We start from the raw sequence: 56,557 nt of genomic DNA, 5'->3' as shown, positions 1-56,557 counted from the left end.
TCGTGGCTGGCCGCACACCACGAAGACCTGATCGAGTGGCGCCGCCACATCCATCGCTACCCGGAGCTGGGCCGGCAGGAGTACGCCACCACGCAGTTCGTCGCCGAGCGGTTGGCCGATGCGGGGCTCAACCCCAAGGTCCTGCCCGGCGGTACGGGGCTGACGTGTGATTTCGGTCCCGACCACGAGCCGAGAATCGCGCTGCGGGCCGACATGGACGCGCTGCCGATGGCCGAGCTGACCGGCGCGCCCTACACCTCGACGATGCCCAACGTCGCGCACGCCTGTGGGCATGACGCGCACACCGCGATCCTGCTGGGCACCGCGCTGTCGCTGGCGTCGGTGCCCGAGCTGCCGGTCGGGGTGCGGCTGATCTTCCAGGCGGCCGAGGAGTTGATGCCCGGCGGCGCGATCGACGCGATCGCCGCCGGGGCGCTGACCGGGGTGTCGCGGATCTTCGCGCTGCATTGCGATCCCCGGCTGGAAGTCGGCAAGGTCGCGGTGCGGCAGGGCCCCATCACGTCGGCCGCCGACCAGATCGAGATCACGCTGTATTCGCCGGGCGGGCATACCTCGCGGCCGCACCTGACCGCCGACCTGGTCTACGGGCTGGGCACGCTGATCACCGGGCTGCCCGGGGTGCTGTCGCGGCGCATCGACCCGCGCAACGGCACCGTGTTGGTGTGGGGCGCGGTCAATGCCGGCGTGGCGGCCAACGCCATTCCGCAATCCGGCGTGCTGGCCGGCACCGTGCGCACCGCCAGCCGGCAGACGTGGGTTGGCCTGGAGGAGTTCATCCGCGAGGCCGTGGGCGCGCTGCTGTCGCCGCTGGCGATCGAACACACGCTGCAATACCGGCGCGGGGTGCCGCCGGTGGTCAACGAGGAAGTCTCGACCCGCATCCTCATGCATGCGATCGAAGCCGTCGGCCCTGATGTGCTGTCCGACACCCGGCAGTCCGGCGGCGGCGAGGATTTCTCCTGGTATCTGGAGGAAATCCCCGGCGCGATGGCGCGACTGGGCGTGTGGTCCGGCGTGGGACCGCAGTTGGACCTGCACCAGCCGACATTCGACCTCGACGAACGGTCCCTGGCGATCGGGCTGCGCGTGATGGTCAACATCATCGAGCAGACCGCCGTCGTCGAGTCGGCCCTGTTCTAAGCGGAGGTTCCCGGGCCGATGTTGCGGGCCGGGCGGGTTCGCAGGTCGTGTACGTAATCGCTTGGGGCGCCGGCGATTTCGGCGGCATCGGCCATAACGCCGAGATAGCGCGCCGACGGCAGGCCACCCTCCCACGCGTCCAGCACATACAGCCACGCGAGCACGGGATCGGTGGTGGTGTCGGAGGACAGCCGTTCGACGCGGCAGCGAATTTTCTTGTGCACGCCGAACTCCGAGCCCTCCCAGCGGTCGAGGTTCTTCTCGTCCGCCGGCGTCATGTCGTAGAGGACGACGAACACCTTCGAATTCGGGTCCTCGACGATCGTGGCCAGGGCCCCTTCCCAGCCGATGTCCTCGCCGCCGAACGTCAGCCGCCAGCCCGGCAGCCAGCCGGTTCCGGCCATCGGCGAGTGGGGTGCACGCTGCAGCATCTGCTCGGGATGCATGTTCGATCCGTAGGCGGCGTAGAGCGGCACGGGAAAAAGCTTAAACGGCACACCCGCAACCGGTATTCATCCGAGCGCCGTCCGTTCCACGCCGCGCTGCGGTGACCTGCCTCGTCCCGATAGGTTAAGGACCGTGGTAACGCGCATCGTGATCCTCGGCGGAGGCCCGGCCGGTTACGAAGCCGCGCTGGTCGCCGCCACGTCTCATCCCGACACGACGCACGTCACCGTGATCGACTCCGAGGGCATGGGCGGCGCGGCCGTGCTGGACGACTGCGTGCCGTCCAAGACTTTCATCGCGTCCACCGGCCTGCGGACGGAGCTGCGCCGGGCGCCCCGGCTGGGTTTCGACATCGACTTCGAAGACGCCAAGATCTCGTTGCCGCAGATCCACACCCGTGTCAAAACGCTCGCGGCGGAGCAGTCCGCGGACATCGCCGCCCAGCTGCTCGCCGTCGGCGTCCAGGTGATCGCGGGCCGGGGCGAGCTCGTCGACCCCACGCGCGGCCTGGCCAAGCATCGCATCAAGGCCACCGCCGCCGATGGCACCACCAGCGAGCACGAAGCCGACGTCGTGCTCATCGCCACCGGCGCCAGCCCGCGGATCCTGCCGACGGCCCAGCCCGATGGCGAGCGGATCCTGACGTGGCGGCAGCTCTACGACCTGGAAGCGCTGCCCGAGCACCTGATCGTGGTGGGCTCGGGCGTGACCGGCGCCGAATTCGTGCACGCCTACACCGAGTTGGGCGTGCGCGTGTCGGTCGCGGCCAGCCGGGACCGGGTGCTGCCGTACGAGGACGCCGACGCCGCGCTCGTGCTGGAAGAGTCGTTCGCCGAACGCGGGGTGCAGCTGTTCAAGCACGCGCGCGCCGAGTCGGTCACCCGCACCGACGCGGGGGTGTTGGTCACCATGACGGATGGCCGCACCGTCGAGGGCAGCCACGCGCTGATGACCATCGGATCGGTTCCTAACACCGGCGGACTGGGCCTGGAAAGGGTCGGCATCGAGCTGGGACGCGGCAATTACCTGACCGTGGACCGGGTTTCGCGCACCTCGGTGCCCGGGATCTATGCGGCGGGAGACTGCACGGGTCTGTTGCTGTTGGCGTCGGTCGCCGCCATGCAGGGCCGGATCGCGATGTATCACGCGCTGGGGGAGGGCGTGAGCCCGATCCGGCTGCGCACGGTCGCCGCGACGGTGTTCACCCGCCCGGAGATCGCCGCGGTCGGGGTGCCGCAGTCGATGATCGACGACGGTTCGGTGCCCGCGCGGACCATCATGCTGCCGCTGCGGACCAACGCACGGGCGAAGATGTCGGGCCTGCGGCAGGGCTTCGTCAAGGTCTTCTGCCGCCGCTCCACCGGCGTGGTGATCGGCGGCGTGGTGGTGGCCCCGATCGCGTCCGAGCTGATCCTGCCGATCGCCGTCGCCGTGCAAAACCGCATCACCGTCAACGAGTTGGCGCAGACGCTCGCCGTTTACCCGTCGTTGTCGGGGTCGATCACCGAGGCGGCCCGGCGGCTGATGGCGCACGACGATCTCGACTGAACGCCACTCAAAGGCGTCCGACGAACTAGCCTGGGGAGCAGTCCTACCGACGAGTAACTGACGGGAACCCCCGATGAGGAGTCTTTTGCCGTGAGTGACCCGATCCATGCGCCGACCGAACAGACCTGGCCGGCGTCCGTGCTCGGACCGCAGCAGCGCGAGGTGGCCTGGGAGCGGCTTGGCACCGAGCAGTTCGACGTGGTGGTCATCGGCGGCGGCGTGGTGGGCGCCGGGTGCGCGCTGGACGCCGCGACCCGCGGGCTCAAGGTGGCGCTGGTCGAGGCGCGCGACCTGGCGTCGGGCACGTCGAGCCGCTCGTCGAAGATGTTCCACGGTGGGCTGCGCTACCTCGAACAGCTGGAATTCGGGCTGGTACGCGAGGCGCTCTACGAGCGCGAGCTGTCGCTGACCACGCTGGCGCCCCATTTGGTCAAGCCGCTGCCGTTCCTGTTTCCGCTCACCAAGCGGGTCTGGGAACGCCCCTACATCGCGGCGGGCATCTTCCTCTACGACCGGCTCGGCGGCGCGAAATCGGTTCCGGCGCAAAAGCATTTGACCCGCGCCGGGGCGCTGCGGCTGAGCCCCGGCCTGAAACGCAGCTCGCTCATCGGTGGCATCCGCTACTACGACACCGTCGTCGACGACGCCCGGCACACCATGACGGTCGCGCGCACCGCGGCGCATTACGGCGCGGTGGTGCGATCGTCCACCCAGGCGGTCGGATTGCTGCGCGACGGCGACCGGGTGATCGGCGTGCGCGTCCGCGACTCCGAGGACGGCGCGATCACGGAGGTCCGCGGCCACGTCGTGGTCAACGCGACCGGGGTGTGGACCGACGAGATTCAGGCATTGTCAAAGCAGCGCGGGCGATTCCAGGTGCGCGCGTCCAAGGGTGTGCACGTGGTGGTGCCGCGCGACCGGATCGTCAGTGATGTCGCGATGATCCTGCGCACCGAGAAATCCGTGATGTTCATCATCCCGTGGGGCAATCACTGGATCATCGGAACCACGGACACCGATTGGAATCTCGACCTGGCCCATCCCGCGGCCACCAAGGCCGACATCGACTACATCCTGGGCACCGTCAACAGCGTGCTGGCCACGCCGCTGACGCACGCCGACATCGACGGCGTGTACGCGGGGCTGCGCCCGTTGCTCGCGGGGGAGAGCGACGACACCTCGAAGCTGTCCCGGGAACACGCGGTGGCGGTGCCCGCGGCGGGCCTGGTGGCCATCGCCGGTGGCAAGTACACGACCTACCGGGTGATGGCGGCCGACGCGATCGACGCTGCGGCCCAATACGTTCCGGCCCGGGTCGCGCCGTCGATCACGGAGAAGGTGAGCCTGCTGGGCGCCGACGGCTACTTCGCGCTGATCAATCAGGCCGAACACGTCGGTGCGCTGCAGGGTCTGCACCCCTACCGGGTGCGCCACCTGCTCGACCGCTACGGCTCGCTGATCGGCGACGTGCTGGAGATGGCGGGCGAAACCCCCGGCCTGCTCAGCCCGATCCAGGAAGCCCCCGGCTACCTGCGGGTCGAGGCCGTGTACGCGGCGGCCGCCGAGGGCGCGCTACATCTGGAGGACATCCTGGCCCGCCGGATGCGCATCTCGATCGAGTATTCGCACCGCGGCGTCGACTGCGCCCGGGAGGTGGCCGACCTCGTCGCCCCGGTCCTGGGGTGGAGCGCCGAGGACGTCGACCGCGAGGTCGCGAACTACACCGCCCGGGTGGAGGCCGAGATCCTGTCGCAGGCGCAGCCCGACGACGTGTCGGCCGACGAGTTGCGCGCCAGCGCGCCCGAGGCTCGCGCCGAGATCCTCGAGCCGGTGCCGCTCAATTGAGTCCCGATTGAGGCTGCGGTGAGGGCCGCGCCGCTGCCGGTTCGCGACGGGCTGGGCCCCGCGCGGGTGCGGCTGCGCGGCGGACCGGTGCTGGCCGAGCTGATCGCACGATTCGGTGAGCCGGCCCGCGCGAAAGTGCTGGCCGGGGAAGTGGTCGACGCCGACGGCGTGGTGGTCGACCACGCGACCGTGCTGCCCGCGGGCGCGGCCGTCTACCTGTATCGCGAACTGCCGCAAGAGGTTCCGGTGCCCTTCGACATGCCTGTGCTGTATCACGATGCCGACATCGTCGTCGTCGACAAGCCGCACTTCCTGGCCACCATGCCGCGTGGGCAGCACGTCGCGCAGACCGCGCTGGTGCGGTTGCGACGGGAATTGGGGCTGCCCGAACTGAGCCCAGCGCACCGACTGGACCGCCTGACGGCCGGGGTGCTGCTGTTCACCGTCCGGCGCGAGCTGCGGGGGGCTTACCAGTCACTGTTCGCCCGCGCCAAGGTGCGCAAGACGTATCTGGCGCGCGCGGCGGTCGATCCCGACCTGGTGCTGCCGCGCGTGGTCGCGAGCCGCATCGTCAAGCGGCGCGGACGCTTACAGGCGGTCTGCGAGCCGGGCACGCCCAATGCTGAGACGCTGGTGGAGCTTTTGTCGCCGGACGGTCTGTATCGGTTGACGCCGCGCACGGGACGCACCCATCAGCTGCGGGTGCACATGGCCTCGCTGGGGATACCGATCACGGGTGATCCGTTGTACCCCAACATCATTGACGTCTCACCCGGCGACTTCGGTACGCCGCTTCGACTGCTGGCCCAGCGCATCGAGTTCGACGATCCGGTGACGGGCTCGCGCCGCGAATTCGTCAGCGGTCGAGAAGGGCCGTGAGCCAATCGAAGTCGCGGATGTGTCCCGTCAGGATTTCGGGGGGTTCTCCCCAGGGCCTTCCTCGGGCGTGTACTGCGGGCAATATGCCTTGATGGCCGCGCCGACGAAGTAGCCGGAATGATAGGCGGGCATGGCGCTGCTGTTCAGTACGTCGTTCACCACATCGGCAGGCTTCGCCCCGTCGTCCAGTTTCTGGCAAACCATGTGGCCGGCCTCGATCGCATGCGAGGGAGAAACATGGTCGGTGATGCCCTCTTGGTTGAGGGTCGCCAGGAATTTGTCGTCTTGGGTGTTGGCATGCGCGGTCGAGACGGCAGCCAGCGGTCCAAGCAAAGCGACCGCCGCGGCTAGCAGAAGGCGGTGAACCATTTCGGATGCTCCCCTGAAGTGAGATGGTTTGCTGAAGCCAAGTTGGGTCGCCAACGTGGGTATTTCAGCTTCTACGGGCAATATTCTCCGGGGTACATCGATTTCTGACAACCGCACGCCCAGGTCAAACGGTAGTTGTACATATTTTGTTCACCCGCCGGTCAGGTTTTCGACAGGGCAAGAGCACCGCAAGCGCAGCGAGGTCACCGCGGCGCCGACCCGGTCGGGACCCGGTGCGAAATCAAAATCACGATGATCGAAGCGGCGGCCGCCGCGGGCGTGACGAAGCTCATAGGGTGGCGCTGCCCGACCGTCGGCCAATAGGTAATTTGACGACATGCCATGGGCGCGATTGCTGTCGGTCAGCGTCCTCGCAATTTTCCTCGTGGGATGCGGCGAGCGCCACGTTTCGGCGGCCAGCTCTCGAGATCTGTCGGGGACGTTCCGTTCCGGCGGCATGGACCGCACCTACACGCTGCACGTGCCGCCCGGCGACCCCGTCGCGCTGGTGCTGAGTCTGCACGGCGGCGGCGGTACCGGGATCGGGCAGCGGGGTCTCACCGACTTCGACACAGTCGCCGACGCCCACGGCTTGCTCGTGGTCTATCCCGACGGTTACGACAAGAGCTGGGCCGACGGGCGCGGGGCGTCGCCGGCGGACCGTCACCACGTCGACGACGTCGGCTTCCTGGTCGCGTTGGTGGGCAAGCTGCGCAACGACTACGGCGTCGCGGTGGGGCATGTATTTGCCACCGGCATGTCCAACGGGGGCTTCATGTCCAACCGGCTGGCGTGCGACCGCGCCGATGTGTTCGCCGCGATCGCGCCGGTGGCGGGCACGCTGGGCGCCGGTGTGGCCTGCAATCCCTCACGTCCGGTTTCGGTGTGGGAGGCGCACGGAACCGCCGATCCGCTGGTGCGTTTCAACGGCGGCGATGTGCGGGGTCGCGGCGGCGTCAGCCACTCGATATCCGCCGCCGCCATGGTGAGCAAGTGGCGCATTGTCGATGGGTGCCAAGGCGATCCGACGGCGGACGCGTTACCCAACGTCGGTGACGGCACCGTCGTTCACCGCTTCGACTCCACAGCGTGCGCGCAGTCGACCGAGGTGGTCTTCTATCAGATCGACAACGGCGGACACACGTGGCCGGGCGGCAAGCAGTACCTGCCCAAGGCGGTCATCGGATCCACCACGCGCGCGCTGGACGCATCGGAAGCGATCGCGCAGTTTTTCCTGGCGCACGCACGCGACTAGCCGGATTCAGCGTTGGCAGCTGGGGCACCAGTACGTCACGCGCTCACCGCTGTCGTCGGATTCGATCCGCGTGCCGCAGCGACGGCAACCCTGGCCCGCCCGGCCGTAGACCCACAGCTGGCGACCCGGCCGGGTGTCGCCGGTGGTGCAGCGATTCCAGCGTAACCGGTTGGCCCACAACATATCCCGGGCACGTGAGACCAGGCGGCGCGGGTCGTTGACCGCGCTCACGGGCGCGGTCGGCAGGTGTCCGCTGACGAAGCACAGTTCGTTGCAATACACGTTGCCGATGCCCGCCAGCACCCGCTGATCCAGCAGCGCCTCGGCGATCGGTCGGTCCGGGCGCGCCGCCAGGTTGGCGGCGGCAACCCGCGGGTCCCAATCTTGGCCCAGCAGGTCGGGTCCCAGATGAGCGACGACGTCGGTGTCGTGGTCGCGGTCGAGGACCTCCAGCACGCCGAGGTCGATCCCGACGGCCCGAATCCGACCGGCTTCCAGGATGATTCGGGTCCGGTGATCCACCCGCATCGGGCGGTCGCCGACCCGCCAGCTGCCGTCCATCTTCAGATGCGAGTGAATGCTGGCCCGCCCGACGCGGACGAACAAATGCTTCCCGCGGCTGAATACCTCGTCCACCACGTGTCCGGTGAGGTCGACGGTGGCGAACTGCGGCACCCGGATATCGCAGCGGGTCAGCGTCTGCCCGGCCAGCTGTTGCCGCAGCGTCGCCGCCGTATGCCAAACCGTGTCGCCTTCCGGCATTAGTCTGCCGAGCTCACCGCAGCCGCATTCCGCGCGGGGTGCGCACGAAGCCGGCGTCGGACAGGGCGTCGACCGGACCGGGCCCGCCGGCGCGCGGTTGCAGCGCCGGCACTCCGTCGATGCGTTCGACGAGAATCGACGCGACCCGGCGGGTGGAGACCAAATCGGCCAGCGCCAGGGCCGCCGCATGATCGGCCGCGGGATCGTGGGTGAAGGTGAGCAGGGAGCGCCCGCCGCGCTCGAGGAACCACGCCAGCTCGCCGTCCACCAGCACGACCAGCGCCCCGGCTTTACGGCCCGGCCGCGCCCCGGGGCCGGGCCCGTCCTCGCTCGACGTGGGCCACGGCAGCGCGGCGCCGTAGGGGTTCGCCGGGTCGGCGGCGGCCAGCACCACCGCCCGATATTCGGGCCGCTCGGGGTCGATCCCGTCGAGATAGCTGCGCAGCCGATCCACGGTCGAGGCGACGGCGAACTGCGCCCCGCCCAGTGACTCGACAAAATAGCCCCGCTGGCACCTGCCGGCTTCCTCGAACGTGCTCAACACCTTGTAGAGGGTGGCGAATCCGCCCGGGACGCCCTCCGCGGCCACCGCGCCCCTGGTCAGCACGCCGTGCCGGTTCAGCAGCAGCTCGGCTTGGTAGTGGGCTCGCACCGTGGAATCCGGCTCGGGGGCGGGCAGCGCCGACCACCGGCCGGCGACGGTCGGGTCGGTCGGGCGATGCTGGGCGTGCGCGACGCTGTAGCGGCTCAGCCGGGGCGGACGATGCGCTCGGTGCGCGGGCGCGGAACGCTTGCGGGCGCCCGTGCCGCCCAGGACCGCGCGCACCGGGGCGAACGTGTCGCCGGTGACCCAGCCGGCCCAAATCAGTTCCCACAGCGCGGCTTTCAGCGTTGCCTCGCCGACACCGTCCTGCGCGAGCTGCCGGAAGAAGTACGCGCCGCCTCCCGCCAGCGTGTCCAGGATCGCGCGGTGGGCTTCGGTGAAGTCGATCTCGGCGGGTGCGGCCAGGGTCAGGGGCGCGGATTCGCTGGTGTGGAACGCGATCCAGCCATCGCTGCCCGAGATCGCCCCGGCGCCCGACCAGGTGACCTCCCCGGTCGCGAGCAGCTCGTCGAGCATCGCGGGCGAGTAGTCGCGGATCCGCGGAGCCAGCACCAGCGGTTCGATCGCGGAGGCCGGCATCCGAACGCCGGCCAGCTGATCGACGACGGACATCAGCCCGTCGATACCCGACTGTGGCGACGACACCCGGTGCCAGGCCGGCAGGAACCGGCCGTAGGCGGCGGTGCTCACCGGCTCGACCTGCGCACGCAGCGCGGCCAGCGAGCGTCGCCGCAGGATGCGCAACACGTCGGCGTCGCACCACTGCTCGGCGCCCGCGCCCGACATCTCGGCGGCGGCGACGAAGTCGCCACGCACCAGCCGCCCGTCGGCAGCCAGCCGGCCCAGCACGTCGGCGGTCACCCGCAGTCCCAGGCCGAAGCGGGCGGCGACTTCGGCGGTGGTGAACGGCGTGTGGGTGCGCGCGTAACGGCCCAGCAGCTCGCCCAGCGGGTCGGCCACCTCCTCGGTGAAGGCGACCGGGACGCCCGGCGGGACCGCGGCCCCGACCCCGTCGCGCAGCCGGCCGATGTCTTCGACCGCCACCCACCAGCTGCGGCCGGCGAACGACACCGTCAACGCGCGGCGGGCCGTGTGCAGGCCTTCCAGCCAGCCGCCCACATCGGCGCCACCGGCGCGCGCCGCGACCTCGTCTTCGGTCAGCGGCCCGAGCAGTCGCAGCAGATCCGCGACCGCCTCGGCATCGCGCGCTGCCCGGTCGGGCGACAGGTGCTGCAACTGTCGGCCGGTCGCGGCGATGACCTCCGGATCGAGCAGCTCGCGCAGCTCCACGCGGCCGAGCAGCTCGGCCAACAGCGTGCTATCCAGCGACAGTGCCGCGGCGCGGCGCTCGGCCAGCGGGGAATCGCCCTCGTACATGAACGCGCCGACATAGCCGAACAACAGCGAGGCCGCGAAGGGGGAGGGCGTAGCCGTCTCCGTTTCGACCACTCGCACCCGGCGACCGGCGATGCCGGCCATCAACTCGACCAGCGCAGGGACGTCGTAGACGTCCTGCAGGCATTCGCGGATGGTCTCCAGCACGACGGGGAAGTCGGGGTACTTGCGCGCGACGTCCAACAGCTGGGCCGCGCGCTGGCGCTGGTGCCACAGCGGTGAGCGGCGGCCCGGGTGGCGGCGGGGGAGCAGCAGCGCGCGGGCCGCGCACTCCCGGAACCGCGACGCGAACAACGCCGACCCGCCCACTTCGGCGGTCACGATCGGGTCGATTTCGTCGGCGTCGAAGACGAAAAGCTCCGCGCCTGGGGGGCTTTCGGCGGTTTCTGACAGGGTGTCGGGCAGGTGCACCACGATGCCGTCGTCGGAGGCGGTCGGTTTCTCGTCGATCCCGAAGCGTTCGTAGAGGCGACGGCCCACGGCCAGCGCGAGCGGCCCGTGCACCCGCAGCCCATACGGCGAGTGCAGGATCACCCGCCAGTCGCCCAGCTCGTCGCGGAACCGCTCCACCAGCAACGTGGTGTCGGTGGGGACGGCGTTGGTGGCCGATTTCTGGTCGTCCAGCAGCTTCCACAGGTTTTCGGTCGCGTAGGCATCGAAACCCAAACTCGCGCAACGTTTGTCGAATGCGTCGCGGTCCAGGCCGGCCAGCTCGCCGGTGAACGCGCCGAGCGCGGCGCCGAGTTCGGCGGGCCGGCCGACGTCGTCGCCCCGCCAGAACGGCAGCCGGGCCGGCTGGCCGGGCGCCGGGATCACCAGCACCCGGTCGTGGGTGATCTCGGTGATCCGCCAGCTGGTCGCCCCCAGCGAGATGACATCGCCGGGACGTGACTCGTAAACCATTTCCTCGTCGAGTTCGCCTACCCGCGAAGGCTTTTCGGACTCGGTGGCGAGGTAGACCGTGAAGAGCCCGCGATCGGGGATGGCGCCACCGGAGGTGACGGCCAGGCGCTGCGCCCCGGGCCGCGCGGTCAGCGTGCCGGCGTCGCGGTCGTAGATCAATCGCGGTCGCAGGTCGGCGAATTCGGTGGACGGGTATTTCCCGGACAGCAGGTCCAGGGTGGCCTCGAAGACGCTGCGCGGCAGGGTCGCGAACGGCGCGGCCCGCCGCACGGTGTCGAACCACCGGTCGGCGTCGAGTGGCTCCAGCGCGGCCGCGGCCACGGTGTGCTGCGCCAGGATGTCGAGCGGGTTGGCGGGCACCCGCATGGTCTCGATCTGCCCGGCGAGCATCCGCTGCACGGTCACCGCGCAACCGATCAGGTCGGTGCGGTGCTTGGGAAACAGCGCGCCCCGCGAGACCTCGCCGACCTGATGGCCGGCCCGCCCGATGCGCTGCAGGCCGCTGGCCACCGACGGCGGCGCCTCCACCTGGATCACCAGGTCGACGGCGCCCATGTCGATACCCAGTTCCAGGCTCGACGTGGCGACCACCGCCTTGAGCAGCCCGCGCTTGAGGGCTTCCTCGACGACGGCGCGCTGTTCCTTGCTGACCGAGCCGTGGTGGGCGCGTGCCAGCACCGGCTCGGCGCCATACGTCTGGCCGCTGCCCAACAGGTGAGCGGGCGCCCCGCCCGGCACCCCGGAGTTGCCCTGCCCGGCAAGCGCGACACCGCTGCGCTCGGCGTGAATCTCGTTGAGCCGTGCGGTAAGTCGCTCGGCCAGCCGCCGCGAGTTGGCGAACACGATGGTCGAACCGTGCGATTCGATGAGGTCGACCAGGCGCGCTTCGACGTCCGGCCAGATGGTGTTGTCCGCCATGTTGGCCATGTCGGGCACCGGCACCTGGACGGTCAGCTCCACAGTCTTGGCCGACGGCGGGGCCACGATGGTCGTCGGCGCCTGGCCGGACAGGAACCGGGCGAGCTCCTCGGGCGGACGCACGGTCGCCGACAGCCCGATGCGCTGGGCGGGCCGGCCCTCGGGGACGTCGCGGGACAGGTCGTCGAGGCGCTCGAGCGACAGGGCCAGGTGCGCGCCGCGCTTGCCGCCGGCGATGGCGTGGATCTCGTCGACGATCACCGTCCGCACGCCGGCCAGGGTTTCCCGCGCGGCCGAGGTCAGCATCAAAAACAGCGACTCCGGGGTGGTGATCAGTACGTCGGGCGGGGAGTTGATGAGCTGACGACGGACGGCGGGCGGGGTGTCGCCGGAGCGGACCCCGACGCTGATGTTCGGGGCGGGCAGGCCGTGGCGATCGGCGATCCGGGTGAGGCCGGCCAGCGGGGTCCGTAGGTTGCGCTCGACGTCGACGGCCAGCGCCTTGAGCGGTGACACGTAGAGCACCCGGGTCCCGGGTGGGCGCTCGGCGCTGCCGGCGAGGCTATCCAGGGCCCACAGGAAAGCGGCCAGCGTCTTACCGGATCCCGTCGGCGCGATCACGAGCGTGTTGTCGCCGTCGGCGATCGCGTCCCACGCATCCGCCTGCGCCGTGGTCGGGGCGGCGAAGGTGCTGCCGAACCACTCGCGCGTGATCGCGCTGAACCGGCCCAGCGGGTCGCGAGTGGTCATCTAGCCATGGTGCCAACAGGCACCGACAAAAACGATCGGCTAGCGCGGTTCGAGACGAGCGGTCGCCATCGCATGGGACAGCTCGTCGGGGATCTCCGGCACCCGGGCGATCGCGTCGAACAACGCGTGCGCGCAGGAATCCGCGAGGCGGTCGGCGTTGGTGCTGGGGTCGATGATGCGCTGCCGGCACGTCTCGAAGGTGAACGCGAGCCAGCCATGGCAGATCACCCGCAGGTCCCGTTCGACATCGGGTTCCAGCTTCGTCCCCAGCTTTTCCACGAGCTCGGCGATGCGGCTCATGATGTGTTCCATCTGGCGGTTCTTGGCGTCGTCCTCGACGCCCAGCAGAACCGGGTCCGACCGGCCCAGGCCGACATACGCGGCCCACGCGGCCTCCGGGTTCTGCTCGTGGTAGGCCATGTAGGCGAGCACACCGCTGCGCACCTCTTCGAACATCGTCAGTCCGGTGGCGGTGTCCTTGTTGGTGGTTTCGTACAGCCGGTCGGCCTCGTCCTTGACGACGGCGGCGAAGAACGCCCGCTTGTCGGGGAAGTAGTGATACATCAGGGCCCGGGACACGCCGGCGCGCTCGGCGATCTCGTCGATACGGACCTCGTCGTACGGCCGCTTCCCGAAGACTTCGGCACCTAGCGCGAGCAGCTCGGCGCGCCGATCCTCTGGGGATAACCGCCTCCTGGCTGTCGGCATGTGTCAGATAGTACTCACGGTGTTCAAGATCACTCGCCGAGTGCGCGTATTGGAACTTCGCCCCTGGGCCAGCGATAACGCGCTGGAATAATTGACGGTGTTGGTACTTCGGCGCGCGTAGGCCAGTGACCGTGCTGCCCGCCGCCGGGAATGGCGTCCGCTTGCCCCGCGCCGGCCATTTCCATAGGCCGGCACCTAGGCGGTAAGCGGTTTACCCGGGTTTAGCGCGGGGTATCTGCTCCCATGCGCCTTCTCGCCGGGGCTGGCAGGGCCGGGCGGCAGGAAATTTCAATAACGCGGTAATAAATGCGACGTAACGAACGATGGATCAAGAGCAGCCAAGGATATGAGGTTCTCAGATGCCAAAAGCGGATGAGCGATCACGAGGCGATCGCTTAGGCCAGGAAGACGGCGAGGTACACGCCGCCATCCGTTTTGCCGCCCTGGCCACGGCCGCCGGCGTCGGGTTCATCGTCCTGGCCGCGTTGTGGGTCAGCACGTGCCCGGGGACGGGCGTCGACACCGCGGCGTGCGGCGCGCCCCAGCGGACCGTGCTGGCGTTGGGTGGACCGCTGATCCTGTTGGCCGGCGGGCTCTGGGCATTCCTGCGCACCTACCAGGTATGGCGCCACGAGGGAACCTGGTGGGGATGGCATGGCGCGGGCTGGTTTCTGCTGACACTGACCGCGGTGACGGTCTCTATGGGCGTGCCCGCGATTGCGGGGCCGGTTCTCGCCCTTTAGCCGCTTGGAGCGCTTAGCTGGCCGCGCGCTGGCGCGGCGGGCTCTTGTCGCCCGCGACGTGCCACTGCTCGTCGATCCGGCTCACGCGGCGAAGCTCCACGACGAACCACAGCGCCCCCGCCACGGTGCCCAGCACCGCGACGAGGACCGTCGTGGGCAGCCATTCGTAATGTCCGTACGCGGCGGCCGCCGCGGTGGCGATCATCCCGGCGACCGCGACGATGAACAGAATGAATCCCGGCCAGAAGAGGTTGTCCTTCATCGTGATACCAGCGTGCGGTTGCGTGGTCCGGAAATGGTCCGTCGGATCGTGATGCCTGTCTCCCATCACCTCTCCCTCCGCCACTGTCGGATGAGATAACCAAAATGCTACTCATTCGGCGGACCTTGTGAAACGCCGTCAGATAGGGCCGGGCGCCTCGCGAACGAGCGCCTCGGGCAGCGTGATCGCCCCGACCGTGGTCACGAGCCAGACCACGATCGTCGTGGCAATCCAGGACGCGCCGCCGTGGATGACCAGCCCGTGGGTGAACCCCGACGCGAGACCCAACGCGACGACCGTCAGCGCAAGGCCGGTGCCGCCGAAGAGCAGCGACGCGTACGCGCGGGGCAACCGCAAAATCCACGGCGAGAGGATCGCCTGCAACACCGAGAACACCGCCACCGCGACCACGAATCCGGACACCGACACCCAAACGCCGGGCACAACCCAGGCCGCCAGCGCCAGGCCGATCGCCCACGATCCCAGAAGCACAACTGCGCGAAGCAGAATTTGCCTCATAACGACAAGTGTAGGTCTCGCGGTTGCCACCGTTAAGGACCGCGTTTACCGAAAACCGGTCGTCGCGGTTACCGGACCCGCGGAGCGGGTATCTGGACTAGACCATGATTGAGTGCCGCGATGCTGCGTTAGCGTGGTTATCCCATCATGGGAGACAAAATCACGAAGGCACCGACATAGATGGCTATCGCGATAACGACCAATACGACCAGCGTGATCCCGGCGACGACTGCGATGCGCTTGAGCCGGCGCGTCCGCACTGTTTCGGTCGTGTCAGGCCCGTTCATAGCAGGTGGAATACCCGGCGGGAATCGTGACTAACCGGCTCGATCACGCGGCCGAAGACGAGCTGCGAAGCGGAAGTAGTGTCAGTCAAACATTGCCGGGAGACCATATGACCGATGCGCGATTGCACGGGAGCAAGCGCCAGCGCGGCCACCGCGCCGTCGAGGTACACGTTGCTGCACGCCTGGAAAACCTGGCGATGCTGCGCACCCTGGTCGGTGCCATCGGCACCTTCGAGGATCTCGATTTCGACGCCGTGGCGGACCTGCGGCTCGCGGTCGACGAAGTGTGCACCCGGTTGATCCGATCGGCCACCCCCGATGCCACGCTCGTCGTATTGGTCGACCCGCTCGACGACGAATTGATAGTGGAGGCGTCCGCCGCGTGCGACACTCACGACGTGGTGTCGCCCGGCAGCTTCAGCTGGCACGTGCTGACCTCGTTGGCCGACGATGTCCAGACTTTCCATGACGGTCGCGAACCCAGTGAAGCCGGCAGCGTTTTCGGTATCGCGCTGACGGCGCGAAAGGCGGCCGCCACCCGGTGACGGCCCGAGATGCCGGCGGTTCGGATACGCGCCCGAACGAATACGCCGATGTTCCGGACATGTTCCGGGAATTGGCTACTTTTCCCGCCGACTCCATGGAATTCCAGCGCCAGCGCGACAAGATCGTCGAGCGCTGCCTGCCGCTGGCCGACCACATCGCCCGCCGGTTCGAGGGACGGGGCGAACCGCGCGACGACCTGGTTCAGGTCGCGCGGGTCGGACTGGTCAACGCGGTGGTCCGCTTCGACATCGACGCCGGGTCGGACTTCGTCTCGTTCGCGGTGCCGACGATCATGGGCGAGGTCCGTCGGCACTTCCGTGACAACAGCTGGTCGGTCAAGGTTCCACGGCGGCTGAAGGAACTGCACCTGCGGCTGGGCACCGCCACCGCCGATCTGTCCCAGCGGCTCGGCCGGGCCCCGACCGCGACCGAACTGGCAGGCGAACTGGGCATGGACCGCGGCGAAGTCATCGAGGGCTTGGTGGCGGGCAGCTCCTACAACACCTTGTCCATCGACAGCGGCGGCGGCAGCGACGACGACGACGCCCGCGCGATCGCCGACACCCTGGGCGACGTGGATACCGGTCTGGATCAGATCGAGAACCGCGAATCGCTGCGCCCGCTGCTCGAGGCGCTGCCCGAGCGGGAGCGAACGGTGTTGGTGCTGCGCTTCTTCGAATCGATGACCCAGACGCAAATCGCCGACCGGGTCGGCATCTCACAGATGCACGTGTCTCGGCTGCTATCTAAATCGCTAACCCGACTGCGGGACCAGTTGCGGTAGCGGCCCAGGCCGACCGCAGCAGCGGCTCGTCGGCGGGCGACGTCACCGGCAGCGTGCCGTCGGGGTCGCAGACACGCAGCAACCGCGAGACCGCCGCTCCCGTCACCATCGCCCAGGACATCTGGGCGGCCGAGCACACCACGTTGATCCGATGCAGCGCCGAAAAACCCGCTGTACCAATGAATTCCAGTCCGCGCAGGTCCACTATCACCCGCCGGGAACGGCTGGCGCTGCGCCGCACATACTCGGTGAGCTGATCGGAGTTGGCGGCATCGAGCTCACCGTCGACGGTGATCACCGTGCCGCCCGGCTCCCGGCGCGCGCTGAATTGGGCTGTGCGACTCTGTTGCCAAGATTGGGTCACAGGCATTGCGTACTCCCTCACTACCGGAGGATTCGTGCTGTGGAATACGCCAGCCACGCGTCATAAAACGCTTGGGGCAGGGAATTCGCCTACGCCGACGTCAGCGACGTATTCCAGGTGGCTGTGAACTCAACCTGTCCCGAACCCTACCCGTGCCCGGGCAGGCCGACAACGTTTCGCGGGTTTTGCTGGTCGGGCCCCTACTTGATCTCGGCGAGCACCGTGCCCTGGGTGATGGCGGCGCCGGCCTCGACCGCGAGGCCGGTGATGGTGCCGTCCTTGTGCGCGGTGACCGGGTTCTCCATCTTCATCGCTTCGAGGACCACGACCAGGTCGCCGGCGGCGACCTCCTGGCCCTCCTCGACCGCGACCTTCACGACGGTGCCCTGCATGGGTGCGGTGACCGCGTCACCCGAGGCCGCCGCGCCGGAATGCGAACCGCGCTTGCGGGGCTTCGGCTTTTTGCGGATGGCGCCGACGGCGTCGGTGGTGGCGCCGTTGGACAGCGCCAGGTCCGCCGGCAACGAGACCTCGAGCCGCCGCCCGCCGACCTCGACCACCACTTTCTGGCGCGGCCGCGCATCCTCGTCGTCCAGCGGCTCGCCGCCGGCGAAGGGCTCGACGGTGTTGTTCCACTCCGTCTCGATCCAGCGGGTGTGCACCGAGAAGCCGTCTTCGTCGCCGATGAACGCCGGGTCGGACACCACGGCGCGGTGGAACGGGATCACCGTGGCGAGGCCTTCGACCTCGAACTCGTCCAGCGCGCGCCGCGCCCGCGCCAGCGCCTCGTTGCGGTCGGCGCCGTAGACGATCAGCTTGGCCAGCATCGAGTCGAACTGCCCGCCGATCACCGAGCCGGTCTCGACGCCGGAGTCCAGCCGCACACCCGGACCGGTGGGCGGGTGGAACTTGTTCACCGGGCCGGGGGCCGGCAGGAAGTTGCGTCCCGCGTCCTCGCCATTGATGCGGAATTCGATGGCGTGCCCGCGCGGCGTGGGGTCCTCGGTGAGCTCCAGCCTGTCGCCGTTGGCGATCTTGAACTGCTGGCGCACCAGGTCGATGCCGGCGGTCTCCTCGGTGACCGGGTGCTCGACCTGCAGGCGGGTGTTGACCTCCAGGAACGAGATCAGCCCGTCCTGGCCGACCAAGTATTCGACGGTTCCGGCGCCGTAGTAGTGGGCCTCTTTGCAGATCCGCTTGGCGGATTCGTGGATCTCCTTGCGCTGGGCGTCGGTCAGGAACGGCGCGGGCGCTTCCTCGACCAGCTTCTGGAAGCGGCGTTGCAGCGAGCAGTCGCGGGTGCCGGCGACGACGACGTTGCCGTGCTGGTCGGCGATCACCTGCGCCTCGACGTGGCGCGGCTTGTCCAGGTAGCGCTCGACGAAGCATTCGCCGCGGCCGAACGCCGAAACCGCTTCGCGCACAGCCGATTCGTACAGCTCGGGAATCTCCTCGATGGTGCGGGCCACCTTCATGCCCTTGCCGCCGCCGCCGAAGGCCGCCTTGATCGCGATCGGCACGCCGTACTCCTTGGCGAAGGCCACCACCTCGTCGGCGTCCTTGACCGGGTCGGGGGTGCCGGGAACCAGCGGCGCCTGCGCGCGGGCGGCGATGTGGCGGGCGGTGACCTTGTCGCCGAGGTCGCGGATGGACTGCGGGCTGGGGCCGATCCAGATCAGGCCGGCGTCGATGACCGCCTGGGCGAAGTCGGCGTTCTCCGACAGGAAGCCGTAGCCGGGGTGGATGGCGTTGGCGCCGGACTTCTCGGCCGCGTCGAGGAGCTTGCCGAAGTCCAGGTAGGACTCCGCCGACGTCTGACCGCCCAGGGCGAACGCCTCGTCGGCCAGGCGCACGTGCGGCGCGTCGGCGTCGGGCTCGGCGTACACCGCCACGCTGGGCAGGCCCGCGTCGCGGGCCGCGCGGATCACCCGGACAGCGATCTCGCCACGGTTGGCGACGAGCACCTTGGCGATCCTCGAGCTGGCGTGATTGGCCACTTCGCCTCCTGTTTGGCTGGACGTCTCTACGTCTCTTCGTCTCTAAGAGAATTTCTTACAAGTCTTGTCCGGGGAAGTTTATGCGCCGCGCCGTGGGCGCTGATACCCGGTCTCCGATCCGTTTGAAGATCACGTTTGCGATCACGCCGCCTCGCGCAGCCGCCGTTTGATGCGGGCCAGCATCGCCGACATGCCGCGCAACCGCAGCGGGCTGATCAGAGCGGCCAGACCCAGGTCGGCGTAGAAATCCTCGGGTACCGCGAGGATGTCGGCGGCGGGTTGTTCGTCGAGCCCGGCGGCCAGGATCGAGGCAAACCCGCGGGTCGTCGGCGCCTCGGCGGGCGCGCTGAAGTACAGCCGCACCCGATCCGGGTCGTGCGCGTCGACATGCAAAAACAGCGGTGACTGGCACTCGGGGACCGGCTCCATGGCCGCTTGTTCCATGTCGGCGGGCAGCTCCGGCAGGTCGTTGGCGAATTCGAGCAGCAACGTCAGTTTGTCCTGGCCCTGCACTTCGGCGAAGTCGGACACCACCTCGGCCAGCGGCGCGGGCAGACTCATCAGACCGGCACGGCTCCCGGTTCCTCGCCGGCGACGATCGGCACCCGCACGGTGTTGCCCCACTCGGTCCACGACCCGTCGTAATTGCGCACCCCGGGCTTGCCCAGCAAATGCGTCAGCACGAACCAGGTGTGGCTGGACCGCTCGCCGATGCGGCAGTAGACGATGGTTTTGTCGTCCGGCTGCACAAAGCCGTACAGCTCTTCCAGCTCTTCGCGGCTGCGGAAGCGGCCACTCTCGTCGGCTGCCTTGCCCCACGGGATCGATCGGGCGGTGGGGATGTGGCCGGCGCGCAGCGCGCCCTCTTCGGGGTAGTCGGGCATGTGGGTGCGCTTGCCGGTGTACTCGTCGGGTGAGCGCACGTCGATCAGCGGCTGGCTGCCGAGGTTGGCCAGCACGTCGTCCTTGAACGCGCGGATCGGCGCGTCGTTGCGCTGCACGACGGGATAGCCCGACGAGGTCTTGGTGGGGACCTCGAGCGTCATGTCCCGGCGATCGGACAGCCATAGGTCGCGCCCGCCGTTGAGCAGCCGCACGTCGGGGTGGCCGAACAACGTGAACACCCACAGCGCGTAGGCCGCCCACCAGTTGCTCTTGTCGCCGTAGATCACCACGGTGTCGTCGCGGGCGATGCCCTTGCGGTCCATCAGCTCGGCGAACTGCTCGCCGTTGATGTAGTCGCGGACGCGCGGGTCGTTGAGGTCGGTGTGCCAGTCGACCTTCACCGCACCCGGAATGTGGCCGACGTCGTAGAGCAGGACGTCCTCGTCGGACTCGACGATCGCCAGGCCCGGGGCGCCCATGTTGGCGGACAGCCAGTCGGCGGTGACCAGCCGTTCAGGGTGGGCGTAGGCCGACAGCGTGGGGCTCGGATCAGGGGGTAGCGGCACAACCTCGAGCCTACCGCCAGGAATAAAAGCGGGGCCTTGACCCGTGAGTCTCGATTAAACTTGCGCCTAACAAATAACACCCGAGGGGCGAACTAGATGGAGATACTTGTCAACGGGGGCGCGGGCTTCCAGGGAAGTCATCTATCCGAATCGCTACTGGCGGGCGGGCATTGGGTCACTGTCCTGAATACATCGTCGAAGAGTGCCACCCGAAACACGAGTGACTTTCGTTCGCACGAGCGCGCCGCCTTTATTTCGGGTTCGGTGACCGATGGGGAAACGGTGCATCGCGCGGTGCGCGATCACCACGTCGTTTTTCATCTGGCCGCCAATATCAACGTCGACCAGTCCCTCGGCGAACCAGAGAGCTTTCTCGAAACCAACGTCATGGGTACTTACCGTGTGCTCGAGGCGGTCCGACGCTACAAGAACCGGCTGATCTACGTGTCAACCTGCGAAGTGTACGGCGACGGACACAATCTGCGGGAGGGCGAGCTTCTCGACGAGAGAGCGGAGCTGAAACCGAACAGCCCCTACGGCGCCTCCAAGGCGGCGGCCGATCGGTTGTGCTATTCCTACTACCGTTCCTATGGTCTTGACGTCACGATTGTTCGGCCCTTCAACATCTTTGGGGTGCGGCAGAAAACCGGGCGATTCGGCGCGCTGATTCCACGACTCGTCCGTCAGGCCATCAACGGCGAAAACCTCACGATCTTCGGCGACGGTTCGGCGACACGCGACTATCTGTACGTAAGCGACATCGTTCGTGCATACAACCTTGTGCTGCAAAACACCGCGCTTCGCGGACAGGCGATCAATTTCGCGAGCGGCAAAAACACGCGGGTGAAAGACATCGTCGAGTACATCGCCGAAAAGTTCGACGCCAAGATCGCATATCGCGAGGCACGCCCCGGTGAAGTCGCTAGTTTCCCGGCCAACATCGAGCTCGCAAAGAGCATCGGATTCAAGCCCGAAGTCGATATCTGGGAAGGCATCGACCGCTATATCCAATGGGCGAAGGATCAGCCGCAGTATGCCTACGAACACGACGGGTTCGGCGGCGTCTTGTCTTCCCGATGAGCCCCGTGATTGCGGGTCTGGAAAAAAGCGCATCTTGGCCCAGTTCACCGCAGTTAGGCTGGTAAAAGGCTGCATTCCACATGCGGCGGATGTTGTGGCGTATTCAGGGAGCGGGAAATTGACGTGAAAGGTCCGGCTGGGGTGTCGATGGGTGGCGGCGAGCGCGATCGCGAGTTCTTGACATCGCTGCGCGGGGATGTCGACGCGTGGAGCGCGCACGACGCGCTGGCGCAGTTGGTTGCGATGTTCGGCGGAGTTTTCCCGCGGCACGGCAATCTGGCCGACCGGTTGGCTTACCTGGACGAGTTCAGCGAGGTATGGGATTACCGGAGCCGGACGCGGGCACGTTACGGGGAACAGGTGCGGTGCCAAGACGCCGGCGGCGGGGCACGGTGGATGATCCCCCGTCTTGACCTGCCCGACCGGCAACTGGACACGATCACGACGCTGGCGCGACGGCTGGGCCTTACAGATGAAACATGGCCCACTGAAACAAAATTCGACTACATGCTGGTGATCGGAACCGGACGTTACTCGAACATGCTCAGGGCCCGGTTGGCGCGGGACCTGGCTGCCGAGAACCGCGTCGGTCATGTCGTGCTGGCCGCTGCTTCTCGGCGGCTGTTGCCGTCCGAAGACGACGCGGTCGCGTCCTGCGCGCCAGGCGCGCGTTCCGAATTCGATTTGCTGGCGGCCGCCGCGGCCGACGCGTTTGGGGTGGATACTCGCGAAGCCGTACGGCATGGGCGTCAGCGGGGCGGCGACCCCCATCGAGGCCAGATGGTTTGGCGCTTCGGCGAAGACAGCAATGACCTCGGGCTGCCCATCACACTGATCGAGGCACCGTCGCCGGACCCCGACATCCGACGTGCCACCTCCGCGGATACTTTCACCTTTACGGCGCGGACCCTGGATATGGACCAATCGAGTTGTCTAATGGTGACCGGTCAGCCGTTCGTCCCCTATCAGCACTTTGACGCGCTGCGAACTCTGTCCCTGCCGTTCGGAATTCGCATCGAGACCGCGGGTTTCGGCATCGACCGCTACGAAGGGCTGCACGACATGGACCTGCAGCATCCCGCCAAACTGTTGCAGGAGGTCCGCTCGACGATCCGGGCAGCCCGCGGTCTGCTGGAACGGGTCGAGGCTTCCCAACGAACAGCCCACGCGCCGCGCTGAGGTCGCCCGGGTTTACTCGTCGGCGGTGATCGTGCACGGTGTGGCGGGCGGGTAGCTGCCCGATACCGCGCGCAGCCGCCCCGGCGGCGGCCAGGGCCGCAGCCCCATGTTGCCCAGATAGCGCAGGGGATTGACGTGTTCACGCCCAACCCGCACCTCGAAATGCAGATAACCGTCCGACGATTGGCCTTCGGCACCGATGCTGCCGATCCGGCTTCCCGCACTTATCCGATCACCGCGCGCGATCTGTGTGTCGTCACCAGGCCGAAACACGTAGCGGATTTGGGTATCGCCGTTCGAGATGATCACTGAGTACAGCTGACCGAAATCGCTTGCGCGGCAAACAGCTCCGGATATGACGGCGTAGATCGGGCTGCCGGGGTCAGCGGCGAAGTCGACGCCGGGATGGAAACCGTCCGCGCGGGGTCCGTATCCACGGCCAATCGCGCGTGGCTCGGCCTCGATCGGCAGCCGCGCCCCCGGCTCGATCCGGTCGAAGTCGCCGCGCACCCGCCGCTGGTAGTCCGCTTTGAGGAGGCTGACCTCGTCGAGTGCATAGCCGAACAACAGGGATCGATCGTAGGCCACACCGAAGTTGTGCCGAAAATCCGGATCGAGCCGCAGGTAGTGTTTGACGCGCGAGATCCGTTCCTCCAACGTCGCCCAGCCGTTGTGCGTCAAGCGGATTCCGTCCAGCTGCCCTATCCGACCGTGCTCGGCGATGTTGGCCGGCCAGTGCGAATTGTGCATCAACTTGGGCCCCGCATACAGGCCCGGGTACCAACGCCAAAACGGCCCGCGCATCGCCTCGGCGGTACCCATCACCGGCACCATGTCCGGATATTCTGGGTCATCCCAGCGGGAAACCATCGGACACATCAGCGCGGCCACGTCGTCCGGTGTGCGCGCAAGCACCTCACGGATGTCGACGTCGATCTGGAAAGTCCAGTCGGCGTCGACCATCACCATCCAGTCCGGGCGACAGAAATCGGCCATCCGGTACAGCAGCTCCAGCCCGGTGGATTCGGGGACCAGCCATGGTGTGGACGGTAGATCTGCCCGGGCGCGAACAACATTGGTGACCGCGGGGTGGTTCGCGAGAATCGCGGCGGTGTCGTCGGTGCTCCGGTCGTCGATCGCGTAGATGTCGTCGCTGAAGGTGGCCAGCGAGTCCAACGTATCGGGCAAGGTCTTCCCGGCATTGTGGGCACGCGTGACCGCCAGAATCCGCAATGTGTTCCCCTTTAAGCCGCGAGAACCGAAGTGTAGTAGCTGGGCTTGTCGGAGGGCGAGTCGCAATCGCCAGGCATCCCGATCAGGCCGTGATCGGCGAGCAGCTGCGCGGCCGTAGTCCCGGTCGACTGCCACCCGTGGTTAGCGAGATAGCCGGAGACCTCGTTGCGGGCCCCGAGATAGTTCAGCGAGCAGATGTCCAGATCGAATCCATGGTCGCGCCAGGTGCGAGTCGCACCGCGAATGATCTGTTGGACCCGCCCGGAGTCCAGCTCCGCCGACCCCACGAACGCCTCGATGGCCATCCGGCTTCCCGGCGCGCTGAGACCGGTGACGTTGTCCAGCAGGCGATCCTGAGCTTCAGGGGGGAGATAACCGAATAATCCTTCGGCGATCCAGGCGGTCGGTAACGCTGGGTCGAATCCGCTGCGCAGCAGCGCGACCGGCCAATCGTCCCGCAGGTCGGCCGGCACCATCCGCAGCTGCGCCGTGGGCTCGGCGCCCAGCCGTGCCAGCGTTTCGGCCTTGAACCGCAGCACGTCGGGCTGATCGATCTCGAACACCGCCATGCCCGGCGGCCACGGCAGTCGGTAGCCGCGCGCGTCGAGCCCAGACGCCAGGATCACCGCCTGCCGAATTCCGGTGGCCGTCGCGTTGGTAAGGAACTGATCGAAATAGCGAGTGCGGGCCACCAAATCGGTGGTCATTCGCTGCAGGCCCCAGGCCGCTTCGGGCTCGTCGACGTCGGACGCGCGGAGCTCTCCGGTGGCCCATTTGACCAGGAATTCGATACCCACCGCGCGGACCAACGGCTCGGCGAACGGGTCCTCGATCAACGGCTCGGGCGAATTGGTGGCCCTGGCGCGGCCCGCGGCCACCAGCGTTGCGGTCGCGCCGACATGGCTGGCCAGATCCCAGCTATCGCCGTCTTTGCGCATCACAATTCCGCCTTTCAGGTGTGGGATCTCGGCGGCTCAGGGACGGCCGAGTTGCACACTTCGAATCTAGGAAGATTTGGCCCGGCGGAACTCCGCCGATCGGCCCGCAATGGTGATGAACGCTTCGTCCCCCGATCGGGGGACGAAACTGGCGGGTTTGGCTACCGTGGCTGGTCGGTCAGGGTCCCGCTGATGAAGATCGTGTCGTCGTCTGCGGCGGGCGCATCGAGGCCGCTGCGCCGGAACAGTTCGGCGAGCGGCACGCCTTCGAGCTGCCAGCCCAAGGCGGTGAGGTAGTCGAGGACGTGGTTGCGTTCGCCGGGGTAGATCAATGAAGCCAAGTCGACGTCGACGCCGTGGTCGCGGAATGGGTTGGATATGGTCCGCGCTCGCTCGGTGCCGAAATCCACGATACTGGAAACGAATTCGGTGGCTGCCATGCTCCCGGGCGCGCTGAGCGCGGTGATGTCGTCGAACAGCCGATCCTGGGCCTGCGGCTTTAGATAAATCAGTAACCCCTCGACCAGCCACGCCGTCGGTGCTGACGAGTCAAAGCCGGCGGCTTGCAACGGCGTGACCCAGTCCGCGCGCAGGTCGATGGGCACGGCGCGCCGAGTGGCGGTGGGCTCGGCGCCCAGGTCGGCCAAGGTCGTCGTCTTGAACTCCATCACCTGTGGTTGGTCGATCTCGTACACCACCGTCCCGGTCGGCCACGGCAGACGGTAGGCGCGGGTGTCCAACCCGGAAGCGAGGATCGCCACTTGCCGAATACCCCCATCGGTGGCGTTGAGGACGTATTCGTCAAAGTACTTCGTGCGGACCGCGTTTCCGTCGACCATCGCCTGCGCCACGGTCGGTGAGGCGTCCGCGATCGCCGACATGCCGAGTTCGCCGTCCATCAGCTTGGTGAAGAAATCCAGGCCCACCGCACGGACCAGAGGTTCGGCGAACGGATCGTTGATCAAGCCGCGCGGATCCTTGGTGGCCAGCGCGCGCCCGGCCGCGACAATGGTGGCGGTGACGCCGACGCCGGACGCCAGATCCCAGCTGTCGTCGTCGGTGCGGGACATCAGCTCACCCTAGCGCCGCGCAATTCTGCGGTGCGGTGTTATTGGCGTCGGAACAGGCGCCCGTGCTGACTACAGAACCAGGCGATGTTGCCGTCCGGACCGCGGACGAAGTTGGATCGACTGCCGGTGGGCTTGCCGTCGGGTCCGAGGTCGATCCCGTAGTCGGGCCGGTAAAGGGCCAGGCCCAGTTCGGCGCTGCTTGGGCCGTCCGCGTTGGCGTCGACGGTGTCGATGGTGCCGGCGAGCCGGCCGTCGCTTGCCCGGAAGTCGATCACCGTTTGCTCGACGACGCCGCCTTGGGAGACCTGCTCGGCGATGTAGCGGCCCTGGTAGGGCCGCAGGTCGTCGGCGCCGAGATGTTGCGGTACTGCAGGCAGATTGGTGACCCCGGCGAATCTGTGCAACGCCCAGTCGCAGGCGAAAAGGTCGTTGATCAGATGAAATCCGCCATCGGAATTGGTGAGGACGGTCATGGCGAAGTTGCGATCGGGCACCATCACGAAACCGGACCGTTGCCCCTTCCAGGTGCCCCCGTGCTCGACGATATTCACATTCTGCGCGGAGGGCCGCAGCATCCAGGTCACGCCCATCCCGGTCAGCTCGACGAACAGTGTTCCACCCGCCCCCGGGTTCGAACGCATCGCCTCCAGCGACTGTCGGCTCAGAATCTGCTCGCCGTTAGGCGCCCTGCCGTCGCCGAGGTGGAACTGTGCGTAGCGCAGCTGATCTCGCGCCGTGGACATCAATCCACCGGTGGGGTTGCAGCTGCGCGGGAATGCCCAAAAGTCGGTATCGACCAGGGGTTTGCCGTCGACCACCTGGTGAGGTGCCGCCACGTTCAGACCGATTATCTGGTCGGAAAAGTAGCGGGTGTGAGCCAGCTGCAGCGGGTCAAGCACCAGGTTGTGCATCGCAGACTCGTAGGTTGTTCCGGTGACAAGCTCGATGATGCGGCCCGCCACCACAAGAGCCGAATTGTTGTACGCGAACGCGGTTCCCGGAGGAGTCAGCTGCGGTAACCGTGTCATCGAGTTGACGTAGCGCGCCACCGCGTCATCGCCGCGCCCGAAGTCCTGCCCATTGCGACCATCCCAGCCTGCAGTGTGGTTGAGCAGTTGGCGCACGGTCACGACGGCGCTGGCCGACTCGTCGGCCACTGCGAAGTCGGGGATGAAGCGGCGCACGGGCGAATCCAGGTCTACCTCGCCCCGCTCGACCAGCCGCATCATCGCGGTTCCTGTGAAAGTCTTTGTGGTAGAACCGATTCGGAAGACGGTGTCGCCGTCGACAGGCAACGGATGGTCGACGTTGGTGACCCCGTAGCCCTGGACGTATTCTTGGCCGCCGGCCCACACGGCAACCGCGACCCCCGGAATCGCATAGGCCTTCATGCCCGCGGTGATCTTGGCATCGAGCTCGTCGAACGCTACGCCAAGGTCTGTGCGGTTAACGGTTTCACCCACGGCAGGGGCGATTGCGTGCGGCAGTCGACCTGGCGCTCGCACGCGTTCGGTCGAATGGGTTCGTGGGCGGCGGTAACGTCCACATGGCCATTAATATAACCCCCCGAGGGCCTGCCGGAGTGGATTCGGTTGCAGCGCTTGGGGCCTCGCCCGCTCCCGCGCGGGAGCCGGTTTACCGCGGGCGGTGCTAGCCGAGCGGATTGTCCGCCCACAGCGCGGCGATCGACAGGCCCGCGCGGCCGAGCAGCGATCGCGTCAGCGGCAGCCCGAGGCCCACCACAGCCGACGGGTCGCCGTCGACACCATCGATGAACCAGCCGCCCAGGCCGTCGAGCGTGAACCCTCCGGCGACCCGCAATGACTCCCCGGCAGCAAGGTAGGCCTCGAGGTCATCGGATGATGGTTTACCGAAACGTACGGTGGTGATAGATGTTTCGGCGTCCCGATGAACGATTTCGTTGTCCACCAATCGGATAGCGCAGTGGCCGGTATAGAGCCGGCCGGCCCGGCCCGCCATCGACTGCCACATCTGACGAGCGGCGGCGACGGATTGCGGCTTACCGCACAGCTGGTCGTCGATGTGAAGCATCGAATCACAGCCGATGACAACGCAATCCGCGGCGATGCTGCCATCCAGCCTGCCCGCGACCTCGTCGGCCTTGGCCACCGCCAGCGCGCACACGACGTCACTGGCCGAGGCGTCGGGGCCCAGGGCCGCGGTCACCGCATCCTCGTCGACCCCGGAGACCACGACCACCGGATCGACGCCGGCCTGGCGCAGCACCTTGCGCCGGCCGGCCGAGGCCGACGCCAGCACCAGCCGGGTCACTGCTTCATATGAGTCATCTGCTGCATGGTGAGCCGCTGGTAGTTCGTCATCGCAAAACGCAGCCGGTCGACCGGGAGGCCCCAGCGGGTGCGCTCCGCCGGTGGTGGTTCCGGCGCGGCGCCGGCGGCGCCCAGCACGGCGACCAATGCGGCCACCTCCTCGGCGGTGGGTTGCCCCTTGAGGATCTGGATGTGCGGCTCGTGCCGCTTCTGGGCCTCTTGGATATCCGAGCTCACAGTGGGATGTTCCCGTGCTTCTTGGGCGGCAGGTGCGAGATCTTGCGCTCCAGCAGACGCAGCGCCGTGCCGATGTAGCCGCGCGTGTGCGACGGCGGGATCACCGCGTCGACATACCCGCGCTCGGCCGCGACGTAGGGATTGACGAGCGTGTCCTCGTACTCCTGCTGCAGCTGCAGCCGCAGCGCGTCGACGTCCTTGCCTTCCTTGGCGGCCTCGGACAGCTGCTTGCGGTAGACGAACCCGACGGCGCCCGAGGCGCCCATCACCGCGATCTGCGCCGTCGGCCAGGCGATGTTGACGTCGCAGCCCATGTCCTTGGAACCCATGACGCAGTAGGCGCCGCCGTAGGCCTTGCGGGTGATGACGGTGATCTTCGGGACGGTGGCCTCGCCGTAGGCGAACAGCAGCTTGGCGCCGCGCCGGATGATGCCGTTGTATTCCTGGCCGGTGCCCGGCAGGAAGCCGGGCACGTCGACCAGCATCACGATCGGGATGTTGAAGCAGTCGCAGGTGCGCACGAACCGCGCCGCCTTCTCGGAGGCGTCGATGTCCAGGCAGCCGGCGAAGTGCGTCGGCTGGTTGGCCACTATCCCGACCGGGCGGCCCTCGATGCGACCGAACCCGACGACGATGTTCTGGGCATAACCGCTCTGGATTTCCAGGAACTCGTCCTCGTCGAGGATCCGGGTGATGACCTCGTGCATGTCGTAGGGCTGGTTGGGCGAGTCGGGGATCAGCGTGTCCAGCTCGACGTCCTCGTCGGTGAGGTTGTCCTCGATGGCGCCCGCCGGGATGGGCGCTGCGTAGCGGGGCGGATCGGTGGCGTTGTTGGGCGGCAGGTAGCTCAGCAGATCGCGGACCCATTCGAAGGCGTCCTGCTCACCGGAGGCGACGTAGTGCAACGTGCCCGACTTGGCCATGTGCGTGTGGGCGCCGCCGAGCTCCTCCATGGTGACGTCCTCGCCGGTAACGGTCTTGATGACGTCGGGCCCGGTGATGAACATCTGGCTGGTCTGATCGACCATCACCACGAAGTCGGTCAGGGCCGGCGAGTACACGTGCCCGCCCGCCGCGGCCCCCATGATCAGCGAGATCTGCGGGATGACACCGGAAGCCAGGATGTTATTGCGGAAGATCTTGCTGTACAGGCCCAGCGAGACGACGCCCTCCTGGATGCGCGCGCCGGCACCGTCGTTGATGCCGATCAGTGGGCGCCCGGTCTTGATGGCCAGCTCCTGGACCTTGACGATCTTCTCGCCGTACACCTCGCCGAGGCTGCCGCCGAACACCGTGGCGTCCTGGCTGAAGATGCACACGTCGCGGCCGTCGATGGTGCCGTAGCCGGTGATGACGCCGTCGCCGAGCGGGCGGTTCTTCTCCAGGCCGAAGTTGGTGCTGCGGTGCTTGGCCAGCGCGTCGAGTTCGACGAACGAGTCCTCGTCCAGCAGGGCGAGGATGCGCTCCCGGGCGGTCAGCTTGCCCTTGGCGTGCACCTTCTCGACGGCCTCTTCACCGACCGGATGCAGTGCCTCTTCCCGGCGCTTGTGCAGCTCGGCCAGCTTGCCCGCGGTGGTGTGGATGTCGATGCTGTGCTCGGCCGCGGGCTCCGCGGTGTGGTCGGTAACGCTCGTCATGGGTGTCGAGCTTAGCGGCGGCTATCCCGTCTTCCCCATGAAGGGCCCGCCCATGAAGGTCCGTTGGAGATCCCGAATCTAATTCCTGAGTCCAAAGCTGCCGAAGTGAGCAAAATACTCGGCAATACCTCCGGACGATATCGGGCTACGAGCAAGGAGGGCCGGATGGGCCACTGTCCCGAACCCGTCTCGAAAAGTTTGTCGCAATGACCCAGCATGCCCATCCGGCGATGACGGCGCGCCAGCGCATGACCGTGGTCGCGGCCGGGCTGGGCATCTTCATCGTGTGTGTGGACGTCAACGTCGTCAACGTCGCGCTGCCCAGCATCCAGGCGGCGTACAAGGCGGGTGAGCGAGGTCTTCAGTGGGCGGTCGCAGGCTATAGCCTGGGTATGGCTGCCGCGCTGATGAGCTGCGCCTTACTGGGTGATCGGTACGGTCGCAAGCGCGGGTTTTTGATCGGGCTCGCGGTATTCGTCATCTCCTCCGTGGTGTGCGCGCTACACGTCAGTCTTGGACTGTTCACGGTGGCGCGAATTATTCAGGGTGTGGGAGCGGCCTTCATCTCGGTGTTGTCTCTCGCCCTGCTCAGTCACGCGTTTCCCGACCCGGGGCTGAAAGCGCGGGCGATAGCCGGCTGGATGGCCATGGGGAGTGTCGGTGCGGCGGTGTCCCCGGCGCTGGGCGGGTTCCTGGTCCAGGACCTCGGATGGCGCAGCGTCTTTGCGGTGAACCTTCCGATGGGAGCAATCGTCGGGCTCCTCACGCTGGTTGCTGCCGCCGAGTCCAGGGATCCCGACCCGACCCAACTCGACTGGCCGGGTCAGCTGATGTTCGCCCCCGCGATCGCAATGATCGCGTACGGGCTCATCGAGGTCCCGCGGGTCCATCGGGAGCTGGCCGCAGTGGGGCCGGCGCTGCTGCTGGCTGTCGTGCTGCTATGGCTGTTTGTTCGGCACGAACGCCGCGCGGCATTCCCGTTGATCGATCTTCAGTTGCTTCGCCAGCCGGTGTACCGATCGGCGCTGCTGGTCTACTTCCTGGTGACATCCTGCTTTTTTGGTGTGTTGATGGTGACCACCCAGCATTTCCAGAACGTGCGCGCGTTCTCGCCCATGCACGCGGGTCTGCTGCTGTTGCCCGTCCCGGTGGCATTTGGGGTCGCGAGCGTACTGGCAGGCCGGGCGGTAGAAGATCGGGGCCCCCGACTGCCGGCGCTGGTCTGTCTGGCGGCGTCGATCATCGGGTTGGCGCTATTCGCGGTCGCCATCGGCCGCGCAATGCCCGTGGTGATCATCGGTCTGGCGCTATTCGGTGCGGGGTACGGGGGCTGCGCCACGCCACTGCTGCAGCTTGCTATGACCGAGGTTGACGATCACCGAGCAGGCATGGGCGCTGGCCTGATCAATCTGCAACGGTCGCTGGGCAGCATTTTCGGCGTCGCACTTTTCGGCTCCGTCCTCGCGCTCTGGCTAGGCGCGACGTTGCCGGCCCGGCTGGAGCCCGCCATCGCCGATCCCGCCGAACGCAAAGCGGTCATCGCGGCCGTAGTGGAAGGCGCGAATCCGTGCGCGCACCCCGCAAATATCGGGCCGGGCCATCGACTGACATCAGCGCAGGAGCGTCTGGTCGTGCGCGTCGCCGACAAAGACTTCATCGGCGGCGTCCGGCTAGCGGTCGCCGGCGGGGCGGCATTGCTCACGGCAGGCTTCATTCTTGGTTGGAGGCGGTTTCCGCGCACCCGTGGCGATCTCGGTGAACGGCAGCTCAACAGCCGCACGAGGGATCCGGTTCGATGACTGGGTGACCGGCGCCCGCGATGAGCGCCGCGTTCTAGGCTGGGTCCGGTGACAGACCCCGATGAGCTCAGAAGGCCACTGGACGTCGCCGCACTGCGCGCCGAATTGATCGGCACCGGCCTGGGCTGGCGACGGCTCGACGTCGTCGACGAAACCGGTTCCACCAACACCGATTTGCTGGCTCGCGCGGCCGCGGGAGACGACGTCGCCGGGGCGGTGCTCATCGCCGAGCATCAGACCGCCGGCCGCGGGCGGCACGGCCGCGGCTGGTCCGCCTCCCCGCGCGCGCAGATCACCATGTCGGTCGGGGTCAGCGTGGTCGACGTCCCCACCGCGGGGTGGGGCTGGCTGTCGTTGGCCACCGGTGTGGCCGTCGTCGACGCGGTGGCCCCGGTGCTCGACGCGGCCGGCGTGCAAGCCGGTCTCAAATGGCCCAACGACGTGCTGGCCGGTGGCGGCAAGCTGGCCGGAATTCTCTCCGAGGTCGCAAAGCCGGTAGTGGTAATTGGCTTGGGGCTCAACGTAACTCAGGCGCCCGAGGAGGTCGACGGCTCCGGGGCGATTGCGCCCACGTCGCTGCTCGGCCTCGGAGTGGCCGCGCCCGACCGCAACGCGCTGGTCGGCGCCGTGTTGCGCGAGCTCGGCGGCCGCATCACCGCCTGGCGGCTCGCGCGCGGGGCCGACTGGCAGCTGGCCGCGGATTACCGGGCCCGCAGCCTGACCATCGGCACGCGGGTGCGCGCCGAGCTGCCCGGCGGCCGGGAAGTCGTCGGGACCGCGAGCGCCGTCGACGACCAGGGCCGGTTATGCGTGGAAACCGATGCGGAGACCGTCGTGGTTTCGGCCGGCGACGTGGTGCATCTACGTTAGGAAGCGGTAACTTCGCGACCATGAGCTACCCGGACAACGCCCTGGCCGCCGGCGAACAGGTCGTCATACACCGCCACCCGCACTGGAAGCGCCTGATCTGGCCCGTCGTCGTGCTCATCGTGGTGACCGCGCTCGCGGCGTTCGGGTCGGGCTACCTCAACTCGACGCACTGGGGGCAGCTGGCCAAGAACATCATCTACGGCGTCATCTGGGGGATCTGGCTCGTGATCGTCGGCTGGCTGACGCTGTGGCCGTTCCTGAGCTGGCTGACCACACATTTCGTCGTCACCAACCGGCGGGTGATGTTTCGGCACGGGGTGCTGACCCGCAGCGGGATCGACATCCCGTTGGCGCGGATCAACAGCGTGGAATTCCGGGACAAGATCGTCGAGCGAATGTTTCGCACCGGGACGCTGATTATCGAGTCGGCGTCACAAGATCCGTTGGAGTTCTACGACATTCCGCGCCTGCGCGAGGTGCACGCGCTGCTGTATCACGAAGTCTTCGACACCCTGGGTTCCGAGGAATCGCCGAGCTGACGCGCCCGAGCCCTGTTGCGCCAGGCCCGCAGCAGCGTGACGTTGCCGCCCTCGATCTCGTCCTCGAAGATTTCGGCGATGCCACCGGCGGTGAGGGCCGATTCGAGTGCCTTGTCGGGGCTGCGCGCGAACTCGTCGGGAAACACCCAGCGCCGGAACGCCCAGAACCGGAACGCCATCTGCAGCAGGTTGCCGATGATGTACGCCGAGATGAAGTCGGCGATGTTCTCCACCGTCAGCGACACCGTCGGGACCCGCAGCTGCAGGACGTAGCTGGAAATCCACAGCGGGGCCATGGATAGCAGCACACCGACGCCGCTGAAAGCGAAGAACAGCAGCGCCTCGTGGTGTCGCTCGCGCCCGCCGCGGTCGCGGAAGCTCCACTCCCGGTTCAGCACGTAGGACGCGATGACGGCCACGATGCCCGCGATGACCTTGGCGGTCACCGGCTTGGGCTCCAGAATCGTCAGCTTCAGCGTGTAGAAAATCGCCGAGTCGATGATGAACGTGGTACCGCCGACGATGGCGAATTTGATCAGTTCATGGTGGCGCTGCGCATACGGCTGAATGATCCCGGGCAGGCGCGCGATTGTGGCTTCGGCGAAGGACACAACACGTGAGTGTACGTACGGACGCAAAATCGACGCAAAATGGTACATAACGATTGTGCGTCAGAGCCGGTCAACACGCCTCGAGCACGGGACTGTGCGCCATGACACCATGATGGCCGTGCCGAGTTCACGCCCGCCGCGCACCGCGCCCGTCGTCGCCATGGTCGGCGGCGGTCAGCTGGCCCGGATGACCCATCAGGCCGCCATCGCGCTAGGGCAGACGCTGCGTGTGCTGGCGACCGCAGCCGACGAATCGGCCGCACAGGTCAGTCCCGACGTGGTGATCGGCTCGCACACCGATCTCGAAGATCTGCGCCGCGTCGCCGCCGGAGCCAACGTGCTGACCTTCGACCACGAGCACGTCCCGACCGAACTGCTGGACAAGCTCGTCGCGGAAGGCGTCAACGTGGCGCCGCCACCGCAGGCGCTGGTGCACGCCCAGGACAAGCTCGTCATGCGGCGGCGGATGGAGGCCCTCGGTGCCGCGGTGCCCCGCTACGCCGAGATCCGAAGCGTCGACGAACTCGACACCTTCGCGCGGCACATAGCCGGCCCGGTGGTCGTGAAAGCGGTCCGCGGCGGATACGACGGGCGCGGGGTGCGGATGGCCCGCGACCCGTCGCACGCCCGCGAGATCGCGGCCGACTTCCTGGCCTCCCGCGTGCCGGTGATGGCCGAGGAGCAGGTGAACCTGCGTCGCGAACTGTCGGCTCTGGTGGCGCGCTCGCCGTTCGGGCAGGGCGCGGCGTGGCCGGTCGTCGAGACCGTGCAGCGAGACGGGATCTGCGTGCAGGTCATCGCGCCCGCGCCGGAGCTGCCCGAGGAACTCGCTTCGGCCGCGCAACAGCTGGCGTTGCGGCTGGCCGCCGACCTCGGCGTGATCGGGGTGCTCGCGGTCGAGCTGTTCGAGACGGTCGACGGCGCGCTTCTGGTCAACGAGCTCGCGATGCGGCCGCACAACTCCGGGCACTGGACCATGGACGGGGCCCGCACCAGCCAGTTCGAACAGCATCTGCGCGCGGTGCTGGACTATCCGCTGGGCGACACCGACGCCATCGCGCCGGTGACCGTGATGGCCAACGTGCTCGGTGCTCCGCAGCCGCCGGCGATGACCGTCGACGAACGGTTGCACCATCTCTATGCGCGCATGCCCGACGCCCGGGTTCACCTCTACGGCAAGGCCGAACGCCCCGGACGCAAGGTCGGGCACATCAATTTCCTGGGCGATTTCCCGGGCTCCGATGTCGCTGGCCTGGCGAAGCTGCGTGAACGCGCCGAGCTGGCCGCACACTGGTTGTCACACGGGCAATGGGCGGACGGATGGGATCCACATGGCTAGCGCCAGCGACGATGCAGTGGGGGCAACCCCCAGCCGCGCAGCGGCGAGGGGGACGAAGCGATGAGGAGGAGTGGCGCCGAATGACCGAGCATCCGCGCGTAGCGGTGATCATGGGCAGCGACAGCGACTGGACGGTGATGTCCGACGCGGCCGCGGCGCTGGCCGAGTTCGACGTACCGACCGAGGTGCGGGTCGTGTCGGCGCACCGCACCCCGGCGGAGATGCTCGACTACGCCCGCGGCGCGGCCGACCGCGGCATCGAGGTGATCATCGCCGGCGCCGGCGGCGCGGCCCACCTGCCCGGGATGGTCGCCTCGGCGACGCCGCTGCCGGTGATTGGCGTGCCGGTTCCGCTGGCTCGGCTGGACGGCCTCGATTCCCTGCTGTCGATCGTGCAGATGCCGGCGGGCGTGCCGGTAGCGACGGTCTCCATCGGTGGCGCCCGCAACGCGGGCCTGCTGGCCGTGCGCATTCTCGGATCATCCGACCCGGCGCTGCGCGCGCGGCTCGTCACCTTTGCCGAGGAGCTGGCCGAGAGCGTGCGGGCCAAGGATGCGGCGCTGCGGGAGGGTCAGGGTAAAGTTACCGGCCAGTAGCCCGGCGACGAAGCGAGCTGGGTAGTGGCCCGTGGGACAGCCGGGCAAATTTGGCGGAGTGCAAGGAGGCCAAGATGGCTCAGTGGGCCGGAGACCCCACATTCGACCTGTTCCAATTGCCCGAGGAGCACCAGGAGCTGCGGGCGGCGATTCGAGCGCTGGCGGAAAAGGAGATCGCTCCGCACGCCTCCGATGTAGACGAGAATTCGCGATTTCCGCAGGAGGCCCTCGACGCGCTGAACGCGTCCGGTTTCAACGCCGTCCACATCCCCGAGGAGTACGGCGGTCAGGGCGCGGACTCGGTCGCGGCGTGCATCGTGATCGAAGAAGTCGCGCGCGTCGACGGGTCCGCCTCGCTGATTCCCGCCGTCAACAAACTGGGCACCATGGGCCTGATCCTGCAGGGTTCCGAGGAGCTGAAGAAGCAGGTGCTGCCGTCCCTGGCCACCGAGGGGGCGATGGCCTCCTACGCCTTGAGCGAGCGCGAAGCCGGCAGTGACGCGGCGTCCATGCGGACCCGGGCCAAGGCCGACGGGGATCACTGGATTCTCAACGGCACCAAGTGCTGGATCACCAACGGCGGCAAGTCGACCTGGTACACGGTGATGGCGGTGACCGATCCGGACCGGGGCGCCAACGGGATATCGGCGTTCATGGTGCACAAGGACGACGAGGGGTTCAGCGTCGGCCCGAAGGAAAAGAAGATGGGCATCAAGGGTTCGCCCACCACCGAGTTGTATTTCGAGAACTGCCGCATCCCGGGCGATCGGATCATCGGCGAACCCGGCACCGGGTTCAAAACCGCGCTGCAGACTCTCGACCACACCCGCCCCACCGTCGGGGCGCAGGCCGTGGGCCTCGCGCAGGGCGCGCTGGACGCCGCCGTCGCGTACACCAAGGACCGCAAGCAGTTCGGCAAGTCGATCTCCGAGTTCCAGGGCGTGCAGTTCGAGCTGGCCGACATGGCGATGAAAGTCGAAGCGGCCCGGCTGATGGTGTACAGCGCCGCCGCCCGGGCCGAACGCGGTGAACCGAATCTCGGATTCATCTCCGCGGCCGCAAAGTGCTTCGCCTCCGACACCGCCATGGACGTGACCGAGGCGGCGGTGCAGCTGTTCGGCGGCGCCGGATACACCACCGACTTCCCGGTCGAGCGGATGATGCGCGACGCCAAGATCACCCAGATCTACGAGGGCACCAACCAGATTCAACGGGTAGTGATGTCGCGGGCGCTGCTGCGCTGATCCCGCGCCGCGCCTACTTCGCCGCCTCCGGTGCCCTGAGATACCGGTCGTTGTGCGCCCCCGCGGCGGGCGGGGGATCGGTGTTCACGGCGTCGAAGCTGGAGTAGCGCGCCGGGGTGCGGATCACCGTGATGGCCTCGTCGCCGCTGCCGACGCGCAGGGCCAGGTCGTTCTCGGCGAACAGCGGGGTGTCGACGACCTGCTTCCAGGTGTAGGCGAGGCAGGCCATCAGGCCGCCCTCGTGCAGCAGCTCGACCCATTCCGCGGCGGTCTTGGCGGCCAGTGCCGACTCGAGTTCCTCGGTCAGCTCCGGGTAGTTCAGCGCCCGCGCGCGCTGGTCGACGAATCGCTCGTCGTCGAGCAGGTCGGGGCGGCCGATGATCTCGCACAGCTTGGCCCAATGCTTGGGCACATAGGCGGACAGGACGAGATACCCGTCGGATGCCCGGAAGGCGTCCGAGGGCTGCGTGGCGAAACCAACTCCCTTGCGCTTCTTGGCATCTGGCTTGGTTTCTGGCTTCGGTTTGGCCGGCTCGCTGGGTTTGTTCAGGTGCATCGTGAGCTGGTTGGCCTGCAGCCCCACCGCAACGTCGTACATCGCGACCCGGACCACGTCGGCCACCCCGTGACGTTCGCGGTTGAGCAGCGCGGCCAGCACCGCCTCGGCCAGCACGTGACCGCTGGCGTTGTCGACGAGCTGGAACGGGATGATCTGCGGTTTACCCGTGGGCGTGGGCATCCCGGTGGTCATGCCGGCCTCGGCCGCGACCATCAGGTCGACGCCCGGGCGTGTGCCGTGCGGCCCGTTGCCGCCGAAAGCGCTCAGGCGGGCATAGATGAGTCTGGGATTGCGCGACTGCAAGTCGGTGGGCCCCAACCCCATTCGTTCCATGACGCCGGGGCGAAAGCCCTCCAGCACGACGTCGGCGGTGTCGGCGAGCCGCAGTACCTGCTGCTTGACGTCGTCGTCGGTCAGGTCCGCCGTCACCGACTTCTTGCCGCGGTTGTTCGGCAGGAAATATGTGGCCAGCGGCGGGCGCCCGGGAAGGACCGCGGTGATCTGGCGGGCGGCCTCACCGCCGGGCGCCTCGATTTTGATGACCTCCGCACCCAGGTCGGCCAGCACCTGCCCGGCCAACGGCCCGGCCACGTTCTGGGTGAAATCGAGCACCCGGAATCCGTCGAGGGGCTTCGCGGGCTTGCTGTTCGGCTCGCTGCTTGGCATGTCGGCCCCTAGTCGTAGTTCCGGCGAACCCAGGTGTCGGTGTCGGTCCGCGCCATGATTAGACACAATAACGAGACGGCCCTCGGGGCCCGACCGTGGCTGTGCAGTCGCTTAGTCGAGGCGATACCGGATGAGACGGGAGCTATTGGCCACTACCGCAACCGACGACGCGTTGTGCAGGATCGCGGCGAGCACGGGGGAGAGCGCCCCGCCCGCGCCGATGACCAGCCCGGCGGCGTTGACGGCGATGGACATGCTGTAGTTCTCGCGGATCACGTCGACGGCCCGGGAACCCAGGTCTCCCACGTCGAGCAGCCGATGCAGGTCGTCGTTGGCCAGGGCCACGTCGGCGGTTTCGACGGCGACGTCGGTGCCGGCCAGTCCCATGGCGATTCCGATGTCGGCGGCGGCCAGCGCCGGGGCGTCGTTGATGCCGTCGCCGACCATCCCGACGACGTAACCCTCGCCCTGCAGTTCGCGCACCACCTCGAGCTTGTCCTCCGGCATCACTTCGGCGCGCCACTCGTCGATCCCGAGCTCGGCGGCGACGACCCGGGCGATGTCGGGATGGTCCCCGGTGAGCATGACGATGCGGCGAATCCCGTTGGCCCGCAACTCCTTCAGCACCGCGGCCGCCTCGGGTCGCACCTCGTCGCGCAGGCTGATCAACCCCACCAGGGTGCCGTCCACCGCGAGCAGCAGCGGGGTCTCCGCCTCGTTTCGCAGTTTGTCGACCCACTCCGAGGCCTTTCTCGACACCTTCACCTTTTCGGCCCGCAGCAGGCTGGGGCTGCCCAGCAGCAGGGTCCGGCCGTCGGCCCAGGTCCGCATGCCCAGGCCCACCAGCACCTCGCACTCCTCGTGCGGCGGGATGGTGATGTGGCGTTCCTCGGTCGAGCGGATCACCGCTTCGGCTAGCGGGTGCCGCGAGTGAATCTCCGAGCTGGCCGCATACGCCAGGACCTGCTCGGGCTGCCAATCCTTATGCATCGCAACGATATTCGTCACGACCGGGCGCCCCACGGTCAGGGTCCCGGTCTTGTCGAAGACGATCGCGTCGATCCGGCCGGCCTGCTCCAGGTGAGAGCCGCCCTTGATGAGGATGCCGCGGCGCGCGCCGTTGCCGATCGCGGCGCTGATGGCGGTCGGGGTGGCCAGGCCGACCGCGCACGGGCACGCGATCAGCAGCATGGTCATCGCCCGGCGCACGTCACCGGTGATCGCCAGGGTGATCGCCGAAACGACGAACGAGGTGGGAACGAAACGGCGAGAGAAGTTTTCGCCGACCGTCTGGATGGGCGCCCGGTCGTGCTGCGCCTCCTCGACGCGGGCGATGATGCGGCCGATGGTGGTTTGGTTGCCGACGGCCTCCGCGCGCACCACGAGGCGTCCGCGCACCACGACCGAACCGGCGTGCACGCGCGAACCCACCACGACGCTGACCGGCAGGGTTTCCCCGGTGATCGCGGATTGGTCGACGACCGCCTCGCCGTCGACCACCTCCCCGTCTACGGGTATCGCGACGTGGTCGTGGACCACCACGTCGTCGCCGATCTCCACGCTGTCGATCGGCACCTGTATCTCGGTGCCCGCGCGCGGGCCCTCGGTGAGCCGGATCCAGGCCGTTTCCTGGCTGCCGCGCAGCAGGTCGGAGATGGCCCGCCGGGTCCGGCGCAGCGTCAGATCCTGAAGGTACTCACCGATATTGAGCAACCACAGCACGGTCAGCGCGACCACGTTCTCGCGCAGGATCAGGCTGGCCACGGTCGCCGCGGACACCAGCGCGTCGGTGCCGGCCCTACCGGAACGCAGCGAGCGCAACGCGCCGCGCAGGAACGGGTAGCCGGTGAAGACGGTGACGCCGGTGGCGACCACCCGGCCGCTCGGGCCCAGCAGCGGCGGCCGGGCGAAGACGTAGCGGCGCACGCCGAGCAGCGCCAGCGCAGCGCCGCCGATGACCATGCGCAGCACGTCGGCGTTGCGGATTTCCGACGAATGCGGTGCCCGGGCCGGGATCAGTTCGGCGGCAACGTGTTCGGCGCCGCTGATCGCGGCCAATATCGCGGGGCGCTCGCAGCGCCGGGGCGAGTACCAGACGACGACGGATCCGGTGCGCGGGTAGGCGTGCACGGTGCGCACGCCGTTCTCTTTGGCGACGGCCTCTTCGACCGCGACGGCGCGGCGTGAGTTGCCGCGGACCCACCCGACCGAAACCCGCATGCGTCCGGCCGCGTCCGAAATCACCGCCAGGGCAGGGTCGTTGGCTTGGATCAAGCGATCAGTGCTCGTGGACGTCACTGATGGACGGGGTGGGCGCCTCCTCGCCGACGCGCTCGCGGGCTTCGGCCATGACGTCGGCGAGCTTGAGGCGGGCCGACTCGGCGGCTTCCTCGGCCTTGCGCGTTCCGCGTAATCCCAGCTCGGCCGCCGACACCGCGGTCTCGTGCAGCGGCGCCTTGGCCACGGCCTTGCGCACCACCTCGTAGGCCGTCACGCCGACCAGGCCGGTGAACACCGTCCCGGCCGCTTTTGCCAATAGCCCGAACCCCGCCATTGCCTACCTCCCTGTCGCCACGGCGTCAGCTGCTGCTTTCCCGACCGTAACATTGAAATATTGCGATATCAATATGAATCGGGTCAGAGGACGCGGGTTATCTTTTCCGTCTCGATTCGGCGCTGCAGAGTCGAGCGATCGGGATTGGCCACCTGCACCAACGACCCGCCCACGGCCATGATGGCCAGCAGGCCGTCGACCAACTCGGCGGGCGCGGACCACGACGCGCTGGACAGCACGCGATCCTTAGACGTCAAACCCCTTGCCGCCGCGGAATTCTCACAGTCGGCCAGAATTTCTTCGGCCGTTCGGCCGGCCAGCGCGGGACCGGGATGGCGCTCAGGAACTATTTGGTCGCCGTGTACCCGCACCGCGGTCGCATAGTCGGTAACACCGATCGGCAGGTCGGGCGCCGGGCGGCCGAACGGATCCAGCGACAGCACCGCCACCTCACCGCCGGGCTCGATCACCGAGTCGGCCTCCTCCAGCCGGTCGGCGGTGCACAGCGCCAGGTCACCCGGTTCGCCCGAGGCGATCACGGCCTCGGCGCCGATCCACCACACCCCGAACAAGACCGCCGCCGTCTGCCAGTGGGCCGGCAGCAGGATCGCGATCCGGCTGGCCGGGCCGGCGCCGAGCTCGTCGCGCAGCAGGTTGCCGGTCTTGGCGGCCCAGTTCGCCAGCGTCACCGCGGACAGCTCGATGCGCTCGCCGGAGCCGTCGTCGTAGTACGTGATGCGCGGACCGACGGGGTCGGCCCGCAACATCGGATCCAGGATCATCCCAGAAAGCGTTGTCAGCGTCGATTCATGCACCGGTTGGTCAGTTTATGCACTCCGGCTTGTCCGAGCCGGCGGTGAGGATCGGCGAGGGCGCCGGGACATTGGGGTTGGTGGCGGCCGCTTGGTCGGACAGTTTGGCCGGCATGATCGTTCCGCTGCCGGACAGCCCGGAGCCCGGGCCGGTGTAGTCGTTGGCCAGCACCACCTTGACCGCTCCGGGTGCCAGCGAGGTATCCGGGACGACCGGCAATCCGCCGAGTTCCTTGGACACCTCCTGCGCACCCAGATCGTCGGTCTTGGCGGCCCGCACCTGGCTGCCCTGCACATGCCCACCGTCGTTATTGCCCACGGTTCCGGTGGCAAAGCCCTTGGAGCTCAAGACATCTGCCACGGCCGCGGCCAGTCCGTTGATGTCGGTGTCGTTGACGACGCTGGCAGTGGTCTTGGCGGGCGTGTAGGCGAGCTCCTCGGTCTTGCCCTGAGCCTGATCGTTCAGCAGCCCGGCCACCCAGTCGGCGACCTGGTGCGCGTCCACCCGCACCACGCTTTGGGTGCCGTCGTCACTCCAGCCTGCGCCGTCGAGGACCGGGATGGTGGCGAACGCGACGTTGCCGCCGGCCAGCTTCTGCATCTGCTGGACGAAATCCATGACGTCCCAACCAGAGGAGATCACCACGGAGCGCTGGACGGCGGCCTGCAGGCGCTTCACCGTGGCCGGGCTGGACAGCGTCTTGCTCGAGATGATCTTGTGGGCCAGCGAGGCCATCACCACCTGCTGGCGCACCACGCGGTCGAGGTCGCCGCGCGGCAGCTCGTGGCGCTGGCGGACGAAGCTGAGCGCCTGTGGCCCGTCGAGCTTTTGCTGGCCGGCGGGAAAGTCCGCGCCCGAGAGTGGTTCGAACACAGGCTCTTTGAGGCAGACGTCGACGCCGCCGAGCGCGTCGGTGATCAACGCGAACCCGAGCAGCCCGATCTCGGCGTAGTGGTCGACGGTGACCCCGGTGAGGTCAGCGACGGTCTTGATCAGGGCATCGCGGCCGGCCTCGGTGCCCTGCGCCGCGGCTTCGGCGGCCGACGCGCCGGCCTTGACGAGGCTGACCCGCTTGGCCTCCCGGGTCTGGCCGTAGACGCCGTTGATCTTCGTCTTGCCCAGTCCGGGGGCGGCGACGTAGGAGTCCCGCGGAATCGAGATCGCGGTGGCCGACTTCCCGTTATTCGGTATCCGGACCAGGATGATGGTGTCGGTGTTGGTGGCTTCCTCGTCGCCGGCCCGCAGCGCTTCCAGTTCCTCGGCCGACAACGGGTTGCCGTGGGCGTCGGTGCGGCTGTCCATGCCGACCAACAGGATGTCGATCGCGCCGTCGTCGCCGCCCTTACCCAACGAGGGAGCCGACATGTGGAAGATGCCGTCTTCGAAGGATCGAACGTTGTTCCAGGCGACCCCCGTGCCGATGACGACCAGGACGGCCAGGGTAGTGGCAACCGCACGAACCACACGTTGCACAGGCATCACATTAGGTTACTTGTGACACACCCGCTTCTCGGGTAGCCGGCCGCGGCGTGGCCCACGCTTCTCGGCGCATGCCAGACTCGTGGCATGTCGGGCGGGTCAGGAAGGCTAGTCATCAGCGGTGCCGGTGGGCAGCTCGGCAGCTGCTTGGCGGCCCGGGCCGCCGCCCAGGGCCGCGACGTGGCGGCGCTGAGCTCGTCGGAGTGGGACATCACCGACCCGGTCGCGGCCGAGCGGATCGTGCAGCAAGGCGACGTCGTGCTGAACTGCGCGGCGTACACCGATGTGGACGGCGCCGAGAGCGCCGAGGCGGCCGCGCACGCGGTCAACGTCACCGGCCCGGAACACATCGCCCGGGCCTGTGCCCGCGCCGGCGCGCGGCTCATCCACGTCTCCACCGATTTCGTGTTCAACGCCGACCTCGGTCCTGAGGGCGCCGCCGCGCCCCGCCCCTTCGAACCCGGCGACGACACCGCGCCGCAGGGCGTGTACGCCCGCACCAAGCTCGCCGGGGAACGCGCCGCCCTGGCGGCCCTGCCCGATGCGGTCGTGGTGCGCACCGCCTGGGTGTACACCGGCGGCACGGGCCGGGACTTCGTCGCCGTCATGCGCCGGCTGGCCGCCGGGGACGGTCCCGTCGACGTGGTCGAGGACCAGGTCGGCTCGCCCACGTACGTCGGCGACCTGGCCGACGCGCTGCTGCAGGTCGCCGACGACCGCGTGCCCGGGCCCGTCCTGCACGCCGCCAACGAGGGCGCGGTCTCGCGATTCGAGCTTGCCCGCGCGGTCTTCGAGGAATGCGGCGCCGATCCGGCCCGGGTGCGGCCGGTCAGCAGCGCACACTTTCCACGGCCCGCGCCGCGGCCGAGTTATTCGGCCCTGTCGAGCCGGCAGTCGGCGGCGGCGGGCCTGCGGCCGCTAAGGCACTGGCGTGCAGCGCTTGTCGCGGCGCTGGCGGCCTCCGGCCAGGGATCGACCGATACGCTCTACGCGTGACTGACGTCCTGCCGGTCGTGACGGTGACCTACTCGCCGGGCCCGCACCTGGAGCGGTTCCTGGCCTCGTTGTCGTTGGCCACCGAGCGCCCGGTCAGCGTGCTCATGGCAGACAACGGCTCCACCGACGGAGCGCCACAGGCGGCCGTCGAGCGCTATTCGAACGTGCGGCTGTTCAGCACCGGCGCCAACCTCGGGTACGGAACCGCGGTGAATCGCGCCGTCGCGCACCTTGACGAGGTGGGCGAACCCTGGGTCGACGACTGGGTCATCGTGGCCAACCCCGACGTGCAGTGGGGCCCGGGCAGCATCGACGCGCTGCTGGACGCCGCTACCCGCTGGCCGCGCGCGGGCGCGCTGGGTCCGCTCGTCCGGGATCCGGACGGCTCCGTTTATCCGTCGGCGCGGCATCTGCCCAGCCTGATCCGCGGCGGCATGCACGCCGTCGTCGGGCCGTTTTGGAAGCGCAACCCGTGGACGGCGGCCTACCGGCAGGATCGGCTCGAGCCCAGCGAACGGCCGGTGGGCTGGCTGTCGGGATCGTGCCTGCTCGTGCGGCGGTCGGCCTTCAACCACGTCGGCGGCTTCGACGAGCGCTACTACATGTACATGGAGGACGTCGATCTCGGCGACCGGCTCGGCAAAGCGGGTTGGCAATCCGTCTACGTGCCGTCGGCGGAGGTCCTGCACCACAAGGGCCACTCCACCGGTCGCGACCCGGCAAGTAACCTGGCGGCCCATCACAAGAGCACGTACCTTTTTCTCGCCGACCGGCACTCGGGTTGGTTGCGGGCGCCCCTGCGCTGGACATTGCGCGGATCGCTCGCGGTTCGTTCTCGTCTGATGGTGCGCAATTCACGGCGCAGCAGGCGAAGACTGGCAGAAGGGCGGCACTGAGTTGGCTAACCCGTTGATCGGCGATCAAATCGACGCGGTGGTGCTGGTCGGCGGCAAGGGCACCCGGCTGCGGCCGCTGACCCTGTCGGCGCCCAAGCCGATGCTGCCGACCGCCGGCGTGCCGTTCCTCACGCATCTGTTGTCGCGGATCGCCGCGGCGGGCATCGAGCACGTCATCCTGGGCACGTCGTATCAGGCCGCGGTGTTCGAGGCCGAGTTCGGCGACGGTTCCAAGCTGGGCCTGCAGATCGACTACGTGACCGAGGAGCGCCCGCTGGGCACCGGCGGCGCGATCGCCAACATCGCCGGCCAGCTGCGGCACGACACCGTGATGGTGTTCAACGGCGACGTGCTCTCCGGCGCCGACCTGGGCCAGCTGCTGGATTTCCACCGGACCAACTCCGCAGACGTCAGCCTGCACCTGGTGCGGGTGAGCGACCCGCGGGCCTACGGCTGTGTGACCACCGACGAGCGGAACCGGGTCGTCGCTTTCGTCGAGAAGTCGGAGGATCCGCCGACCGATCAGATCAGCGCGGGCACCTATGTGTTCGAACGCCACATCATCGACCGGATTCCGCGCGGTCGCGAAGTCTCGGTCGAACGCGAGGTGTTCCCCTCGCTGCTGGCCGACCCGGACGTCAAGGTGTGCGGCTACGTCGACGCCACGTACTGGCGCGACATGGGCACACCGGAAGACTTCGTGCGCGGATCGTCGGATCTGGTGCGCGGCATCGCCCCGTCGCCGGCGCTGCACGGCCACCGCGGCGAGCAGCTGGTGCACGACGGCGCGGCGGTGTCGCCCGGCGCGCTGTTGATCGGCGGCACCGTCGTCGGCCGCGGCGCCGAGATCGGCCCGGGTGTGCGGCTGGACGGCGCGGTGATCTTCGACGGCGTCAAGGTCGAGGCGGGCAGCGTGATCGAGCGCTCGATCCTCGGCTTCGGTGTTCGCGTCGGTCCGCGGGCCCTGATCCGCGACGGCGTGATCGGCGACGGCGCCGACATTGGCGCGCGCTGCGAGTTGCTGCGCGGCGCCCGGGTGTGGCCGGGCATCTCCATTCCCGACGGCGGTATTCGCTACTCGTCCGACGTCTAGGTCTTTCGCGTCGAACGTGACGCTGCAGTCACGCTGGGCATCGAATGTGCGGCTGGCCGCACGATCGGCGCCTACTGATGATGTGGCGATCCCTGTAGGTGAGTGGCGAAGAAGAGCTCGATTCGTCGCCAGGCGTCTTTAGCCGAGGTCGGTTCTGGACCGATGCCGGCGACGCGTAAGAGCGGTCGAAGCGGCCGGGGTCCGGCTTCGGCGTCGTTGAGGAATGCGTGGCTGGCGTTCGGATATTCCTCGATGTCGCGCGGGATTCCCGCGTTGGCGAGCGCCGAGTCGAGGCGGCGCGCGGCACCGCGAAGTGATGGGTCGCGGCCTCCGTAGCTGGCGACGATCGGGCACGCGTGGGCCACGACGGTGTCAAGGTTGCGCGGTAGCTGGCCGTAATTGACGGCGGCCGCGTCATAGCCGTCAGAAGCAGTCAGCAGCGCGAAGCCGCCTCCCATGCAGAAGCCGACGGTGCCGATCTTGCCGGTGCAGTCGGGGGAGTCCGCCAGGTATCGGCGGCCGGCCGCGATGTCGGCGAACGCGCGGCCGCGGCCGCGGAGCATGGCGGTCATCGTGGCGGCCAGGCATCGTGGGGTGCTGCCCGCGCTGAACAAGTCGACGGCCAGGGTGAGATAGCCGAAACCGGCCAGCTTGTCGGCGTGGCGAAGCATAACGTCGTCGAGGCCGAAGATTTCGTGGATCATCACGACACCGGGCCACGGACCCGACCCGGATGGGGTCGACAGGTAGCCACGCAGCGGCGCGGATCCGTCGTGGGCGCGGGCCAGATCACTGAGGTCGACGTCGGTCATGGTCGGGCCTCCTTAGGTGGAGTCGCGAGCGGCAGGTTGAGATCGACGGCGGCACCGAGCAGGGCAACTCCACTACGTAGGGCATCTTCTGATATGTCGACGACCAGGTGGTGCATGACAATCAGGCCGTGCATGAGCGAAAGCACCGTCGCGGCAACGGCTCTGGTGTCCGAGTCGGCTGGGATGTATCCATCGTCGCGCCAGCGGGCGGCGAGTTGGGCAATGTGGTCAAGGGTGTCGAGATAGAGCCTGCGAGCCCGTTTCTGTAGGACGGGATCGCGCAGCGCTTCCGCCCACGTCTGCAAAGCGATGCGGGTCAGGTCGTATTCCTGATTGTCTGTGCGACTGTGAAGTTCGGCCACCAACTGGGTCACCGTTTCAGCGGGGGTGGGGCAGGGGTCGGTATCGAGCAGCGCGAGGAAGATGCCGCGCACCTTGGCCACGCCTTCCTCGGCGCTGGCGTGGATCAGCTCTTCTTTGCTCCGGAAATACCGGTACACCGCACTCGATGACATCCCGGTCTCGGCGACCACCTGGTCCATGGAGGTGACGTGGAACCCGTCCCGCGAAAAGCACCTCCAAGCGCTAGTGAGGATGTGCTGGCGGCGTTGTGCGCGGGTCTGCGCTGTAAGGCGGGGCATGCAACCGATCATAAACGGAAACGTTCGGTTGCGCTACACGGTAGATGCCTTTACTCTGAACACTAAGCAGAAACGATCGTAGTTGTTTGAGGTTCGGCGAGGACGGCAACCGTATACCCGATGCTCAGCAGCCGACCAGGAGGGTCGTATGTCCACATCCAGAACGGACGCCAACCACGCCCACGCAACGTTTGGCCGCTACACCGAAACGCCATACGACGAGATGACTCCCGAGCAACAGCAGGGCTATCGGGTACTCGCAAAGGCCGAGGGCGGCCAGCTACAAGGGCCGGCGAAGATCTGGGTGGACAATACGAACCTCGCAAAGGCCGTGGCGCCACTGGCCGACCATTTTCATCCACCGAATCATTCGCTCACGCAACGCGAACGGGAGATCGCCGTCTGCGTCATTCTCGGCAAGTGGCACGCACCGTTCCCGATCAACGCGCACAACCGAGTCGCGATCGAACTGGCCATCTCGCCCGAGGTTGTCGATGCCTTGCTCTGTGGACGGCCGACGCGGCTGGAGGATGAGCGGGAGCGGACCGTCTATGAGCTGGCCACGGCCCTAGCCGCTGGCCGCTACATCCCCCAGAGCCTGTACGACCGGGCGGTCGACGTTCTCGGTCATGATCGCATCACTGACATCACCGTCCTCATGGGTATGTACACGGCGGTCTCGTTCACGCTGAAGTTTTACGACGTCCCCGCCGACGCGCCCGGGATCGAGCGCTGAAATGACGAGGGCTGCAAGGATTTACGTCATAGCCAGACTGCTCGATGTCCATTCGGCTCGGACTGGCAACGAAATGAAAGGAATGTCGCCATGTCCGCTCCTGTGAACCGATTCGTCATCGGCCCCAACGCCGACGGCCGTTCGGCGGTCCTGCAGCAAGGACTGACCAACGTGCAAGCCCGCGACGGATTCTTCTGGCGAGCCACACTGTGGGCGACCCAGGAAACCCCTGCCGACAACGCAATTGAGGGCGACCGGTCACAGACTCCCGGATTGGGCGCTCAACGCGAACCTTTTCCGAACGGATTGATCTGCCGAGCGCTGGAAATCTGGCCCGATGAACCCGACGCCAGCGAGCGTCGCCGCCAGTTCACCGAGCTGAATCAACAAGTGCGCCAAAAGCACCTGCCCACTGCGGCGGACCTGGACCGTCACCCCACCATGCACCGCACCGATACCCTGGACTGTCTCACCTGCGTACGCGGCGAAATCTACCTCATCACAGACATCGACGAGGTACTTATGCGGCCGGGCGACACCGCGATCATCCGTGGGGTCAACCACGCCTGGAGCAACCGTTCTACCGAACCGTGCCTACTCGTCGGCACGATGACGGACGCCGTCTCGGCATAACGCATGAAACTCATGAGGGCGGCGCAAAAATCGCGCATCGGTCGTGCGCGCAAGATGTTAGGCCTGGCGGCGGCGTGGCTGAGTAGCGCCGGAATCGTTTCCGCAAGCCCGGCTCAAGCGCAGGGGCCCGACGATTTCCTGAGAGATCTCAACGGCATCGGCATCGGCAACCCAAGCGACAGCCATAATTTCGACCTGGTTGGGTTCGGCAACGCAATCTGTTGGCGGCTGTACAGCGGCGAAACCCCGGCCCAGTTGATTCAACATCTGGTCACCGACTCACGCTCAGGTGACCAGGCGGGGCTCACACCTCAACAGGCCCAAGCAGCACTGCGCTTCGCAGTATCCGACCTCTGTCCCGACGCCTGAGTGGCGCGGCTTCATACGCCGAACGTGACGCTGCAGTCACGTTCGGCGAGTCGCTTGGGCGACGAGGTAGGCCAGCGCGTGGTCGGTACCGTCCGGCAACGCGTCGGCCGGCCACCACTGCAGGTCGTCCGACTCGTCGCTGATCGCGATCCGTGCGCCGGGCGGCGCGTGCGCGACGAATTGCAGGTCCAGGTGTCGCGTCGGCAGGCCCAACGAGCACACCACCGGGTGCACATGCACCGCGGCCAGTTCGGGCGCGATGCGCAGGCCGGCGATGCCCGACTCCTCGGTGGCCTCGCGCAGCGCCGCGGCCACGACGTCGGGGTCGTCCTCGTCGCAGTGCCCGCCGAGTTGCACCCAGCGGCCGAGGCGGGGGTGCAGGGTCAGCAGCACCCGGGTGCCGCTGTCGTCGAGGACCAACGTCGACGCGGTGACGTGTCCGGGCACGCACTCGCGGCGGCAGGCGTCGGCGTGGCCGTGCACGAAGGCCAGCACGGCGTGCCGCAACGAATCCTGCGCCGGATCGGGTGCCTCCCAGTCGGAGAGAATCGAGATCGCGGAGTCCCGAACGCTCACCGCGAGCCCCGCTTGGTCCGGCGAGCGCGCAGCGCCGCCCACGCCGACCGGCACTGCGCCACCACATCCGGCGACCAACCCAGCCCGTCGATCAGGACCTGACGGTCCACCAGGTCGAGCGCCTTCTCGGTCTCGTTGGCCTTCAGCAAAAGGTCGACGTCGCAGGCGAGTTCGGCGCTGGCATACGCCGGCGGGGGGATGGGCAGCTGCTCGGCTTCCCGCGGCTCCAACTCCAAAATTCCACCGCCGTAGCTGCGGCCCATGATCTCCGCGAAGGCGAACGTCGCGCTGTTGTGGAACACCGCGGCAAGCGCGCACGCGTCTATCTGGGAGTGGGGGTCTGCGGCGAGCCGGACCCGATGCACGGTGTCGGTGCTCGTCGCCGCGGCGGCGTTGACGGTCAGCCGTGGCGCCGTGTGGATCTGGCGCAGCATGAAAAGGTCGGGAATCCACAACGACGGCGTGCGCCACCAGGGCGTGCGGATCGAGCACTTGTAGCCGCGGTGGACCGCGGCGGCCTCACCCGCGGCGATGTGCGCGAGAAGGGCGGGATCGCGCGGGTCGCGGGGGGCGTCGAGCAACCAAGCGCGGTGTCCGGCCGCGAGATCGCTTGCGCGGCAATCGTTGTCGTATACCAGGCCGGAGAGCTGCGCGCTGCGCGACACGAGCGGTACGCAGTGCGGCATCAGCGCGAGTTCGCGGGCGTGCGCATCGGTGAAGGTGAAGAAGCTGTTGCGGCCCGTCACGATGCCGACGTCCACGTCGGCCAGAGCGCCGAGCCGGCTCAGGGTGTGGGATCCCTTGAGCGCGCGCAGCAGCCGGATCGCTGCGGGGTCCAGAAAGTATTTGGTCCACTTCTCCTCTTCGTGCAGCAGCGCCGGCGCCGACTCGACGTCGAGCTCGGCGTCATCCAGCCCTTCGGCGTCTCTGAGATGGACCGTGCGTATCCGCGCGGGGCCGGAACCGGCTGTGCCGCAGAACAACACGACCTCCTGCAGGACGCCGTCGAACACCAACCGCTCGAAGGTCAGCAGCGTGATCTGACAGAACCGGCTCAGCAGAAAGTCGCGTAACTGCGCGGCGTAGCCGACCTGAAGCAACTCGGCGGGAAGGACCAGGCCCACGCGTCCGCCGTCGCGCACCAGAACGGTGGCGGCGACGACGAAGGGGACCCAGGCGTTGGTCAGCCTGCTGGGTCGCAGGCCCGCGCGCCGCATGAGTTCCAGGGCCGGCTCCCGCTGATCGGATGCCCAGTTGCCGAAGCGGATGTAGGGCGGGTTTCCCGCGACCCCGTCCCAGTCGCCGGCCCCGCTGTGGGCGAGCCAGGTAAACAGGTTGTCGGCGTCGACGGGCGCGAACTGCCGCGCCTTGACCGCCTCGCCGGCGACGAGTTCGACGCCGTGTGCCCGGGCGCCGAGCGCGGCGAGCTCGCGCAGGATTCGGCCGTCACCGCAGGAGGGTTCCACGATGCGCGGGCCGGCTTCGCGCACCCAGCGGGCCAGGAACCGGGCCACCGGGGCGGGGGTGTAGTAGCCGCCGCGAACCTTGTCGGCCGAGGCCGCCGCCTTGCCCGCGAACGTCGTCATCGGCCCAGTATCACTTGCGGATCAACAGATCCCCGGCGTCCGGCGCCGCGTCTCGCAATCCGGTCGGCTCCGCGGGGTAGCCGATCGCGATGGCGCCCAACGGCTCCCAATCGGGCGGCAGCTCGAGCTCGGCGCGGACCAGGTCGGCGGCGAAGATCGTCGAGCCGATCCAGCAGCTGCCCAGGCCGCGCACCGCCAATGCGACCAACAGCGCCTGCACGGCCGCGCCGACCGCGACCGTGAACATCGTGTGCTCGGCGCCGGTGCGGGCGGTATCGGGATAGCTGTGCGCGCCGTCGGGGACCAACATCGGGATGACGACCTCGGGTGCGTCGTACAGGATCTGGCCGCGCGCCACCCGGCGATCGATCGAGTCCGCGGGCCGGCCGTCGCCGGCGAGGTCGGCGCGCCACTTGTCCTTCATCCGGTCCAGCAGCCGGGCCCGGGTGGCTGGGGTGCGCAGCCACACGAACCGCACCGGCCTGGTGTGGTGGGGGGCGGGCGCGGTGAGGGCTTCGGCGACCGCGGCCTCCACCAGGTCCGGCGGCACCGGCTCGCCGCTGAACCGGCGCACCGATCGGCGTAACAGTTGGGCCTGCCGACGACCCATCTCGATCGCTTCGGCGGTGCCGAGCCAGAACAGGTCTTCCTCGCCGGGGCGCAGCAGCTGCCGGGCGGTGGTGCCGTCGTCGGACACGACCCGCTTGGGCAGCCCGCGCACCACCGCCACCGGCACAGCGGTCATTTTGCCCTTGACCAGATCGGCGGCGGCCGCGATCTCGTCGGCGATCGCGATCTCGGTGACGATCAGTTCGTTGCCGTGTCGGTCGACGGCCCCCGAATAGCCGTGCAGCACAGCCAGACCCGCCGCGCCGACGGCCGCGTCGGTCTGGCCGTTGCGCCAGGCGCGGCCCATCGTGTCGGTGATGACCACGGCGACGTCGACGCCGAGCCGCTCGCGCAGGCCGGCACGCAGCGCCGCGGCGCTGGCGTCGGGGTCGACGGGCAGCAGCGCGAGCTCGTCGCCGCCGACGTTGGAACCGTCCACGCCCGCGGCGGCCTGCACCAGCCCGAGCCGGTTCTCGGTGATCAGGGTCCGGCCCTTGCGCGCGAGCACCCGGACCGCCTCGTCGTCGACCAGCTTGCGCCGCAGCTGATCGCGCTCCTCGGCGTCGCGCGGCGCCTGCACCAGCCGGCCCTCGCACTTGGACACCACCTTGCTGGTGACCACCGCGACATCGCCGTCGCGCAGCCAGGGCGCCGCGGCGGCGACGGCGGCAGCAAGGTCGTCGCCGGGCCGGAACTCGGGGAGCCCGGGCACGGGCAGGATCTCGATCGCCGCGGCGGTGCCATGCTCTTTTGAACGGTCGGTCACGCCGTCACGCCCGCAAGATCCAGCCCGGCGGCGACCATTTCGGCCGTCGCCTTCGGGTCGCTCATCAACAGCGGCACCGAGCGCACCGCGACCCCCTCGATGTCGGCTTTGAAGTTTTCCAAGTCGCCCTCGTGCACCAGCCAGCAATCCAGTATGCCGGTATCGCGCCGGGCCCCGTAGTGCCGGCCGACCGCTTCCGCGGTGGATTCGACCCCGATCACCGAAAGGCACGCATCGGCCATGCCGCGCAACGGCTTTCCGCCGATGATCGGCGAATAGCCGACGACCGGGGCGGTGGCGCCCCGCAGCGCGCCGCGGATGCCCGGCACGGCCAGGATGGCGCCGACGCTGACCACCGGGTTGGACGGCGCCAGCAGGATGACGTCGGCGTCGCCGATGGCCGCGACGGCTTCGGTTGCGGCGCTGGCCTTTTCGGCGCCGACGAAGGCGAAGCTGTGGGTGGGCACCTGCGCCCGATAGCGCACCCACCACTCCTGGAAGTGGATCGCGCGGCGGTCGCCGTCGGCCGGATCGGTGATCACCACGTGTGTCTCGCAACGGTCGTCGGTGGCCGGCAGCAGTCGTGCGCCGGGTTGCCAGCGGTCGCACAGCGCGGCCGTGATCTGTGACAGCGGGTAGCCGGCCTGCAGCATCTGGGTGCGCACCAAGTGGGTGGCGAGATCGCGGTCGCCGAGTTCGAACCAGTCCGGCTGCACGCCGTAGCGCGCCAATTCCTCTTTGGCATGCCAGGTTTCGTCGCGGTGACCCCAACCCCGTTGTGGATCGACGCCTCCACCTAAGGTATACATGCAGGTGTCCAAATCCGGGCAGACACGTAAGCCATGGATCCACGCGTCATCGCCGATGTTGACGATCGCGGTTAGCTCGTGGCTGGTGGTTTCAGCATCGGGGCGCTGTTGCGCCGCGAACTGACCCAGGCCGAGCAGCTGCTGGACGCCAAGCAGAAACCGGGCGCCACCGACCCCACCGACCAGCACGGTGACCTTCACACCGCACGACAGTACCGGCCGGACACGCGCGGCATACCGGCCACCAAGTGGGCCATAAAAGCCCATTTCGACGAGAACAATTGGGAAGCTTGGGACAGTTGTGACCGACACGCCGAGTGTCAATAACAACAGAAACGCCGAAATTTGATCACGAGATGATATGGAAATGCGCCGAAGTGCTTGACCGGGCAGCTCAACCCGTGTCTAATCACATCAGTGTCATTTCCCGGTTGGCCGGCCGGTTCCGGTGTCGCAGACCGAGATTCGATCACTTGTTCGAATTGTCTGTACATCAGAAAAGTGGCATCAAATCACTCTCCCAAAATCAACCTGAGGAGGCGGACGACGCATGTCTTATGAACACCTTCGGGGCGTTATGGCAAGCACACCGCACACCACCATTGGTGCGACGCCGGCGCCAATTGCGCGTCCGCACCTGACCGTGGTTCCCGATGCCCCAGTGGCATTCGAACCCGAGCCCCTGCCGCCGACCGCCGATCAATGGCAGGACCGCGCGCTGTGCGCGCAAACCGATCCCGAGGCCTTCTTTCCCGAGAAGGGTGGTTCCACCCGCGAGGCCAAGAAGATCTGCCTGGGTTGCGAGGTGCGCCATGAGTGCCTGGAATACGCCCTGGCGCATGACGAACGCTTCGGCATCTGGGGCGGTCTGTCCGAGCGCGAGCGCCGCCGCCTCAAGCGCGGCATCATCTGACCCGCCGCCGACCCACCCCAGATCTGACCCCGCCCAGCGTCATTCGTCGTCGATCGTCGGGTCGATGACCGAGGGTTCCACGTCCAGATAGATGGCCACCTGAGCCACCAGGATTTCGTGCAGCAACTCGCCAAGTTCGACGGTGTCCTTCGCCCGTCTCTCGATCGGCTTGCGGAACAACACAATTCGAGCGCGCGTCGCATTGCCGCGGACGTCGACGCCCGCCGGTATCAAGCGGGCCAGCGCGATCGGCCCATCGGCGATGACCTCGGGCGGCCACTGCACACTCTCCGGGTCCTTGGCGGTGATGCGCGGGATTTCATCGACGGCCACGTCGAGCTCGGACACCCGGTCTTGCCAGCGCCGCTCGATGGGTTCGTATGCCTCCAGCACCGCCATGTCGAACCGCTCGGCCCGGCTGCGCCATCCGGGCACCGTCGGCGGCAACAGCGGGCCGCGCATATCGCGGCCCCGCCGCGTGGCCCGGTGTGCGGCCGAGCGGCCTCCCGACCGGCCCTGAGACCAGCCGCCGCGCGGGGAGCTGCGCGAATCGCCGCGGGAATCATTCACTGGGGCCGATGGTAACGGTTGAACATCGGGGGCCGAACGGTTGCGCGTGTCCGGCGCTTCCGTGGCGTTTGTCCACGATAGCCTTTCGTCGTGAACGTTCCCCGTCGCTGCTGCCGGCCCGGGTGTCCGCACTATGCCGTGGCGACCTTGACGTTCGTCTACTCGGACTCGACGGCAGTGGTAGGCCCGCTCGCCACCGCGCGCGAACCGCATTCCTGGGATCTGTGCGTCGGCCACGCCGGCCGCATCACCGCACCGCGCGGCTGGGAACTGGTGCGCCACGCCGGCCCGCTGCCCAATCCCGACGAGGACGACCTGGTGGCGCTGGCCGACGCGGTGCGTGAGGGCCCGGGCGGTGGCGGTGTGCCCTACGGCGGCGCAACCGCGATCAACGGCTTCACCGCCGACCCCGCCCTGCGCCCCGCCGGGGCCCATGCCACCGCGCCCAGCGGCGGTCTGCTCGCGCCGCCCGAGCAGCGTTCCGGACGCCGCCGCGGGCATCTGCGCGTGCTGCCCGACCCCAGTGACTAGCCGCGATTAGCACCGCCGACTAGCACTGCGCACCGTTTGGACCCGTAACCTTGGCGGGCCGATAGGCTGGCTCCCAAGAGTCCAACAAGAGTCCAAGCAAGTAGTCGTCAGGAGCCTCCGCATGTCTCGGCCCGCCGCGGCTATCCACCGTGTCATCAAGGCTTACGACGTACGCGGGCTGGTGGGCGAGGAGATCGACGATTCGTTGGTCGCCGACGTCGGCGCCGCGTTCGCCAGGTTGATGCGCGCCGATGGGGCGCGACGGGTGGTCATCGGCCGCGATATGCGGGACAGCTCGCCGTCGCTCGCCGCGGCTTTCGCGGCCGGGGTGAACGGCCAGGGCCTCGACGTCGTGCGCATCGGTTTGTCGTCCACCGATCAGCTCTACTTCGCCTCGGGATTGTTGGACTGCCCCGGCGCGATGTTCACCGCGAGCCACAACCCGGCGGCCTACAACGGCATCAAGCTGTGCCGGGCCGGGGCCAAACCCGTCGGCGCGGACACCGGCCTCGGGGTGATCAGCGACGAAGTGATCGCCGGCGTGCCGACTTATGACGGGCCGCCGGGCGATATCTCCGATCGGGACGTGCTCGCGGACTACGGCGAGTTTCTGCGCTCACTGGTGGACACCTCGGGGCTGCGTCCGTTGCGGGTGGCGGTGGACGCCGGCAACGGCATGGCCGGGCACACCGCGCCCGCCGTGCTGGGCGCGATCGACTCGATCACGCTGTTGCCGTTGTACTTCGAGCTCGACGGTTCGTTCCCCAATCACGAGGCCAATCCGCTCGAC

Annotated in this window: 53 protein-coding genes and 3 pseudogenes (2 of these 56 only partly in view); 25 read left to right on the top strand and 31 right to left on the bottom strand. The window is 68.0% G+C overall.

Going from position 1 to position 56,557, the window contains the following annotated elements; translation table 11 throughout:
- Nucleotides 1-1,161: the 3' portion of an amidohydrolase gene (locus tag A5745_RS22560; RefSeq protein ID WP_076057648.1), read on the top strand. 24 nt of this gene lie to the left of the window's left edge; the window shows 1,161 of its 1,185 coding nt (coding positions 25-1,185); its start codon lies beyond the left edge, outside the window; the stop codon is at nt 1,159-1,161.
- Here the strand turns inward: A5745_RS22560 and A5745_RS22555 are convergent.
- Nucleotides 1,158-1,637, bottom strand: a complete 480-nt coding sequence (locus tag A5745_RS22555) for a gamma-glutamylcyclotransferase (protein WP_076057649.1) — start codon at nt 1,635-1,637, stop codon at nt 1,158-1,160. The two genes, A5745_RS22560 and A5745_RS22555, sit on opposite strands and share 4 nt — an antisense overlap.
- A 103-nt stretch (nt 1,638-1,740) precedes the next feature.
- Between A5745_RS22555 and A5745_RS22550 the strand changes: the two genes are divergently transcribed.
- The 3 genes from A5745_RS22550 to A5745_RS22540 all read left to right on the top strand — a co-directional run bounded on the left by A5745_RS22550 (nt 1,741) and on the right by A5745_RS22540 (nt 5,880).
- Nucleotides 1,741-3,156, top strand: coding sequence for an NAD(P)H-quinone dehydrogenase (locus tag A5745_RS22550; RefSeq protein ID WP_076057650.1), 1,416 nt, complete (start codon nt 1,741-1,743; stop codon nt 3,154-3,156).
- A 90-nt stretch (nt 3,157-3,246) separates the two neighbouring features.
- On the top strand, nt 3,247-5,001 hold the full coding sequence (locus A5745_RS22545; RefSeq protein WP_076119031.1) for a glycerol-3-phosphate dehydrogenase/oxidase: 1,755 nt from the start codon (nt 3,247-3,249) through the stop codon (nt 4,999-5,001).
- Nucleotides 5,002-5,019: 18 nt separating this feature from the next.
- Entirely contained in the window at nt 5,020-5,880 is an 861-nt protein-coding gene (locus tag A5745_RS22540; protein WP_076119030.1) for a pseudouridine synthase, read from the top strand.
- Between the two features lie 27 nt (nt 5,881-5,907).
- Here A5745_RS22540 and A5745_RS22535 read toward each other — a convergent pair whose 3' ends face one another.
- Nucleotides 5,908-6,249 (bottom strand): DUF732 domain-containing protein, encoded by a 342-nt coding sequence (locus tag A5745_RS22535; protein WP_076119027.1) that lies wholly within the window; start codon nt 6,247-6,249, stop codon nt 5,908-5,910.
- Between the two features lie 337 nt (nt 6,250-6,586).
- On the opposite strand from A5745_RS22535, the gene A5745_RS22530 reads away from it, so the two are divergent.
- Nucleotides 6,587-7,504, top strand: a complete 918-nt coding sequence (locus tag A5745_RS22530; RefSeq protein ID WP_076119025.1) for a PHB depolymerase family esterase — start codon at nt 6,587-6,589, stop codon at nt 7,502-7,504.
- A 6-nt stretch (nt 7,505-7,510) separates the two neighbouring features.
- Here A5745_RS22530 and nei2 read toward each other — a convergent pair whose 3' ends face one another.
- Genes nei2 through A5745_RS22515 form a run of 3 tightly spaced genes read right to left on the bottom strand, consistent with a single transcriptional unit; the run spans nt 7,511 to nt 13,544 of the window.
- Nucleotides 7,511-8,266 (bottom strand): endonuclease VIII Nei2, encoded by a 756-nt coding sequence (nei2, locus tag A5745_RS22525; protein WP_076057655.1) that lies wholly within the window; start codon nt 8,264-8,266, stop codon nt 7,511-7,513.
- Between the two features lie 13 nt (nt 8,267-8,279).
- Nucleotides 8,280-12,836 (bottom strand): ATP-dependent helicase, encoded by a 4,557-nt coding sequence (locus tag A5745_RS22520; RefSeq protein ID WP_076119023.1) that lies wholly within the window; start codon nt 12,834-12,836, stop codon nt 8,280-8,282.
- Between the two features lie 39 nt (nt 12,837-12,875).
- Nucleotides 12,876-13,544 (bottom strand): TetR/AcrR family transcriptional regulator, encoded by a 669-nt coding sequence (locus A5745_RS22515; RefSeq protein WP_076057657.1) that lies wholly within the window; start codon nt 13,542-13,544, stop codon nt 12,876-12,878.
- Between the two features lie 359 nt (nt 13,545-13,903).
- On the opposite strand from A5745_RS22515, the gene A5745_RS22510 reads away from it, so the two are divergent.
- Complete coding sequence (locus tag A5745_RS22510) at nt 13,904-14,287, top strand: hypothetical protein (RefSeq protein WP_076057658.1); 384 nt, start codon at nt 13,904-13,906, stop codon at nt 14,285-14,287.
- Between the two features lie 13 nt (nt 14,288-14,300).
- On the opposite strand, the gene usfY is transcribed toward A5745_RS22510, so the two are convergent.
- Nucleotides 14,301-14,615: a protein UsfY gene (usfY, locus tag A5745_RS22505; protein WP_076119021.1), complete on the bottom strand. Its 315-nt coding sequence runs from the start codon at nt 14,613-14,615 to the stop codon at nt 14,301-14,303.
- Nucleotides 14,616-14,687: 72 nt separating this feature from the next.
- Nucleotides 14,688-15,068, bottom strand: coding sequence for a phage holin family protein (locus A5745_RS22500; protein ID WP_076057660.1), 381 nt, complete (start codon nt 15,066-15,068; stop codon nt 14,688-14,690).
- Nucleotides 15,069-15,462: 394 nt separating this feature from the next.
- Between A5745_RS22500 and A5745_RS22495 the strand changes: the two genes are divergently transcribed.
- Both A5745_RS22495 and A5745_RS22490 read left to right on the top strand, forming a co-directional pair.
- Nucleotides 15,463-15,900 carry an anti-sigma factor gene (locus tag A5745_RS22495; protein ID WP_076057729.1) on the top strand — a complete coding sequence of 146 codons (438 nt, stop codon included), beginning with the start codon at nt 15,463-15,465 and terminating at the stop codon, nt 15,898-15,900.
- A complete protein-coding gene (locus A5745_RS22490; RefSeq protein WP_076057661.1) occupies nt 15,897-16,685 on the top strand; it encodes an RNA polymerase sigma factor SigF in 789 nt (262 codons plus the stop codon). The genes A5745_RS22495 and A5745_RS22490 overlap by 4 nt, the downstream gene beginning before the upstream one ends.
- Here the strand turns inward: A5745_RS22490 and A5745_RS22485 are convergent.
- From A5745_RS22485 to A5745_RS22470, 4 genes are all read right to left on the bottom strand, one after another.
- On the bottom strand, nt 16,648-17,055 hold the full coding sequence (locus tag A5745_RS22485; RefSeq protein ID WP_076057662.1) for an STAS domain-containing protein: 408 nt from the start codon (nt 17,053-17,055) through the stop codon (nt 16,648-16,650). The genes A5745_RS22490 and A5745_RS22485 overlap by 38 nt on opposite strands.
- 194 nt (nt 17,056-17,249) lie before the next feature.
- Nucleotides 17,250-19,046: an acetyl/propionyl/methylcrotonyl-CoA carboxylase subunit alpha gene (locus A5745_RS22480; RefSeq protein WP_076119019.1), complete on the bottom strand. Its 1,797-nt coding sequence runs from the start codon at nt 19,044-19,046 to the stop codon at nt 17,250-17,252.
- Nucleotides 19,047-19,187: 141 nt separating this feature from the next.
- Complete coding sequence (locus A5745_RS22475; protein WP_076119017.1) at nt 19,188-19,607, bottom strand: SufE family protein; 420 nt, start codon at nt 19,605-19,607, stop codon at nt 19,188-19,190.
- The gene (locus A5745_RS22470; RefSeq protein ID WP_076119015.1) at nt 19,607-20,497 is read right to left on the bottom strand and encodes a sulfurtransferase; all 891 of its coding nucleotides are present in this window, start codon (nt 20,495-20,497) and stop codon (nt 19,607-19,609) included. Before A5745_RS22470 ends, A5745_RS22475 begins: the two co-directional genes overlap by 1 nt.
- A 96-nt stretch (nt 20,498-20,593) precedes the next feature.
- Here A5745_RS22470 and A5745_RS22465 point away from each other — a divergent pair, with 96 nt between their 5' ends.
- Together A5745_RS22465 and A5745_RS22460 are read left to right on the top strand one after the other, a co-directional pair.
- Complete coding sequence (locus tag A5745_RS22465; RefSeq protein ID WP_076119013.1) at nt 20,594-21,577, top strand: NAD-dependent epimerase/dehydratase family protein; 984 nt, start codon at nt 20,594-20,596, stop codon at nt 21,575-21,577.
- A gap of 147 nt (nt 21,578-21,724) precedes the next feature.
- The gene (locus A5745_RS22460) at nt 21,725-22,756 is read left to right on the top strand and encodes a hypothetical protein (protein ID WP_254848642.1); all 1,032 of its coding nucleotides are present in this window, start codon (nt 21,725-21,727) and stop codon (nt 22,754-22,756) included.
- 12 nt (nt 22,757-22,768) lie between these two features.
- On the opposite strand, the gene A5745_RS22455 is transcribed toward A5745_RS22460, so the two are convergent.
- The 7 genes and pseudogenes from A5745_RS22455 to A5745_RS22425 all read right to left on the bottom strand — a co-directional run bounded on the left by A5745_RS22455 (nt 22,769) and on the right by A5745_RS22425 (nt 30,162).
- Nucleotides 22,769-23,989: a peptidoglycan DD-metalloendopeptidase family protein gene (locus A5745_RS22455; protein ID WP_076119009.1), complete on the bottom strand. Its 1,221-nt coding sequence runs from the start codon at nt 23,987-23,989 to the stop codon at nt 22,769-22,771.
- A gap of 11 nt (nt 23,990-24,000) precedes the next feature.
- Complete coding sequence (locus A5745_RS22450; protein WP_076119008.1) at nt 24,001-24,930, bottom strand: SAM-dependent methyltransferase; 930 nt, start codon at nt 24,928-24,930, stop codon at nt 24,001-24,003.
- Between the two features lie 158 nt (nt 24,931-25,088).
- Nucleotides 25,089-25,997 (bottom strand): class I SAM-dependent methyltransferase, encoded by a 909-nt coding sequence (locus A5745_RS22445; protein WP_076119006.1) that lies wholly within the window; start codon nt 25,995-25,997, stop codon nt 25,089-25,091.
- Nucleotides 25,998-26,035: 38 nt separating this feature from the next.
- Nucleotides 26,036-27,517 (bottom strand): annotated as a pseudogene (locus A5745_RS22440) (serine hydrolase domain-containing protein); the annotation flags it as partial.
- A gap of 130 nt (nt 27,518-27,647) precedes the next feature.
- Nucleotides 27,648-28,289, bottom strand: a complete 642-nt coding sequence (locus A5745_RS22435; RefSeq protein WP_076119001.1) for a nucleoside triphosphate pyrophosphatase — start codon at nt 28,287-28,289, stop codon at nt 27,648-27,650.
- Nucleotides 28,286-28,525 (bottom strand): acyl-CoA carboxylase epsilon subunit, encoded by a 240-nt coding sequence (locus tag A5745_RS22430; protein ID WP_076118999.1) that lies wholly within the window; start codon nt 28,523-28,525, stop codon nt 28,286-28,288. The genes A5745_RS22435 and A5745_RS22430 overlap by 4 nt, the downstream gene beginning before the upstream one ends.
- Entirely contained in the window at nt 28,522-30,162 is a 1,641-nt protein-coding gene (locus tag A5745_RS22425; protein WP_076118997.1) for an acyl-CoA carboxylase subunit beta, read from the bottom strand. Before A5745_RS22425 ends, A5745_RS22430 begins: the two co-directional genes overlap by 4 nt.
- 230 nt (nt 30,163-30,392) lie before the next feature.
- Here A5745_RS22425 and A5745_RS22420 point away from each other — a divergent pair, with 230 nt between their 5' ends.
- Genes A5745_RS22420 through A5745_RS22410 form a run of 3 tightly spaced genes read left to right on the top strand, consistent with a single transcriptional unit; the run spans nt 30,393 to nt 33,370 of the window.
- Nucleotides 30,393-31,961 (top strand): MFS transporter, encoded by a 1,569-nt coding sequence (locus A5745_RS22420; RefSeq protein ID WP_076119064.1) that lies wholly within the window; start codon nt 30,393-30,395, stop codon nt 31,959-31,961.
- 48 nt (nt 31,962-32,009) lie between these two features.
- Nucleotides 32,010-32,831, top strand: a complete 822-nt coding sequence (locus tag A5745_RS22415; protein ID WP_076118995.1) for a biotin--[acetyl-CoA-carboxylase] ligase — start codon at nt 32,010-32,012, stop codon at nt 32,829-32,831.
- Nucleotides 32,832-32,851: 20 nt separating this feature from the next.
- Complete coding sequence (locus A5745_RS22410; protein WP_076118993.1) at nt 32,852-33,370, top strand: PH domain-containing protein; 519 nt, start codon at nt 32,852-32,854, stop codon at nt 33,368-33,370.
- Here A5745_RS22410 and A5745_RS22405 read toward each other — a convergent pair.
- Nucleotides 33,325-33,981, bottom strand: a complete 657-nt coding sequence (locus A5745_RS22405) for a GtrA family protein (protein WP_076057676.1) — start codon at nt 33,979-33,981, stop codon at nt 33,325-33,327. The genes A5745_RS22410 and A5745_RS22405 overlap by 46 nt on opposite strands.
- A 109-nt stretch (nt 33,982-34,090) precedes the next feature.
- Between A5745_RS22405 and A5745_RS22400 the strand changes: the two are divergent.
- The 3 genes and pseudogenes from A5745_RS22400 to A5745_RS22390 all read left to right on the top strand — a co-directional run.
- Nucleotides 34,091-35,397 (top strand): annotated as a pseudogene (locus tag A5745_RS22400) (5-(carboxyamino)imidazole ribonucleotide synthase); the annotation flags it as partial.
- 3 nt (nt 35,398-35,400) lie between these two features.
- Nucleotides 35,401-35,916, top strand: a complete 516-nt coding sequence (purE, locus tag A5745_RS22395) for a 5-(carboxyamino)imidazole ribonucleotide mutase (protein ID WP_076057677.1) — start codon at nt 35,401-35,403, stop codon at nt 35,914-35,916.
- Nucleotides 35,917-35,990: 74 nt separating this feature from the next.
- Nucleotides 35,991-37,160, top strand: coding sequence for an acyl-CoA dehydrogenase (locus tag A5745_RS22390; protein ID WP_076057678.1), 1,170 nt, complete (start codon nt 35,991-35,993; stop codon nt 37,158-37,160).
- A 13-nt stretch (nt 37,161-37,173) separates the two neighbouring features.
- Here the strand turns inward: A5745_RS22390 and A5745_RS22385 are convergent, their stop codons facing one another.
- From A5745_RS22385 to A5745_RS22365, 5 genes are all read right to left on the bottom strand, one after another.
- Complete coding sequence (locus tag A5745_RS22385) at nt 37,174-38,385, bottom strand: CoA transferase (protein ID WP_076118991.1); 1,212 nt, start codon at nt 38,383-38,385, stop codon at nt 37,174-37,176.
- Nucleotides 38,386-38,496: 111 nt separating this feature from the next.
- Nucleotides 38,497-40,605: a manganese-exporting P-type ATPase CtpC gene (ctpC, locus tag A5745_RS22380; RefSeq protein ID WP_139329751.1), complete on the bottom strand. Its 2,109-nt coding sequence runs from the start codon at nt 40,603-40,605 to the stop codon at nt 38,497-38,499.
- 58 nt (nt 40,606-40,663) lie between these two features.
- A complete protein-coding gene (locus tag A5745_RS22375; protein ID WP_076118986.1) occupies nt 40,664-40,939 on the bottom strand; it encodes a DUF1490 family protein in 276 nt (91 codons plus the stop codon).
- Between the two features lie 83 nt (nt 40,940-41,022).
- Nucleotides 41,023-41,721, bottom strand: coding sequence for a TIGR03089 family protein (locus A5745_RS22370; protein ID WP_371337083.1), 699 nt, complete (start codon nt 41,719-41,721; stop codon nt 41,023-41,025).
- 40 nt (nt 41,722-41,761) lie between these two features.
- A complete protein-coding gene (locus A5745_RS22365; protein WP_371337079.1) occupies nt 41,762-43,234 on the bottom strand; it encodes an LCP family protein in 1,473 nt (490 codons plus the stop codon).
- Between the two features lie 84 nt (nt 43,235-43,318).
- Here A5745_RS22365 and rfbD point away from each other — a divergent pair.
- From rfbD to A5745_RS22350, 3 genes and pseudogenes are all read left to right on the top strand, one after another.
- A pseudogene (gene rfbD / locus A5745_RS22360) lies at nt 43,319-44,231 on the top strand (dTDP-4-dehydrorhamnose reductase).
- A complete protein-coding gene (locus A5745_RS22355) occupies nt 44,224-45,123 on the top strand; it encodes a glycosyltransferase family 2 protein (protein WP_076118981.1) in 900 nt (299 codons plus the stop codon). Before rfbD ends, A5745_RS22355 begins: the two are co-directional and overlap by 8 nt.
- A gap of 13 nt (nt 45,124-45,136) precedes the next feature.
- On the top strand, nt 45,137-46,216 hold the full coding sequence (locus tag A5745_RS22350) for a sugar phosphate nucleotidyltransferase (RefSeq protein ID WP_076119057.1): 1,080 nt from the start codon (nt 45,137-45,139) through the stop codon (nt 46,214-46,216).
- Between the two features lie 71 nt (nt 46,217-46,287).
- Here A5745_RS22350 and A5745_RS22345 read toward each other — a convergent pair whose 3' ends face one another.
- Nucleotides 46,288-47,028 (bottom strand): dienelactone hydrolase family protein, encoded by a 741-nt coding sequence (locus A5745_RS22345; RefSeq protein WP_076057684.1) that lies wholly within the window; start codon nt 47,026-47,028, stop codon nt 46,288-46,290.
- On the bottom strand, nt 47,025-47,669 hold the full coding sequence (locus A5745_RS22340; RefSeq protein ID WP_076118979.1) for a TetR/AcrR family transcriptional regulator: 645 nt from the start codon (nt 47,667-47,669) through the stop codon (nt 47,025-47,027). The genes A5745_RS22345 and A5745_RS22340 overlap by 4 nt, the downstream gene beginning before the upstream one ends.
- Before the next feature lie 148 nt (nt 47,670-47,817).
- Between A5745_RS22340 and A5745_RS22335 the strand changes: the two genes are divergently transcribed.
- From A5745_RS22335 to A5745_RS22325, 3 genes are all read left to right on the top strand, one after another.
- Nucleotides 47,818-48,405 (top strand): carboxymuconolactone decarboxylase family protein, encoded by a 588-nt coding sequence (locus tag A5745_RS22335; RefSeq protein ID WP_076118977.1) that lies wholly within the window; start codon nt 47,818-47,820, stop codon nt 48,403-48,405.
- A 90-nt stretch (nt 48,406-48,495) separates the two neighbouring features.
- Nucleotides 48,496-49,038, top strand: coding sequence for a cupin domain-containing protein (locus A5745_RS22330; RefSeq protein ID WP_139329747.1), 543 nt, complete (start codon nt 48,496-48,498; stop codon nt 49,036-49,038).
- 3 nt (nt 49,039-49,041) lie between these two features.
- Nucleotides 49,042-49,407: a DUF732 domain-containing protein gene (locus tag A5745_RS22325; RefSeq protein WP_076118973.1), complete on the top strand. Its 366-nt coding sequence runs from the start codon at nt 49,042-49,044 to the stop codon at nt 49,405-49,407.
- A 36-nt stretch (nt 49,408-49,443) separates the two neighbouring features.
- On the opposite strand, the gene A5745_RS22320 is transcribed toward A5745_RS22325, so the two are convergent.
- The 4 genes from A5745_RS22320 to cofD are packed head-to-tail and all read right to left on the bottom strand — an operon-like array spanning nt 49,444 to nt 53,954.
- Nucleotides 49,444-49,983 carry an NUDIX hydrolase gene (locus A5745_RS22320; RefSeq protein WP_076119056.1) on the bottom strand — a complete coding sequence of 180 codons (540 nt, stop codon included), beginning with the start codon at nt 49,981-49,983 and terminating at the stop codon, nt 49,444-49,446.
- On the bottom strand, nt 49,980-51,569 hold the full coding sequence (locus tag A5745_RS22315) for a class I SAM-dependent methyltransferase (protein ID WP_076118971.1): 1,590 nt from the start codon (nt 51,567-51,569) through the stop codon (nt 49,980-49,982). Before A5745_RS22315 ends, A5745_RS22320 begins: the two co-directional genes overlap by 4 nt.
- A 10-nt stretch (nt 51,570-51,579) precedes the next feature.
- Complete coding sequence (locus A5745_RS22310) at nt 51,580-52,944, bottom strand: coenzyme F420-0:L-glutamate ligase (protein ID WP_076118969.1); 1,365 nt, start codon at nt 52,942-52,944, stop codon at nt 51,580-51,582.
- Nucleotides 52,941-53,954, bottom strand: coding sequence for a 2-phospho-L-lactate transferase (gene cofD / locus A5745_RS22305; RefSeq protein WP_076118967.1), 1,014 nt, complete (start codon nt 53,952-53,954; stop codon nt 52,941-52,943). Before cofD ends, A5745_RS22310 begins: the two co-directional genes overlap by 4 nt.
- Before the next feature lie 376 nt (nt 53,955-54,330).
- Between cofD and A5745_RS22300 the strand changes: the two genes are divergently transcribed.
- On the top strand, nt 54,331-54,666 hold the full coding sequence (locus A5745_RS22300; protein ID WP_076057692.1) for a WhiB family transcriptional regulator: 336 nt from the start codon (nt 54,331-54,333) through the stop codon (nt 54,664-54,666).
- 39 nt (nt 54,667-54,705) lie between these two features.
- Here the strand turns inward: A5745_RS22300 and A5745_RS22295 are convergent, their stop codons facing one another.
- A complete protein-coding gene (locus A5745_RS22295) occupies nt 54,706-55,128 on the bottom strand; it encodes a metallopeptidase family protein (protein ID WP_076057693.1) in 423 nt (140 codons plus the stop codon).
- A gap of 198 nt (nt 55,129-55,326) precedes the next feature.
- On the opposite strand from A5745_RS22295, the gene A5745_RS22290 reads away from it, so the two are divergent.
- Both A5745_RS22290 and A5745_RS22285 read left to right on the top strand, forming a co-directional pair.
- A complete protein-coding gene (locus A5745_RS22290; RefSeq protein WP_076057694.1) occupies nt 55,327-55,767 on the top strand; it encodes a DUF3499 domain-containing protein in 441 nt (146 codons plus the stop codon).
- 121 nt (nt 55,768-55,888) lie between these two features.
- On the top strand, nt 55,889-56,557 hold the 5' portion of the coding sequence (locus tag A5745_RS22285; protein WP_076057695.1) for a phosphomannomutase/phosphoglucomutase. It continues 723 nt past the right edge of the window; the window shows 669 of its 1,392 coding nt (coding positions 1-669); it begins with the start codon at nt 55,889-55,891; the stop codon falls past the right edge of the window.

This window comes from Mycobacterium sp. IS-2888, assembly GCF_001954215.1.
In the GTDB taxonomy this organism is placed as follows: domain Bacteria; phylum Actinomycetota; class Actinomycetes; order Mycobacteriales; family Mycobacteriaceae; genus Mycobacterium.
This window is presented reverse-complemented; position numbering and strand designations above follow the sequence as displayed.

Excerpts from the sequence above, each read along its gene's own strand:
- A5745_RS22535 (WP_076119027.1), bottom strand. The coding sequence starts at position 6,249 with ATGGTTCACCGCCTTCTGCTAGCCGCGGCGGTCGCTTTGCTTGGACCG.
- A5745_RS22530 (WP_076119025.1), top strand. The coding sequence starts at position 6,587 with ATGCCATGGGCGCGATTGCTGTCGGTCAGCGTCCTCGCAATTTTCCTC.
- nei2 (WP_076057655.1), bottom strand. The coding sequence starts at position 8,266 with ATGCCGGAAGGCGACACGGTTTGGCATACGGCGGCGACGCTGCGGCAA.
- A5745_RS22520 (WP_076119023.1), bottom strand. The coding sequence starts at position 12,836 with ATGACCACTCGCGACCCGCTGGGCCGGTTCAGCGCGATCACGCGCGAG.
- A5745_RS22515 (WP_076057657.1), bottom strand. The coding sequence starts at position 13,544 with ATGCCGACAGCCAGGAGGCGGTTATCCCCAGAGGATCGGCGCGCCGAG.
- A5745_RS22510 (WP_076057658.1), top strand. The coding sequence starts at position 13,904 with ATGCCAAAAGCGGATGAGCGATCACGAGGCGATCGCTTAGGCCAGGAA.
- usfY (WP_076119021.1), bottom strand. The coding sequence starts at position 14,615 with ATGGGAGACAGGCATCACGATCCGACGGACCATTTCCGGACCACGCAA.
- A5745_RS22500 (WP_076057660.1), bottom strand. The coding sequence starts at position 15,068 with ATGAGGCAAATTCTGCTTCGCGCAGTTGTGCTTCTGGGATCGTGGGCG.
- A5745_RS22495 (WP_076057729.1), top strand. The coding sequence starts at position 15,463 with ATGACCGATGCGCGATTGCACGGGAGCAAGCGCCAGCGCGGCCACCGC.
- A5745_RS22485 (WP_076057662.1), bottom strand. The coding sequence starts at position 17,055 with ATGCCTGTGACCCAATCTTGGCAACAGAGTCGCACAGCCCAATTCAGC.
- A5745_RS22475 (WP_076119017.1), bottom strand. The coding sequence starts at position 19,607 with ATGAGTCTGCCCGCGCCGCTGGCCGAGGTGGTGTCCGACTTCGCCGAA.
- A5745_RS22465 (WP_076119013.1), top strand. The coding sequence starts at position 20,594 with ATGGAGATACTTGTCAACGGGGGCGCGGGCTTCCAGGGAAGTCATCTA.
- A5745_RS22460 (WP_254848642.1), top strand. The coding sequence starts at position 21,725 with ATGGGTGGCGGCGAGCGCGATCGCGAGTTCTTGACATCGCTGCGCGGG.
- A5745_RS22445 (WP_076119006.1), bottom strand. The coding sequence starts at position 25,997 with ATGTCCCGCACCGACGACGACAGCTGGGATCTGGCGTCCGGCGTCGGC.
- A5745_RS22425 (WP_076118997.1), bottom strand. The coding sequence starts at position 30,162 with ATGACGAGCGTTACCGACCACACCGCGGAGCCCGCGGCCGAGCACAGC.
- A5745_RS22420 (WP_076119064.1), top strand. The coding sequence starts at position 30,393 with ATGACGGCGCGCCAGCGCATGACCGTGGTCGCGGCCGGGCTGGGCATC.
- A5745_RS22410 (WP_076118993.1), top strand. The coding sequence starts at position 32,852 with ATGAGCTACCCGGACAACGCCCTGGCCGCCGGCGAACAGGTCGTCATA.
- purE (WP_076057677.1), top strand. The coding sequence starts at position 35,401 with ATGACCGAGCATCCGCGCGTAGCGGTGATCATGGGCAGCGACAGCGAC.
- A5745_RS22390 (WP_076057678.1), top strand. The coding sequence starts at position 35,991 with ATGGCTCAGTGGGCCGGAGACCCCACATTCGACCTGTTCCAATTGCCC.
- A5745_RS22385 (WP_076118991.1), bottom strand. The coding sequence starts at position 38,385 with ATGCCAAGCAGCGAGCCGAACAGCAAGCCCGCGAAGCCCCTCGACGGA.
- ctpC (WP_139329751.1), bottom strand. The coding sequence starts at position 40,605 with ATGCGGGTTTCGGTCGGGTGGGTCCGCGGCAACTCACGCCGCGCCGTC.
- A5745_RS22375 (WP_076118986.1), bottom strand. The coding sequence starts at position 40,939 with ATGGCGGGGTTCGGGCTATTGGCAAAAGCGGCCGGGACGGTGTTCACC.
- A5745_RS22370 (WP_371337083.1), bottom strand. The coding sequence starts at position 41,721 with ATGATCCTGGATCCGATGTTGCGGGCCGACCCCGTCGGTCCGCGCATC.
- A5745_RS22345 (WP_076057684.1), bottom strand. The coding sequence starts at position 47,028 with ATGACCGACGTCGACCTCAGTGATCTGGCCCGCGCCCACGACGGATCC.
- A5745_RS22340 (WP_076118979.1), bottom strand. The coding sequence starts at position 47,669 with ATGCCCCGCCTTACAGCGCAGACCCGCGCACAACGCCGCCAGCACATC.
- A5745_RS22335 (WP_076118977.1), top strand. The coding sequence starts at position 47,818 with ATGTCCACATCCAGAACGGACGCCAACCACGCCCACGCAACGTTTGGC.
- A5745_RS22330 (WP_139329747.1), top strand. The coding sequence starts at position 48,496 with ATGTCCGCTCCTGTGAACCGATTCGTCATCGGCCCCAACGCCGACGGC.
- A5745_RS22325 (WP_076118973.1), top strand. The coding sequence starts at position 49,042 with ATGAAACTCATGAGGGCGGCGCAAAAATCGCGCATCGGTCGTGCGCGC.
- A5745_RS22315 (WP_076118971.1), bottom strand. The coding sequence starts at position 51,569 with ATGACGACGTTCGCGGGCAAGGCGGCGGCCTCGGCCGACAAGGTTCGC.
- A5745_RS22300 (WP_076057692.1), top strand. The coding sequence starts at position 54,331 with ATGGCAAGCACACCGCACACCACCATTGGTGCGACGCCGGCGCCAATT.
- A5745_RS22295 (WP_076057693.1), bottom strand. The coding sequence starts at position 55,128 with ATGCGCGGCCCGCTGTTGCCGCCGACGGTGCCCGGATGGCGCAGCCGG.